This window comes from Streptomyces sp. NPDC031265 (genome assembly GCF_055570295.1).
On record NZ_JBVIHM010000005.1, the window covers coordinates 225,851 to 280,328 of the forward strand.

The following is a 54,478-nucleotide window of genomic DNA, read 5'->3' on the forward strand; positions in this document are numbered from 1 at the left end:
TCCCCGCCCCCCCCCCCCCCCCCCCCCCCCCCCCCCCCCCCCCCCCCCCCCCCCACCCTCCCCCCCCCCCCCCCCCCCCCCCCCCCCCCCCCCCCCCCCCCCCCCCCCCCCCCCCCCCCCCCCCCCCCCCCCCCCCCCCCGCGACCGCCGAGGCCGACGGCGCTCGCTACACGTCGGCCATCTGCGGCATCTCGCCCTGTGTCGTCTGCAGGTCGATCACCGAGAACGACGCGCCCTGCGGGTCGCTGAGCGCCGCGAACCGCCCGTAGGGCGTGTCCATCGGCCCGAACCGCAGCACCCCGCCGCGCTTGGTCGCCGTCGCCACCGCGTCGTCGCAGTTGTCGACCGTGAAGTACACATTCACGTACGAGGGGACCTCGGGCGGGAACTCCTCCGTCATCTTCATGCGCCCCATGACCATCTCGTCACCCACGCTGAAGACCCGGAAGTCGGCCGCGTCGTCCTGCATCTGCTTGGCACCGTACGGGAACACCGCGGGCAGGAACGCGTCGACCTTCGCCGGGTCGCGGGTGAAGAACTCGGCCCAGCAGAACGCGCCGTGCACGCCCTTGGCCTCGAAGCCCTCGTGGCTGCCCGCCTGCCACACGCCGAAGACGGCGCCGCTCGGCTCGCGGGCGATCGCCATCGAGCCGAAGTCGCCGACCTGCATCGGCTCCATCAGCACCTCGCCGCCGTTGTCCTTGATCTTCTTCGCGGTGGCGGCGACATCGGGCGACGCGAGGTAGAGACACCACGCCGACTGGCCCTCCTGGCCCGGCATCGGCGGCACGACGGCCGCCACCGCCTTGCCGTTCGCGTACGCCTGCGTGTAGTTGCCGTACTCCGACGACGCCTCCCCGAACGTCCAGCCCAGCACGTCACCGTAGAAGCTCTTCGCTCCCTCGACATCGGTGAACATCGCATCGGCCCAGCACGGAGTGCCCTCTGGTTCTGCGGCCATGAATGTGCTCTCTCCTGTGTGACAGACGGTCCGGCTTGCCACGCTAGCCAGCCGACCCCGACCCCGCGCGCCGAGCGCTCCCACCCGCCGGGGCGCGGACGACCGGAGCCCGCCGAAAGGGGTGACGCGCCGGGACGGCGGGCAGGTAATCGGGTACGGATCCTGGCGGGGCGGGACGACTCGGGCGTAGCGTGACCCGGCGCTGGCGCGCACAGCGACCTACAGGGGGCGTGTGACCTCATGGACAAGCCGGTCTGGCAGTTCTCGGACGACCGCGGGCAGGTGGCGACGGCCAGGGGGGTCCCCACCAGGGTGACCGCCTACATCCAGGCCGGAGCCACGCTCTGGGACCACGGAGTCGGCCCCGGAGCCGTCTTCGGCTCCTTCCACGACGGGGCCGCACCCGACCGCGCCAAGGCCGGCGGGCTGCCCCTGGACCGGCTGCGCTACCTGGGTGGGGGCGCCGCCCTCGACCTCGACGTGCTGCTCCAGGGCACGCCCGACCTCGTGGTGGCCGTCAGCTACGGCGGCGGCCAGGTCTACGGCCTCGCCCCCGAGACCGCCAAACACCTGGAGGAACACGTTCCGGTGGTCGTCATCGACATCGGGCACTCGCGCTCCCTGGCCGAGATCAGGGACCGCTTCGCGGACCTCGCCCGCGCCCTCGGCGGCGACCGCCACCACGAGGACGCCGCCCGCCTCCTCGACGCGGCGCAGCGCCGTCTGCGCACCGTGACGGCCGCCACGCGCGCGTACGCGGACACGGACCCGCCCGCGGCGCCCCGCGTACTCGCCCTCTCGCCCGCCGGGCCCGGCCAGGTCCACGTGGCGCGCCCGGGCGCCTGGCCGGAGCTGCGCGCCCTGGCCGAGCACGGCGTCCACCTGGTGGAGCCGCCCGCCGGAACCGGGGCGAACTGGACCACGCTCACCTGGGAGGAGGCGGCCGCCCTGCCCGCGGAGATCGTCCTGTCCGACGTACGGGTGAACGCCACCCCCGTCGAGCAGCTGCGCGCCGACGCGCATTGGCGGGCGATCGAGGACCGCGCGCGCGTGCTGCCGTGGAACCCCGAGACCCCGTGCAGCGCCCGGGCCCACGCCCGGTTCCTCGCCCTGGTCGCCGACGCGGTGGACTCCCGTACCGCACGTTAGTACGCCTCGGCGCGGACAACTTCACAGCTCAGAGCCGTGTCGGAGTTGGGCCGAACGGGTGAGCGGCGTCATCATGGCCGGATGCAGATACAGCACATGGGCGAGGTGGTCCGGTGAGCAGGTACGACGTCACCGATGAACAGTGGGAGGGGCTCGCCCAGGTCGTTCCGCTGCGCAGTCGCAACGAGTGGCCGTCGCGCGTCGACCACCTCACCATCCCCAACGAGTACGCGGCCGTCGCACAGCGCCGCTTCGTGGTCCTGCGCGTCCAGGTCTTCGCGGACGCGCGCGAGGTCGCCGAATACATGATTGCGCAGACCCCGGTCCTGCTCGATCTGACGGGCGCGGACACCGAAGTCGCCAAGCGCATACTCGACTTCAGCAGCGGAGTGGTCTTCGGCCTGGGCAGCGGAATGCACCGGGTCGACCGCAACGTCTTCCTCCTCGCCCCCGCCGGCACGGAGGTGGAGGGCATCGCCGAGGCCGTCGTCCCTCATGCGTAGAGCCGTTCCCGTGGCGGAAAACGTTGCTTAGGGCCGTCCCCCATGGCGGAGCCGTCCCTCGTTCGTAGGAAGGTGATCGAGGCGTAACGGTTCGTCACGTTTCGCCCTCGTACGGTCCGTCCATGAACGGAACCTGCGACCGGCCCACCGTCACCGAACTGCGGCTCTCCGCCTTCAAGTCGCACCGCGGCGCGATCATCCCGCTCGGCCCGCTCACCTTCCTGGCGGGACCGAGCGGCAGCGGCAAGTCCAGCGTCCTCCAGGCGTACGAGGCACTGGCCCGGCTCGGCTCCGGCGCCACCCTCGCCTCGGCGTTCCCCGACCCCGCAGGGTGCGTACCCGAACGCGCCGAGGCAGACGCCCAGGGCAGGCGCGGGTTCCGCATCGGCTGCACCGTCGACGGGCCCGCCGGACCCGTCCGGCTCGACCTCGCCGTGCAGGCCGAGCCGGAACTCCGCGTCGTCGGCGAACGTTTGACCAGCGCCGGCGACACCCTCCTGTCCACCGCCCTGCGCGACCCCGGCCGCTCCACCGTGCAGGCCGCCTGGCACACCGCCGGCGTCGTCCCGGTCACCCGCGCCCCGCTCCCCGACGACCGGCTCGGCACCGCCCTGCTGCCGCTGCGCGTCGCCGGGAAGACCGAGGGACAGCTACGGGTCCTCGCCGCCGCCGAGCAAGTGGTCGTCGCCCTGCGGTCCGTGTTCGCCTGCGACCCCCAGCCGCAGCGCATGCGCGAACCCGTCCTGCCCGGCCAGGGACGGCTGCGGCGCGGCTGCGACAACCTCGCCGAGATCCTCTCCCGCACCGCCGAGGAGTGCACCATCCGGCACGCCCGGCTGGTCACCGCGGCCCGCGCGGGCTGCGCCGGCCCAGTCACCGCGCTCGCTGCCGAAGAACTGGCCGACGGGACGTTACGTGCCATGGTGGGCCGCGGCGAACGGACACCCACGCCCGTGGCCCGCCTGGGAGAAGGTGAACTGCGCTACCTCGCGCTCGCCCTGGTCCTGCTCACCGGCCCCGGAGTGCTGGCCGTCGACACCGTCGCCGAGATCCCGTCCGCCATGCAGACCCTCACCGTCCTCACCGACGGCTTCGACCGCGGCCTCGACCGGCGCCAGGCCGCCGAACTGGGCGCACTGGCCGCCGAGATGTGCCGACGCGGCCACATCCGTCTCGCCGGCACCGTCACGGACGCCGGATGCGCCCGAGGAGTCCAGGGGGCGGCAGTGGTAGACCTGGAGCCGTGACCGAACCCGACGTAGCGGGACTCCAGCGCCGACTGGCCGACTTCGCGGCCGCGCGCCACTGGCAGCCCTTCCACACCCCCAAGAACCTCGTCTCCGCCCTCAGTGTCGAGGCCTCCGAACTCCTTGAGATCTTCCAGTGGCTGACCCCCGAGCAGTCCGACCGCGTCATGCACGACCCCGACCGCGCCCACCGGGTGACCGACGAAGTCGCCGACGTCCTCGCCTATCTCCTCCAGTTCTGCGAAGTCCTCGGCATCGACCCGCTCGCCGCGCTCTCCGCCAAGATCGACCGCAACGAGCTCCGCTTCCCCGTCCCCACCGCCCCGCCCGCCCCGCCCGCCCCGCAGCCCCTCACCGGCCCCGCCCCGGCACAGACCCGCCCCGCCCCGGCACAGACCCGCCCCGCCCCGGCACAGACCCGCCCCGCCCCGGCGCAAACCGGCCCCGCCCCTGTGCAGAACCCCGAAGAAAGTCCAAACGGTCACTCTTCGGAGTGACCGAGTTATTCAAAACCCCCTGCTCGTCCACAGATTTCCCGATTGCTCTGGCTTTCCTGGCCTCAGAAGCTCACTCTAGGTAGTGACCGGGAAACGGATCGTCGTATGAACGGGGGCCGCTCATGGACGCGGTACGGCTCATCGGAGTGAGCAGGTTAGCGCTCGCGGAAAGCACCGCGGCGCTGGAGATCGTCGCCGAGGCCTGGCAGGCACAAGCCCTCGCCCAGGCCATCGGAAGCCACCTGGCGGCCACCGGCCCACCGGAACTCAGGGGCGAAGCACGCGGCCTCAGCGAGACCGGCGGCCGCGGCTGCGGCGCCCTCGACCACCCCGGACTGCGTATCGGCGGCATCCGCGCCACCCAGCTCTCCGAAGTCACCGACGCCAGACAGACGCTGACCGGACTCGGCAGCCTGCTCGGAGACGTCGGCATGGCCCTCGTCGGCGTCGCCTGCGCCACCGACGAAGAAGGGCTCTACTGGCAGTGCATCGAAGCGATCGACGCCGCCGACGAGTCGAGCGACCGGGTCCGCGGAATGCTCCGCCGACTCACCGTGCGAGAGCAGGAAAGACGGCCCGGCGCGCTGCGCGACTCGACGGCGAGGCCGTCATGACCGGACGGGAGTCACCGCACCGGCCCTCACACGCCCGTGGGGCGGCCCTCCACATGCCCACCGGCTTCCTGACCCGGCAGCACACGCTCGGCGGACGACTGCAGATCGGCGTCGAGCTGGGACAGATCCGCGTTCAGCGCCGCCATCAACTCCTCCATCTGCTGCGGCAGCCCCTTCGGCGCACCGTGCTGCCCGGGCATGGACTGCCCGGCCGGCTCCTGCGGCACGGCCTGTTCCGGCACAGCTTCCTGGGACATGGCGGCCTCCTCGGCCCAAGCCCTCTCGCGCGGCTGCGGGGGTGGCAGCTCGACAGAGGCGTCGGCAACGGCCGCCGACGCGCGGGCCGGGCGGTCCGGCTCCGCCCGAGCCAACGAACACTCAGCGCGACAGTCACTGGTCAGAGCGCGCGCGGCCCGTCAGGTGGACCATATTCACCCGACTGGGCGGCCATCGCGCATGCGGCAAGGGCGGGGTTGACGACAGTTCGAAGGTGCAGGATGGATGCATGGATCTTCGAATCTTCACGGAGCCCCAGCAGGGCGCCGACTACGACACCCTCCTCGCCGTCGCGAAGGCCACCGAAGCCCTCGGATTCAACGCCTTCTTCAGAACCGGTACCGTAGCTACCCATGGAGCTTATAGCCCTGGGGGACAGGGATCAGGACATGATCAGGGCCGCCACGTACGAGCGTCAGAGCCACAAGTCCGAAACGGACAGCCAGGCGTCACCAAAGATGCAGCGGGACAAGAGCGTTGCGTACATCAACAGCCAAGACAACTGGGTCCACGTCGACACCGATTACTCGGACGTAGGAGTCTCGGGGTACGACCCCAGCGTCTACCGCCCTGGGTTCGAACGGCTCATGGAAGACGCCCGAGCCCGTAAGTTCGATGTCGTGGTGATCTACATGCTTTCTCGGCTGACGCGTCAGGGGGCAGCCGAGGCGCTGAGCATCCAACAGGAGCTAGCCAAGCACGGCGTTGCCCTCGTCTCGACGCAAGAACCATTCATCAACACCTCCGACGACAACCCCTTCGGTGTCGCCTTCTTCGCCCTTGTCGCTGGCCTGGCGCACCAGGAGTCGAAGAACAAGTCGAAGTTCATCCGCGACGCTTTTGCGGAGCTGAGAGCAAAGGGATCGCACTCCAGTGGGCCCGTCCCGTACGGATTCGAGGCGGAGGCGGTTCAGGTCGACGGGCTCACCATCCGGATCCTCCGTCCTGGGGAGACGAGTGACGAAGAAGCCGGCCCCAACTCCACTCCAGCCGACAACGTGATGTACATGATCACGGAGGCAGAAAAAGGCGTGAAGGAAAACGCCATCGCCTACAACCTGACCAAGAAGAGGGCAAGGACACCGCTAGGAAGCCTTGACGACGACGCCGCAACGGCGCGCCGAGAGGCAGCGATGAAGCGCCGCAAAGGCGGCCCATCGGACACGGCTGACTATGAATGGTCCTCCACCGTCGTGCGCCGCATCCTCCGGGACCCTCGCCTCGCCGGGTTCGCAATCGGCCCCGTCGACCCGAAGACCAAGCGCCGCAAAATCCTGCGCGACGCCGACGGGCAGCCCGTGAAACCCCATCAGGGCTTCATCGAGCCAAGGCGTTGGTACGACCTTCAAGCACTGCTCGACGGCCGCAAGCGGGAACGCAACATGGACCGGGCCGGCACGATGACGTTTCTCGGATCCTGGGGCATGCTGCGCTGCGGCATCTGCGACTCAGGCATGACTGTCTCAAACGTCGACGAAACGTACGTCTGTAACCTCCGCCGAAGCGTCAGCGGGAAACCAAAGCACACACTGAAGATCAAGCAGGCTGACGCTGATGCCATCGTGGCGGCGCGTCTCTGGGAGCGTGTGGCAGACCTGAACCCGGAGAACGATGACGATCTCGTCATTCTCACGGCAGCCGCGGAACGTTTCGCGGCACAGGGCACGGACCCTGAGGCCGCCGCAGAGCTGGCAGAGCAGGAAGCGCAGTTGCTCCACGTCGAGCAGAGCATGAAGGAGCTGTACGCGGACCAGCGGGATGGCCTCTACAAGGGAAAGACGGGCCGTGCGGCGTTCAAAGACACCATCGTGAAGTATCAACAGCACGAGGACAGGTGTCGGGTACGCATCGACGAACTTCGGAAGGCCGCCACTACCGCCACGCGGCTCCCCATCGACGAGTGGACGGCTGACTCTGACGAGGGCAACCCGTTCGAGCCCGGAGGGCTTTGGGACCGCTGGGACGTCGTAGACCGACGCGGGTTCCTGGCGCTCTTCGTGGATGGCGTGCCGGTTCGCCCGGCTGACTCACGGAGCGGGCCCTCATTGGAGCGGGCCGAGAAGCGCATAGAGATCGACTGGGCAAAGCCGGAGCAGGATGACGAGGAAACCGAGGAGGTAACGAAAGAGTAACGGTTCCCGGCAACCTTGAGGCGGTCCGCACGGACTTTCCGAGCCGTCCCACCCCGCGTCCTCCCCGTCGGCCGCACGCCTCGTCATCCACAGGCGCCTGTGGATAACTACACACCGTACTGGAAGGCACTCAACATGTAGCCCTGCGTAGCCAGTTGAGTCAAACTGAGGGCCAAACTGCCAAACTAACCCCCTATTTATACTTTCTCCCCTACGCGTTAGAGAGAAGTTGAAATAGGGGGTTAGTTTGGCAGTTTGGCCGCACGGCCCGCGAGGAGGCGGACGCAGCAAGATCGGCAAGTGTCACGTGCGCCCCATTAGGTATATGAGGGGGTTTTCGGCGGCGCCGGCGAATGGCGCGGCGCTCCACTCCCTCCACGACGGCCGGGACCCGCTCCCGCGCTCCCCCGCCCTCTCCTCCGGGGTTGCAGCGCGGTAGAGCGGCCTGGCCGTCGACGACTTCCCCTCGTTGCTAGTGCGGCGGGAGGACGCCGCCAGAGCGTGTGCACGCGGCCTGACGGTAAGGGCAGTTCTTTGGGCGCCTGCCTCATCAAAAGCCCATCTCTGCTTCAGTAGCTCAGTGGCCAGAGCCCCCGCTTATCGAGCGGGTAGCCGCCGGTTCGAGTCCGGCCCTTTGGCGTGGTGCGGCTGTCCGACGGCGGGACCCGGACAGCACAGGCCGCGTTAGCCCAACTGGTAGAGGCGCCTGATTCAGGATCAGGAGGTTGGGGGTTCGATTCCCTCACGCGGTACTTGGAGGGGCGGGCACTGGCGTGCCAAGCGCTCCCGAAAAGCGTGGCGGGGCAACCCGTTGGGGGTTCGACTCCCTCACCTTCCGCACAACCCTGGAGCGCTGGGACGCAAGGGGGCCTGTAAAGCCTCCGTCGGCTGCGGCTTGCGTGGTTCGATTCCACGGCCAGGGACGAGACGAGCCGGAGTCATCCGGGGACGCCCTTTGACGCTGGGATCAGTACCCCTCGCGCTTGACGTGAGCGGCTCGTCACACGCCTCCGTAGCTCAGTTGGCTAGAGCAGCGTCCTCGTAAGACGCAGGCCGCGCGTTCAAGTCGCGCCGGAGGCTCCACAACGGCTGATCCACCCACGGGCCACTCAGCCGTTTACGGGACGTAGCTCAGAGGTCAGAGCACCCGCTTTGGGAGCGGGTGGCCGCAGGTTCGAATCCTGCCGTCCCGACACAGCAGAACGGCCCCGGTGAAGTTGGGGCCGTTCAGGTTCAGCTTAGCGCCAGGGACGACGTCCGACGCTGCCTCCACGAGGCTGGGGGAGCCTGCTTGGCTTCTCGGCACTCTGGGCACCGACAACCGCGTCGACGATAGCCCGCGACGGTTCCGTGCCAGTTGCCCGGCTCACGCCCCGCCATAAGCGCCTGATCCCGCAACTCCGCCCAATCAGGGTCGTGTGCGGCCCATCCGTGCAAGCGCTGTGTTGTGATGCCCAGTTGAGCGCACGCCTCGGTGAGGGGCGTTCTGGCCGCGAGGAGATGGAGGATGGCCGTGCGGGTCTCCGCAGGGAAGCAGGCTTCAGCCTGTGCGCGTTTGCGTTCGGCGTCGGTGTCATGACGAGCATCCGCGCAAACATCGCACCTGGTTAGCGTGCCGGTGTTGTGCGGGTACAGGGGCACGCCACAGTTGTGGCAACGGGTGTCGGGCATAGGGCTTCCGTCTCATGGCAGGCTTCCGCTTGAGAAGGACTACCCCCGCTTGCGCGGGGACCAAGTGACGCAGCTGCGTCTAACCGCCACTTCCAACGGTTCACCCCCGCACGAGCGGGGACGAGTACGACGCTACAAGACGCAGCCCCGGCGCGGAGGTACTTTCCCGCATTGGGGCTGAGCTACTTCGGCAGAGCCACGGCGAACGCCGGCTTCAGTCCCTCGTAGTACGTGACTGTCCCGCCCTTGCGGACGACGTCCAGGACGACGCCGCCCGTGATGGACTGACCGGGCGCGTAGTCCGCATCGACGTCCTGCCCGCCCGCTGTCTCAAGCGTGGTGGCGTTCTGAGCGGCCGTCTGCGCATCCTGCCACTTCATGACGCCATACGGCGCGAAGTGCGCAGGCTTCGTGCCCACGTTGGCCACGGTGAGCGTGAGTACGGCGAACTGCCCGTGCGTCGGCTTGTTCGTCGTATCGATCTCCGACGGTTGGACGTACTTCACGCCCTTGACCGTGACGCGCATTGTCGTCCCGCTCTCAGTCGCGTAGGTGCCGCTCTGTCCGACGGAAAGCGTGGATAGCGCGATCTTCACAGGCGTGGCGGACGGCGTTGGAGCTGCCGACGTGGTGGCCGGCTGAGTTGCAGCCGCCTTCTTCGGCTCGTCCTTTGAGTCCGACGAACAGCCCGTGACGAGCGCGGCAGTTATGCCCACTGCCGCGACGACCGCGGATCCACGCACCCACGCACGCATTGCCCAACCCCCAAGCCGACGGCCCCTGATGGCCGCAGATCCGGCACAGCGTAGACCACAGAGGAGGCGTCATGGCGTGGGATGGAAGCACCCGACGCGCCCGCCTTCCCAAGGACTGGCCCCGCATCCGGCGCCACATCATCCGGCGTGACCGTGTGTGCGTGTGGCCCCTGAGCGACGGCACGGTGTGCGGAGGGCAGGGCACAGACGTGGACCACATCATTCCCAACGACGACCACTCAGACAGCAACCTGAGACTGCTGTGCACGTGGCACCACAGACGCAAGAGCAGTAGCGAGGGTGGCACAGCAGCCGCCCTTGTGCGCGTGCGCACGGCACGGCCCAAGCCCATACATCCGGCACTGGAGGAGTGACCATGAGCGGCGCGCATGTGGTGCTGGAGGAGGCAGACGACACGGGCGAGACAGGCGTCAGCGTGACACGCGTGATGGTCAACGGCGTTGACGTTGGTCAGCTCGCGCGAGCTCCCAAGATCAGCGTTGGCGTTGATGGTCGCTGCTCAACCGTGACGATCACGCTCGTGCCGAGTCGTCTGGAGATCAGAGGCGAGCTCGCTGACGGTGATCGTCGCGGGCCGCGAGCCGGGTTCACGGCGACTCTGCCCGCAGGCCCAGGGGGGTGACCCCCACCGAGGCACTTGGAGGATCGTACAGGTGCTGGTTCTCGCTGTCCGTACGGGTCTGGGGATCCTGGATGTAACGGCTAACCCCTCCGCGTTGGCAGGCCCGGAGGCTGCCATACAGGGCCTCCTAGGGGTATCTGAGCGCCGACCTGGGCCGTAAGCGTTACACGCCGCGATCCTCGCTGGATTTGGTTCCCGCAGGTCAGAGGCTTGTAAGTGTTACGCGCCGCACCTACAATGGAGCCATGATGAGAACCGAGCGATTGTGCGCGCACTGCGGAGGCGACATGCCTCTAGCCGCTCGCGCCGACGCTCGGACATGCTCCGGCCGTTGTCGTGTGGCGCTGCACCGCGCAGAGAAGAAGCGCGTGCTCCCGCTGGAGCTGACGACCCGCGACAGGTGGGTACGTCGAGCCGGCGACAAGCGTCCGCTGACGACGACCGGCAGGGCTGCGTCAAGCACTGACGCTCGAACCTGGAGCACCTACAAGAACGCCGCGGAGTCCGTGGCGGGCGTCGGGTTGGGCTTCGTCCTATCCGACGTCGACGATGTGGTCTGCATCGACCTGGACCACTGCTTGAACTCGCTCACTGGGCAACTCGCCCCGTGGGCCGCAGCCATCGTGCGCGACGCGGGCGCCACCTACGTAGAGGTGTCCCCGTCCGGCGACGGACTGCACATCTGGGGCCACGCGGACGTCCGACAGGGACGCCGCATCCGACGCCCCGACGGTACGGCCGTGGAGATCTACGGGACCGGCCGCTACATCGCAATGACGGGGCGCCGACATGGCTCCTGCCCATCGGTTCTGGCGGATGTATCGGACGTTGTGTCGGTATTCATTCTGTAGCCCCAGGCGGAGGCCAGGGCCTCCGCCGGGTCAGGGGCACACCGCTCATATTTCGGTACACCCCGAGTCCGGCGCTTACTTACGGCCGCACTTGGAACAGCGCTTCTTCCTTCCCTTGCTGTTGACTGCGCTGGGTGGCGCGCTGCGGGAAAGATGAATCTTCACCGCAACTGGCCACGTGAGGCCGCTGCTAACAATAGTGACTAGCGCAAGCAGGATGTTTTGCATCCGGTTACCTCCCTTCGATCTCTCGATACCCCCGCCGGGGGGCTAAACGGCTTAGCAAGGAAGCCGCCTGTTTGAAGAGATGTTCCAGGGGCACCAGCCCGGACATTTCCAGTCTGCTACGACCAGCCACCTGATTCAAGACGAGAGCCGTACGCGCCTCAAGGACACCTAGTTGTTGACTCCGTAACGATCTAGTGCGAAACGAAGGGAGGTGCGATGGCTGGCAGAGGCCCCGCCCCGAAGGACCCAACCAAGCGCCGCCGACGCAACGCCAATGAGCCGGAGACGGTGATCACCCCCGACGACGAACTTCGCGGCCCAGAGCTGCCGGAGGGCGTGCTAGGGGTCAACGAGGACACAGGCGAAGTCGTGGACTGGCACCCGCGCACGGTTGCGTGGTGGCACTCCTGGCGGACGTCTGCGCAGGCTCAGACTTTCGTCGACACCGATTGGGACTTCCTCATTGACACCGCCCTCATGCATCACACGATGTGGGCAAAGGGCAGGTGGGAGTTCGCGAGTGAAGTGCGCCTGAGAGCCGCCAAATTCGGCGCTACGCCGGAGGATCGCGCCAGGTTGAAGCTGAAGGTCGACGACCCCACAAACGCCCGTCAGGCGCCCGCACAGCGCCCCGACGGAGTGACCGACATCAACTCGCGCCGAGCGCGTCTGACCGGATAGGGGACCAATGCCGCGCGCTCTAGTGCGCGCCCCTAGTCACGACCGCTCCCGCTCGCTCGGGTGGTTGTCGGTTGCATGGATGGAATATTTCGTTGTACACGGCCCCGGCGACGTTCAAGGGATGCCGGTACGGCATGGTGACGAATACACAGGCTTCGTAGTCGACTGCTACGGCCTGGAGACCGACGGCCGACGCCTCTACGACTCCGGATTCTTCTCCCGCCCGAAGGGCTGCGACAAGAGCGGACTTGGCGCCCGCCTCGGACTGTACGAGGCTCTTGGCCCCTGCCGCTTTGGCGGCTGGGCGGAAGGCGGTGAGGTTTACCGCGATCCGTGGGGCATGGGTTTTGAGTACGTCTACGAACCCGGTGAGCCGATGGGCCGCCCGGTCAGCGTGCCGTACATCCGGATCATGGCCACCGAAGAAGGCCAGACGGGCAATGTCTTCGACACCATCTTTTTCAACCTGACCGACGACGAGGCGCGCCTTTCTCACGTGCCGGGCATCGATACCGGCATTACCCGTATCAACCTTCCTGACGGTGGGGAGATCACTCCGTCTACCGCGTCCAGTAGCTCGAAGGACGGCGGCAAAGAAACCTTCGTCGTCTTCGACGAGACTCACCTCTACAACACTCCGGAACTCCGGCGCATGTACGCGACGGTGACGCGAAACCTCCGCAAGCGTAAGCGGCTTGCGGAGCCGTGGTATCTCGAAACGACGACCATGTTTGCCCCCGGGCAGGACTCGGTGGCCGAGAAGACATACGAGGAAGCGGAATCCATACGCTCCGGCCGGAAGAAGCGTGGTCGTGCTCGGCTCATGTACGACCACCGGTACGGCGAGTGCGCTGATCTCCGCAACGAGGACGCGCTACGGGCCGCGCTCCTGGACGCCTATGGCGACGCCATGGAGTGGATGGACCTTGATTCCCTCGTAGATGACTTCTACGACACCCGCAACGATGCTGCTGACGGCAAGCGCTACTTCCTCAACTCCCGCACGGTTGCGACGGACGCGTGGATGGATCCGGACGCCTGGAGCCTCTGCCGGCGGGCGGAAGAGATAGCCCCGGGTGAGCTGATCACCTTGGGTTTCGACGGGAGCATCCGAGACGACGCGACAGCATTGTGCGCCGCTCGCGTGTCTGACGGGCACCTTCAGCTCCTTGGGGTCTGGGAGAAACCGGAAGGGCCGGAAGGCGAAAACTGGCAGGTGGACCGTGAAGCGGTTGACGCTGCTGTGGCCGCCGCATTCGAGACGTACGACGTCTGCGGTTTCTACTGCGACCCGCCTCACTGGCAGGACTACGTAGACCGGTGGACAGCCGACTTCGGCCCTGACCTCCGCGTACGCGCCGTGCAGGCCCGTCCGTTGGAGTGGTGGACCAACCGTCCGACGGCCATGGAAACGGCGCTTCAGCGCTTCCACGAGGCAGTTGAAGGCAAGGAGTTGTCGCACGCCAACACCGCCGACGAAGACGAGGCAGAGCGCCCCGTGTTCGTCCTGGGGGCTGCCCTGACGCGCCACGTCGTCAACGCCCGCCGAAAGGCGATGGGCACGCGGCACATGGGAATTGGCAAGGAGCACCCGAAGTCTCCAAAGAAAATCGACGCCGCCATGTCGGCAGTCCTGGCCTACGAGTGCCGCGCGGACGCCGTGGCGGCAGGAATTACCAAGCGTAAGAAGAAGTCCGGTCGTCTAGTCGCCTTCTGAGGGAGGTCCGTAAGTGCCTATCGATGCAACGAAGGTGGAGTCTCCCGGTTGGTGGCTTCAGCGTCTTGGTAAGAAGCTGATTGACGAACGGGAGGACTACCGCGACGCGGATGGCGAGATTGAGCCGGGTCTCAACACGCTTCGACGCTACGCCGAAGGTAAGGCGCCGCTACCGCACGTGCCGGGGCTGGACCCCAAGGAAGTTGCAGAATGGATGAAGGACGCGCGTACCAACTGGGTCCGCCTCGTCGTAGATTCCCCGTCGGAGCGCATAAACGTTACTGGATTCCGGTCCAGTGGGGACGACAGCTCACCGAGTGTGGCGGACGTTGAGGCCAACCGGATCTGGCGTGAAAACGGCATGCGTGCGGAATCCCGGCTCGTCCATTACACCGCCCTGACGCAGCGACGTGCGTTCGTCCTTGTGGAGCGGGGCGATGCTGGCGCTCCCGTACTGACTCATGAAACGCCGCGACAGGTAGTCGTGGAGCATGTCCCAGGAAACCGCAGGAAGCTAGCTGCGGGGCTGAAGATGTGGCGCGACGACTGGACCGGAAACACCCGCGCTACTCTCTGGACGCCAGACCGGATTCATGACTTCGTGACGAAGTCGCAGGGGCCAGTGTTTTCTGGAAACGCTGCCCAGTTGCGCGGCTGGGACGCACTTTCTCTGCCCAGTACGCCGGATGGTCAGCGACCGAACGACCTGAAGGTTGTTCCACTGATCCCGTTCATCAACCGGCGCGTTCTGCGTCGTGACGGATTCGCGGAACACGAGGACGTACTCAGCACGCAAAACCGCATCAATCTGTCCCTGATCATGCTCATTGGAGCAATGAAGTACGGTGCTTTCCGGCAGCGTTGGGCCGCCGGGCTGGAGGTCGATGAAGACCCCATCACCGGTAAGAAGATTGAGCCGTTCCAGCTGGACATCCGGCGTCTGTGGACCACAGATGACCCCGAAGTGAAATTCGGAGAATTCGCGGCAACGGACCTGGTTCCGTATGTGCGGGCGGTGGAGGCTGCCGTTCAGGATCTCGCCGCGATCAGCAAGACCCCTCCTCATTACCTGATCGGTGCGGTAGTCAATGTCTCCGGCGACGCCCTAAAGGCCGCGGAGACTGGCCTCGTAGCCAAAGTCTCCGACCAGTGCGACGACTTCGGCCAGTCGTGGGAAGACACCATGCGCCTGGCCTTCCGTGCGGCGGGTGATGAGCAGCGGGCCTCGGACTTCAGTCTTGAGACTGTCTGGCGTGACCCTGAGTCCCGCACGGTGGCGGAGCTGGCTGACGCTGCTGTGAAGAAGCAGTCGGCCGGCGTTCCGTGGCGTCAGCGCATGGAGGATCTGGGGTACACCCCGACACAGATCGACCGCATGGAAATCGACCGGGCGTCTGACGCCATGGCGGCTCAGCAGAGCGTGGACGTTGTACCGCTTCGCCCGGCGCAGCCCCCCACCGACCCCCGCGCGGTGATCGGACGGAGTGGCGCCCGTGAGCCTATCGCCGCTTGACCGACGCTACGGCACTGCGGTGCGCGGTGTGTGGACCGGAGTTCTTGGGCGGGTTAACCGCTCCTGGACCGGTCTCGGATCCTGGCGCGGGGCCGACGTTGCCCGCTTTCAGCGCCAAGCGCTTCCCGTCATCCTTGCCGGCGAGCGTCAGGTAGCGAGCCTCACTGCCTCGTATCTGGAGCAGCTGTATCGCGACATCGACTCCCGGGCCCGGCGTGTGGCGCTCGACCTGGACGGCGTGACAGGGGAGGCACTGAGGGGCGTTGACCCCACTGACGTCTACCGGCGCCCGTTCAAGGAAGTGTGGTCAGCGCTGGCGGACGGCGAAGATCTGAATGTGGCGCTCCAGTACGGAGCGCACCGCCTAGAGACGCTGACGAAGACAGACCTCCAGCTAGCCCGCACGCACACTGTGCGGGCGGTAGGCGAAGACATGCCGCGCTTCACCTACACGGTGCGCGTCCTGCAAGGCGAGTACGACTGTGCGCTCTGCATGATCGCGTCCACGCAGCGTTACCACAAGCGAGAGCTAGCTCCGATCCATCCGGGGTGTGACTGCCTCGTCAAACTCGTCACGGCTGACGAGGATCCGGGCCAGGTCATCGATGAGGCGAAGCTAGACGCGATCCACCGCGCTGTGGACAAGGCTCTTGGCACCCATGACCGCGGAGGACGCGCAGTCGACTACCGACAGGTCCTCATCTCCAACGAGCATGGGGAGATCGGACCAGTCCTCAGCTTCCGCGGGCAGAAGTTCACCGGGCCGGACAAGATCAGTAACCACCCCAGTGGCGGGAACCACGAGGCGGCGCCCAACACTGGGACGCCGGAGCCCGTGACCCCACAGGCGTCTATCTCGGACGAACTGCGTGCGCAGCTTGACAGTGCAAAGGGCAAGATCCCGTCGACTCGGAGTGGGTGGACGAACGACCGGATGCATTGGGACCCGGACGCCGGTAAGTCGGTGTACGACTACCGGAGTGCGAACCTTGGAGGTCACAAGCTGCCTCCAGAGGCGTACGAAAAGCATCTTGACCGCGTTCTCGACGTTGGCCGCTTGCTGCATGGCGAGTTGTCCAGAGCGATGGATGAGGATGAGACGCTTCAGCAACTCCGCGTAGCGTTCGACGCGCTGGGACCGGACAGCTCCGCGGATGACATCCGCGCTGCACGACGGGCCATAGCGACGCGAGAGTCTGCGTTCGTCCATGCGTACGTGTCCAGCATCCGCGAGATGGGCGGCACTCCGCCTGCGGAGCTTGGAGACGTCGGTGAGCTGAATTTCCCAGGCACCCATGGTGCACCCATCGACTGGGAATCGCAGTTGGAGGAAGCGTTCACGCACTTCCCGGCGGCCTGGCTAAGCGTCATGCACGGCAAGACGATGCGTGTCGTCGGCAGTAAGCGCGCGTTCTACAGCTCGTCTGACGACGTCATGGCACTCTCTACGTGGGACTACTCGACGTACGACGGGGCGTTCAGCTCTGGTGCCGTCGAGGTGGCTGCACATGAGCTGGGTCATCGTATGGAGCAGTACATTCCGGGTCTGAAGCAGCTGGAGTACACGTTTGTACGGCGCCGGAACATGCTTGGGGACACCCTGCCTCCGCCTCAGAACCTGGCCGACCTGCTGCCGTACTACGACGCTGCGGCGAAGGAAATGACGTACGAGGACAAATGGGCCGACCCCTACACAGGCAAGACGTATGAGATGGTGTACGAGGCACTCATGGAAGACCCCGCCGAGGCGCCGTCCGAGGTCTTCCAAGTAGGACTGCAAGACCTTTACGGTAGGGGTACGAAGAAGTTTGGTGATGACGAGTTGCAGGCGTTCGTGCTTGCAGTACTGGCACTGCTCTAAGGAGGGTCGGCAATGGCATGGCGAGTCCAGTCCCGCACTGACTCTCAACGCTGGGCAGAGTACGCGGGCGGCTTCACCGCGGACCGAGAGACTGCGATGTCCGTGAAGGTGATCGCGTCCGGAGATATCCCTCTCACACCGACAGGGCCCACGTACACACCCGTCGGCGGTACGGATGAGACAGCGCTCTTTCTGGCATCCGTACTTGCCGTACCCGCACCTGACGTCAGCGGGGAGCCGCCACTGATACCCAAGGTCACGGCCGCACCTGACGACAGAGTCTTCTAACCGCACATAGCCCCCAAAGGGACCCGCTACAGCAGCGGGTCCCTTTGTCATGCCCGACATGGGCCGACGACTCCCGACAGGGGAAATTCAGCATGCTTCGAAACGCTCACTCGCGTCGTCATCTGCTAACGCTCGCCTCGTCTCCGTGGACCCTCTACGAGTCAGACCCGAACAATCAGGGTGGCGGAGGTGGTGGGGCCAGCGCCGGCGCTCCTCAGCTCAACGAGCACGGCTACCCGGACGGCAAGCCTGTCGCGGAGATGGACCCGGCCCATCAGGTTGCGTACTGGAAGCACCACGCCCGCAAGCACGAACAGCGCGCGAACGCTGCCCCCGACGCTGCGGAGCTGGAGCGACTGCGCGCGGCTGAGGTGGAACTCAACACCCGCAAGTCGGCGGAACTCACCGAAACGCAGCGACTCCAGAAGGAGCGCGATGACGCTGCGGCTCTGGCGGCTGCAAACGCTGCGCAGGCAGCTGCCGCAACGGCGGAGCTCCTGAAGCTTCAGGTTGCGGCCGACAAGCAGCTGACTTCCTCGCAGGCCGCTTGGCTCCGGGGCTCCACCAAGGAGGAGCTGGAGGCCAGTGCGGCTCAGCTGCTACAGGACTTTGCGCCCGCAGGCACTACGACGCCTCCGCCCCGCTCGGGTGGTCCGCGTGGCTCTGACGCGGGGGGCAGCACGCGCGACGTGAACGCAGGCGCGGAGCTCTACAAGCAGCGCCACAACAAGAACTGACCCATACCGGAGGACCACTTATGAATCTCGGACTCATTACCGAGTCGTTCAGCCAGGATCGACGGGACTGGCTCCAGGGCGACCACGGCACTGACATTGCCCTGAGCGTGACTCTCGACGTCAGCACCTTCACGGCTGGCACCCACTACCCGGACGGCTTCATCAGGAGTGGACTTCCGCTCGGCAAGATTACCGCGTCCGGTAAGTACGGCCTGTACGACGACACCAAGACCGACGGCCGTCAGACCTGCGTCGGCTTCCTTTTCACGGGTGTTGAGGTCGTGACGCGACGGGGCGCGACCCTGTCCAGCGCCGTCGGCTCCATGCTCGTCCACTGCGCAATCCGGGAGGCCAAGCTTCCCGTCGCCGTCGACGCCGCAGGCAAGACCGATCTCGGCGCCCGCGTCCTTTTCGTCTGAGAGAGGTAACCCATGCAGCTGATTGACGAGTTCGCGACTCCCGCGGAGCTCACCGGGTATGCGCGAGCGGCGCTTGCCGACCGCCCGGAGAACGAGCAGACCCTTGACCGCTGGCTTCCGAATCGGACCATCAATGACCTCAGCTACCGCTTCACGCGGGGCGGAGGCGGTCTGACGGAGGCTGCGACCTTCCGCGCCTACGACGCGTCGTCTGACGTCGGCGTCCGGCCCGGTGGGGCGCGCGTGAGCGGCGAACTGCCTCCTATCTCGCGGAAGATCCCCGTAGGCGAGTACGAGCGCATCCGGCGCCGGAACGTCGACACGCAGAACGCTGAGATCCGGGACGCCATGCTCGACGACGGCGTCCGTCTGGCCCGTCAGATCGAAGCGCGAATGGAACTTGCTCGCGGTGAGGCTCTGTTCTCGGCTGGCGTTTCCCTGAACGAGAACAACGTTCAGGCGTCGGTCGACTTCGGCCGCAATGCTGCGCACTCCGTGACGGCGTCAACTCCGTGGAGCACCTACGCCACGGCGAAGGCATACGACGACTTTCAGACGTGGCTGGACGTCTACGTCGCGACGAACGGTCGCCTCCCTGCGTACACGCTGATGTCGCGGACGATCTGGAACGCCCTCCGGCGCAATGCCCAGCTTCTCTCCATGTCGGCGAGCAACGGCACCACGCCCGCTGTGCTGACGAAGGACGGCCTGTCGAATGTCTTCTCAGACTTCGACATTCCCCAGCCGATCATCTACGACGCGCAGGTCTCCGTGAACGGAACCCCAACGCGAGTCACTCCCGTCGATAAGATCCTGTTCCTCCCCGAGTTCGGTGACGCCGTGGGCCAGACCCTTTGGGGTGTGCCGGTGGAGGCGGACGATCCGCGCTACGGCCTGGCCGGGTCTGCTGCGGGAATTGCCGTCGGTGCCTACAAGAGCGAGGACCCACAGACCGTCTGGACCCGGGCGACCGCCATCGCGCTCCCTGTCGTAGCGGCGCCGGACCTCACCTTCCAGGCTGACGTTCTCTAACTCGAAACGCGAGGCATTCACGCATGGCAACCCTGGCAACGTACGTTCACGTGACGGACGCCGACGGAATGGCCCACGTGTTCGGCCCCGCGGATGACGTCCCGGAGTGGGCACAGCAGCTGATCACCAACCCGAAGGCGTGGTCTGTGCCACCCTCCGCGCAACGTCACGCGGAGCCCGCCGTAAAGGCTCCGGTCAAGCGTGCGGCGCCCCGACGGAAGGCGCCCGCCAATGCCACTGATCAGTAGAGCTCAGTTGGAGGCACTGACCGGGCGGGCATACAGCGATGCCCAGTTCAGCGTCATCGATCTCATGACGACGGACGCCATCGCTGGGGAGGTGGGGGACCGGATCACCGATCCTCCGCAACCTGGCGTGGCGTCCGTCGCTCTGGCTATGGCATCGCGGGTGCTCGTCAACACGGCTGGTGTGAGCTCCGAGCAGGCGGGCGGAATGTTGGTCAGCTACTTCGCGTCGCAGATCGGCATGGCCATGACGTCTGATGAGCGGCGTCGCCTTCGGCGCGCCGTGGGTCTGGCGTCTGGCGCCTCGTCGCTGGACATCACCCCCGTGGAGACGACCTCCGCCACATGCTCTTGGACGTCGCCATGAGCCTGATCTCTGCCCTCATGTCGGAGACGTGGACCATTGAGCGGCCCGGCCCGTGGACGCGCGACTCTGCCGGCACCCGCGTGCCTGGCCCACCTGTCCGTATCACGGTCGATCGCTGCGCGGTAATGAGTCCGTACGGCGTCACGGTCGGCTCGTCCTCGGAAGAGCACGACGCATCGACCGTGGTGACGTCGCGGAGGGTGTTTGCCGCTCCGCTCGGGACCGACGTACGGCCCGCTGACCGCATCATTCGTGGGACGCCAGGCGCACCCGACTACGAGGCGTACGAGGTGGTAGGCCGCCCGTTGGTCTTCCCCCTGACGTCCCTGGCCCGCGTAGAGGCGGCGCTAGAGGAGGTGACCGGATGACCTACCGCTCCCGCTACGTCGGTCGGTTCAACGGCATCGGACGCATGCTGACTCGCCCGTGGTTGCACGCGCCCTGCCTGGCTGCCGCAATCAAGATCATGGAAGCGGCGCAACAGCACGCTCCCGTTGGCGACCCGGACGCAGACCCACACCCCGGGCTGTACCGGGACAGCTTCGAAGTGCGTACACATGTGAAGAACGCCCCCTTCCACGGGAAGCCCGCTCTCCGTGCAGGCGCCATTGTGGTGAACACCGCTTCGTACGCACGGGCCGTGGAGTACGGCAACGGCAAAGTCCAGCGATACAGCCCCTTCCGCAAGGGCATCGACGACGTCAAGGCAGGCCATCGTGAGTGACATCGAAACTGTCCTTGCGCCATGGCTGGAGACAGCTACAGGCGTGTTCAGCGCGGCTGAGACCCCTGACGACCTGGAGAACGTCCTCCCCATGATCCGGGTGGAACGGATCGGCGGCCCTGACAACCGATTCACCGCGCATCCCCGGGTGGCAGTCGATGTGTTCGCCAGCTCCGCAGATGGCGCACGGACCCTGGCTTTGACGGTACGGGATGCGCTCCTGGCTCTTCGAGGGCCCGCAGGCGGCGCCGTAGTGCGCGACGTCCGGTGCGACGCGGGGCCCTCTCGGCAGCCGTGGGCGAACGAGCGCATCCACCGTCGCGGCGCCACGTACACCGTGAGCCTCCGGGACGCCTAAACCACCTGAATTTCTGACCCGAATTGCCGATGCATTTCGGGTCTTTCGCATGCCCTGGAGGGCTGATGACGGATACCCGTAATGCCGATCTGACTTTCGGCGCAACCGATTACCTCGTGTACCTGGCTGCGGCGAACACTGCCGCACCGACGGCATTTGCCGACCCGGCCGCTAGCTGGAAGTGCCTTGGCTGGGTTACTACCGAGGGTGGCCTTTTCAAGATTGAGGGCGAGTCCAAGGACGTCAACGCGGCTGGATCGCTTGACGCGATTCGGACGCTGCGGACGAAGTCAACGAAGTCTGCGCAGGTTACTTTCCTGGAGGGACTGAACCCCCTCGTCCGGAGCCTCTACGACGACGTGGCGGTAACGGCGCTTCAGCCGACGACCGACATTGCGTCGTACGACCTCCCCGACAAGCCGGCCGACCTTAAGTACGCCTTCATCTTCGACACGATGGACGGCAGTAAGCGCATGCGGCTCTACATGCCGAACGGCCAGGTCTCTGACCGTGGTGACGAGCAGCCCCAGACGGAAGACGTTATGTCGGTCCAGATGACGTTCAAGTTCTTCAAGGGCACTTCGAACGCGGCTGCCGTGAAGCGCTACATCAAGTACGGCGGCGTCGACGTCTCCGGATTCTTCCCTGTCGGCCCCTGACTCACATTCCAGCGGGACCCTGTACCGCGCGGGTCCGGGGTCCCGCTTCATTCCCAATTCAGCTCCACAAGACCCGCGCACATCCACAAACTTAGGAGACCCGCGCAATGACCAACGTAACCCCCGCTGACGCTCAGGAGATCGAGGCGACGGAGGAATTCCTCACGGTGCCTCTCAATGACGTTGACCTGCGGATTCGCCCGGTCACAAAGTGGCGGCCGTCGCACTTCCGTGCACTGCGGGTCGTTGATTACGACACGTGGGCAGCGGGCGTGCTGCACGAGGATGACGTTCAGATCTTCATTGATCTGGACGCCACCCTTGAAGAGATCAACGAGTTTTCTACTTCCGCTATGGAAGCGGCCGGAGAGAACCCGGGAAAGTCTTCGGCACGCTCGCGATCCTCGCGGAGCACGCGGAAGCGCTAGAAGCGGATCTAGCGTGGCGGGGGATTGACCTCCTTGACGTCTATCGGGGACGCATGTCGCTCCGACGGCTGCGCGTTCTGATAGACCACCTCCCTCCGGAATCAGCCACCAAAACCGCGCTCCGCAACGCGACGGACCCCGACCTAATGCGGGAGGCATCGGCCGACTACAGAGCCGACCTCGCCCCGTGGAGCTCCGTCGAAATGCTGCTCGCCAGCATCAAAGACGAGCTCGTACTCAGCCGTGGCGTGGCCATCGCAGCTGCGGGCGGAAAGCCGCCGGAGTTCCACCCTGTTCCACGCCCGGGAATCACCCCGTCGACGTCGGCAGGCACCCGTAAACAGCTTACAGAAGAGCAGCGCCGTGCGCTTGACCCACGGCTCAGAGATGAGAGCCGGGAGGCGCAATGAGTGACCTGGATATTGTCGGTGGCGCCGCCGTTGACGTTGTTCCGATTGTTCCGCAGTTTCATACGAAGTTGAAAGCCCTCATCCTCCCCATTGCCGACAAGGTTGGTGAAGAGGCAGGACGCAAGATGGGGGAGGCGATATCAAAGAACATCGTTATCGCCATCCCGCAAGCCATCAACCAGGGTGGGAAGCTGGGCGTTGGAGCTGCCGGTAAGCAGGGCGACGATGCGGGAGGGGCTTTCGCACGCAGCATCCGGCGCAAGCTGGAAGCAGCTTTCAAGGCCATGCCGAAGTTGGATATCCGGCTCGGGGACACGGGCGTTGATGCCGAACTTGCCCGCATCCGGGCCAAGCTGGAACAGCTCTCAAACAAGCGCGTCGGCATCGACGTCAGCGCGGAAGCCGCGGAAGCGGAGATCACGCGCCTTGACGCGAGGCTTCGTGAGCTGGGCGCCCAACACCCGAACGTAGCTGTTCGCGCCGACACTGCCACCGCTCGCGCGGCACTTGCGGAGATCCGGGCCGAGATTGCAGCGGTGGGTGGTCGGAAGACTGTCGCCCTGGAGGTAGACGGCGCGTTCGGCACCAAGCTGCGCGCAGTCGTGGCGGATGCGCAGGCATCCCTTCCAGACATCAACGTTGACGCCGACACCTCACCGGCCCGCGCGGAGATACAGAGTCTGCGTGCTCAGCTTGCGGCACTGGCCGACGCGCGCGTTGGGATCGACGTAGACGCAGGCGAAGCGCTAGCGAAGATCAACGAGATTCAGACCCGGCTAGCTGTCCTGTCCCTCAAGTCGGCGGACATCGATGTACGCGTAGACGCTGCACGCGCGAGCGCACAGCTGGCGGCCCTCCAGGCGCAGGCTGACGACACCAAGATTTTCAGGATCACAGCCCTGGCGGACACGTCGCAGGCCAGTTCCGCGCTGATGGCTCTTGGTATCCAGATGGCGGTACTAGCGGCGATACCCGCCATCCCCGTAGGCCTGGCTGGGCTAGGCGCAATCGCCTCGATGGCGACAGCAGCCGCGGGAGGTGTCGGAGCGCTGGCACTCGTGGCCGTGCCCGCGATCCACGACATTACGGCGGCTCTCCAGGCCAAGAGCGCAGCAGAGAAGGACAGCACGACCGCAAGCGCCGCAGGGTCGACCGCCGGTATCCAGGCCACACAGCGAGCGCTTCAGATGGCCGGCGCGCAACAGGCGCTGGCAGCTGCGCACCGGAGTGCCGCGCAGTCCATTGTGCAGGCGAATAGAGCAGTCGAGGACGCGGAACGCGCGCTCGCGGATGCTCAGCAGCGTGCTGCGGATCAGCGTCGCTCGTCCGCAGAGGCGGTTGCCCGAGCGGAGCGAAGTCTTGCTGACGCACAGCGGGACGCGCTAGCTGCGGAGCAGGCACTCACTGACGCCCGACAGGCGGCAGCGCAGCAGCTCCAGGATTTGAACGACAAGCTGAAGGACGGACAGCTCAATCAGCGGGAGGCAACCCTCCGCGTCAAGCAGGCGCAGGAGGAGCTTCAGCGCGTTATGGCCGACCCCACGGCCACCGACCTTCAGCGGGAGGCGGCGCAGCTCGCCTTCGATCAGGCGAAGCAGCACGCTGATGAGCAGGTACGGGACTACAAGCGCCTGGTCGTGGAGGCCACGAAGCAGCGTGTTGCGGGTGTCGACGGCAACGACGCGGTGAAGGCTGCCGCTAAGCGGCTTTCGACCGCTCAGCGCGACGTGGCCGACCAGACGAAGGCCGTTGCCGACGCTCAGCGCGACGCCGCGCGTCAGCAACGCGAGTCCCTGAAGGCTGTTGCAGACGCTCAGCGTCGTGTGTCAGACGCCGTGCAGTCTGCGGCAAACGCTCAGGCATCGGCGGCAGACTCGATTGCCTCTGCGGAGCGCGGTGTTGAGTCCGCGCGGCTGTCCGGGATGGACACCACGACGAAAGCGATATCCAAATCTGACGAGTACCGTAAGGCGCTTGCGAAGCTGACACCGGAAGGCCGCAAGCTGTTCGACGCCATCGCCGGCCCGCAAGGGCTGAAAATTGCGTTCAATGAGTGGTCGCGCTCGCTCCAGCCGGAGGTACTGCCGCTATTCACCCGAGGCGTTGACGGAGCTAAGGCAAGTCTTCCGGGATTCACGCCGCTTGTCCTAGGGGCTGCGGCGGGTGTTCAGGAACTCATGGACCGCGCTTCAGCTCAGATGAAGACGCCGTTTTGGGTGGGCTTCAAACAGGATCTACGCGAAAACGTACAGCCTGCTGTGGTGGGCTTCGGCGTCGCGTTTGGCAACGTCGTCAAGGGCGTTGCAGGAATCATTGACGCATTCCTGCCGCACATGGACGGCATTGCGGCGCATTCGGACCGCATTACCGCGCGCTTCGCACGGTGGGGGACGAGTCTGAAGGGTTCGCCAGATTTTGAGAAGTTCCTTGCGTACGTCAAATCGACGTCGCCGGGCCTGGCTCAATTCCTCGGAGATATCTTCCGCACCTCCCTGGACGTGGCAAAGGCGTTGTCTCCGCTGTCGCAGACCATGTTTTCGACGCTGGAGCCTCTACTCAAGGCGATCAGCTGGCTTGCGGTAAACGCCCCGGAATTCGTGCAGACGCTATGGGGAATCTACTTCGCACAGAAGGCGATTGCGCTGGGGATGGCGCTCTTTGCTGGGGCTATGACGCTCTACGAGACGGCAGTAGCAGGGGCCACCCTTGTGACGGCTGGATGGGCAGTAGCGATCAATGCGACGGGCATTGTTCCGATCATTAGAGCAATCGCTATCGTGGTCGGTCTCATGGTCGCAGGGCTGATCTACGCCTATAAGCACTGGGGGATTTTCCACGCTGCCGTGGATGCTGCGGCTCGTGGAATTGGCGCCGTGGTGTCGCTCGTGTGGACAGGCATTCTGAAGCCGACGTTTGACGGAATGGCGTGGGCTATCCGGCATGTGGGTGACGGACTGACGTGGCTGTGGCAAACGATCATCTCTCCAGTGTTCGGGTTCATCGGAGCTGCGGCGCAGGTGCTCTTGACGGCCGTGGTCACTTTGGCACTCCTGCCTATATATCTGGCAGTGCAGACGCTCGGCGGCATTTTCACGTGGCTGTGGGACAAGGCGATCCACCCGGCTTTCGACAATATATCCGGTGCCGCAAAGTGGCTGTGGGAAAAGGTCATCGACCCTTTCTTTGGCCTGATCGGCGGCAAGGCGGAGTGGCTGTACACGCAGGCCATCGCGCCCGCAGCCTCCCACATTGTCGGAGCAGTGCACGACGTGGGCGCCGGAGTCCGGTGGCTATGGGATCACTCGGTTGACCCTATTTTCGGTGCGATAGCGGATAAGGCGGATTGGCTCTACACCCACGGAGTCAAGCCAGCATTCGGGAAGATCATGCAGGGTGTCAACGCTGTGGCGGATTCCTTCGCCACAGCGCGCGACGACATTAAGAAGGCGTGGGATCAGGTCGCGGATATCGCGAAGAAGCCTGTCCGATTCATAATCGACCACGTTTACAACCACGGAATTGTCCCTCTGTGGTCAGCCATCGCAAAAATCACCGGAGCGAAGAAGCTAGACAAGATCGATCTTGAGGGCTTCGCAACGGGCGGCGTAATGTCGGGCTACTCGCCCGGACGCGACGACAGGATCATTGCCGTGGGTGGTGGTGAGGCAGTTATGCGTCCGGAGTGGACACGTGCCGTCGGCCCTCAGTACGTCCACGCAATGAACGCTGCTGCCCGCTCAGGTGGCGTCTCTGGCGTCCAAAAGGCGCTAGGCGTCAAGGGGTATTTCCTCGGGGGCATCGTTGATTGGTTCAAGGACAAGGCACACGACGTCGGAGACTTCTTCACGACCGGGTGGAATTATTTGAATCACCCGGGCAGGGCGTTCGAGGTTGCGAAGGACTGGATCAAAGACCAGCTGAAGGGCATCGGCGCCGGACAGTGGGGAATTGAGCTGGCGAAAATGCCGCTCACCATGGTGAGCGACTTGAAGGACCAGGCACTTGATTGGGTAGGCTTCGGTGGCGGAAGTGGTGACTCTAGCGGTAACGGCGGCGCTGGCGTGGCTCGTTGGCGCCCCACGGTCCTCAAGGCGCTGAGTCTGCTGAGCGAGCCCAGCACATGGGCAGACACCGTACTCCGGCGGATGAACCAAGAGAGCGGCGGAAATCCTCGGGCTGTAAACCTCACCGACTCGAATGCCAAGGCGGGATACCCGTCGACGGGCCTTATGCAGGTAATCCGCCCCACGTTTCAGACGTACGCAGGAATGTACCGTGGTACCGGGCCCTTCATGTACGGCGTGAGTGTTGATCCTTTGGCAAATACGTACGCCGGCCTCAACTACGCGATCCACCGATACGGCTCTCTGTCCGCACTCAACCGCCCTGGCGGCTACGCGGAGGGCGGATTCCCCGACGTCGGTGAGCTCGCGTGGGTGGGGGAGCAGGGACCGGAGCTCGTGCGGTTCATGCACCCCGCGCAGGTCTATTCGCACTCCGACTCGTCGCGCATTGCTGCCAATTGGGGCGGTGTGCAGAGCGCTGGAGGACGAGGCGATATCCACGCGGACGTCCGGGTCTACGTCGGAGACCGCGAGATCACAGACATTGTCCGCACTGAGGTCGTGGCCCACGAGGCGCGCACCTCAGCAGACATCACTACTGGAAGGTGGTAACGCATGCCTGAGCCCGGTGACGACACGGTCGACCCGATCATCTATCAGGGCCGGCCACCGGAGGCTCCTCCGACAGACCCGAGCGACCACCCGGAGCCACCTCCCGGCGGGAGTGTGCTGGATCTCCCGCCTCCTCCGGGCGACCCTGTGGACCCGATACCGGACCCACCAATAGGTCCCGAACCCGAGCCACCCGCGGAACCACTGACGGAGCCAGACCCCGCGGAGGGCGGTGACGCCTGATGGTGGCAATCGCGGGCAACCTCTTGACCGACAATCAGGAGTCGGTCGAGACGGACGCCTCCGGGTGGACGGCTCTTGTCAACGCGGGCTCGTTGGTTCGCGCGGCGGGTGGCACGCTCGGGTCATTCTCGCTGCGTTGGCAGGCGACTGCCGCAGGAGACAGTCAGGTCGGCATTGCCACGCGGGCAGCTGTCACGCCTGGAGTCACCTACTGGTCCGCAGCGTCGGTCTACACCCCGCTCGCTGGCGGACAGTCGCGTCTAGAGATCCGCTGGTACACCTCCGGCGGATCTCTCATCAGCACGACACAGGGCCCGCTCATGACGGCCGCATCCGCCAACTGGGGCCAGGTCGCAGCAAGCGGCGTGGCCCCGGCAACTGCCGCGACTGCCCTCGTGGTCGTGCGGATTACGGCGACGGCTGCGGCACAAAGCTGGTTTCTCGACCGTGCACTCCTGATGATCCAACCGTCGGCCCTGACGTACAGCCTCTTTGACTGGCTGACGCAGGCCGTAGAGGTCGACGTCAGCGCGTGGACAGCTGCGCTGAACTGCACGCTCGCCCCGTACGCCACGTCAGTGGACTGGTATCAGTCCATGGCGGTTACGTCAGTGGCGGCCGGTGACGTCCAGGCGTACAACGCTGCACGACCAGCCGTCACGGCGGGCGTGGAATACATCGGGTATGCGTGGGTGGCTCCGTCGGTATCGGCTCTGACACTGCGCGTAGAGCTCTGGTGGTACGACGCTGGGGGGACGAAACTCTCCGAATCCACGTCCACGTGGACGCCAGCTAGCGCCACGTGGACCCGGTGCGCAGTCATCGCCACGGCACCCGCCGGGGCTGCATCCGTGCGGCTCGTCATCCGCCCGACTGCTACGGCCGCAGGGCAGGTGTGGGCGTGCGACAGGATGTATATCGCGCCAACGGCGCCGCTCAATATGACGAGCAACCTCATTGGCTACAACACCGCTGACTTCGAGCAGGATCTCTCGGGGTGGACGGCGTCAGGGTGCACGGTGGCTCAGTCGACGTTGCAGGTTTTCAACGGGGCCTACGCCCTGAAGGCCACGGCGACGGGCTCCGGAGACCTCACTCTGACACTCGTCACCCGAGTGCCCGTGACGCCGGGCGTGTCCTACCAAGTCTCGCCGGCAGCGTGGCGGACAGGGACGAGGAACTTCAGGAGTCGCCTGACGTGGTACAACGCCGCCGGCCAGGTCATCCGGTCACGAGCTGGCGACTGGGCGGGCGGCTCCTCGGTGTGGTTCGGTGGCCCTGCTTCCGACATCGCGCCTCCAGGAGCGGCGACTCTCCTCGCCACCATCAGCGTGCCAGGAAGCGCGGCCGGTGAAGTCTGGTACTTCGACCGTATCTATGTTGGCCCTGGTGGGCTGACGGTTCAGGCGGTACCAGCCGCGGGAGGTGGAGCTCAGCTCACCCTCAGTGGTCTGACAACCGGTGGGCCAACGTGGACGTACACCCTTCAGCGTCTCGGCGCTGACGGCAGCGTCCACCCGGTACGCGGCCCGTCCGGGGACATCATCAGCGTCACACCTACTGGCGATCTGGCGGTAATCACGGACTACGAGGCGCCGCTAGGCGTTCCGGTGTCGTGGCTGGTCAGGAGCGTGGGCCCCACGGGGTCGATGTCCTACATCAGCGACCCCCTGACGCTGGATCCTCCACCGGAGCTTTGCGCGTGGGTGAAGGACCCACTGAACCCAATTCGGTCTGCCGCACTTACCGTCGCCACGCTTCCGGACTGGCAGCGCGCTGCACGTCAGGGAGTCAGCACCGTACGCGGTGCGTCACTTCCCATCGTCATATCCGACGTGCGCTCCGGCCGCACGGGAGCGCTGACGCTCGTGACGGAGACGGCGGAGGAAGCGACCACCGTTGCGTGGATCTGCGAAACCGGCGGCACGCTGTTGATTCAGTGGCATCCCGACTGGGCCATGAGCGACATGTACGCACAGGTGGGTGACCTCACGGAGACGCACATATCCGAGTACGGCGGACACCATGACCGCACTTGGACGCTACCTCTCACGGAGGTGAGCCGGCCAGTGGGCGGTGTGACTGGTGCAGTGGACCGCACATGGCAGACGGTGCGGGACGGATACGCCGACTGGTACACGGTGCTGACGAAGTACGCGTCCTGGCTGGATGTGCGGACCGGGACGGAGATCTCCTAATGCGTCCTGTCTCCGCGGCATTCCTGGCTGCCGTCCCGTCCAGTCATTCCATCCGCACCCGCGTAGATGCCTACTACAACGGAGCGCTCACGGCTGCGGACATCCCCATCTCTGACGGCATGGTGACCCTGGACCGTGGCTCGAAGGTCAGGCGCTCACTCGCGCTCACGGTGGCTGACGTCAAGTATCTCCCGTGGGCCGCGTCGGATCCCCTGGCGGTCTACGGGCAGACGCTCGTGGTCAGTCAGGGGATTCCCCTTGGCAATACCACGGAGATGGTGACGCTCGGAACTTTCCGCATCGACGAGCCACAGGGGGACACCCTCACTGGGCCCGTGACGCTCACGGGAAAGAGCAGCGAAGTAGCGATCCAAGACGACCGCTTCATTGTCCCCACCTCAACCCGCGGCTATGCAACGTGTATTGATGCGATCACGTATCTCATTCGGCAGACGCTGCCTTCGGCCGTCATCGTCAACGCGACGTCAGATGGCAGGAATCCCGCATGTGCCGTTGCCACCTGGGACACGCAGGGGGGCCGGTGGGACGCTGTTGCCCAGATCGCAACGTCAATGTCGGCAGAGGTCTACGTCGATGCGACGGACCGGTTCGTCATTGCTGACCAACCGAATGTGAATACGGCTTCCGTTGTCTGGGAAATCAAGGACGGTGACGGCGGAACGCTCATAAACGCCGCGCGGCAGATGTCACGAACGGGCGTTTTCAACGCCGTTGTGGCGTCGGGACAGAACATGGCGGCAAACACTGCGCCGGTGAGCGCCGTTGCCTACGACACAGATCCGGCAAGCCCAACCCGTTGGGGTGGCCCGTACGGTCACGTACCCCGCTACTACTCCTCGGCACTGCTGACGACAACGGGCGCGTGCCTGTCCGCGGCTACCTACATGCTGGCGGACGCTATTGCTCCGAACATTCAGACCACTATCACGGCTGCGCCGAATCCGGCGTTGGAGGCTGGTGACTGCGTGCGGGTGACAGATGGCGGACGAAAGCAGCTATTCACCCTACAGACCGTCAGCATCCCGCTGACGGCTCAGGGGACTTCATCAATCACCCTCCGAGGCGGAAAGGCGGAATCGTGAGCAGCATGACAAAGGCGGTTCAGCGCGCCGCCTCACGGGCTGTCATTCAGTCCGGCCCTGCGTGGCTGCCGGCTACGGTGACGGCCGTCAATTCGGACGGCACGGTGGACATTACGACGGCGACTGGCCCTGTTGTCGGCGTCCGTCGCCTGCGCTCCTACAAGGGTGCAGCCGTGAACGACATCGTGAGTGTCACACGCGGCCCTGACGGAAACTGGCTGGTAGAGGGCGCAACGGCGAGTCTCAACCCGGCGTGGCAGCCTCTGACGCTCGCCTCGGGATGGGCGGTGCATACGTCTTTCTACACGCCCGCAGTGCGCCACAACGGCGACGGGACAGCGTCCCTCGCTGGCCTATCTCAGATGTCCGGGACCTTGGGAGCTGGTGTCACTGTGGCGACGCTCCCCGCCGGTACATGGCCCGCAAAACAAGTCCGGATCGCCGTCCAGGTAGCAGCCGGATTCTTCGGCGTCCTGACGATTCTGACGACCGGCGACATTCAGCTTGGCGACTACAGCGCGACGCTTCCGACGACCGGAAACAAATGGACTGAATTCGACGCCGTGGGCTCATACCGTCTCGTCTGACAACCCCCGACCACCGTCCGACGAGGACGGAAGGAGAAGTTATGCCCGGATATGATTCCCTGCTTCAGAATGTGCCGTACCCCAAGCTGTCCGACGCACCAAACATTGAAACGGCGATGGCCGCACTCGTTGCGTCGCTTGTCCCACTCGCCAACACCCGTTTTGCCAACGCCAACGCGCGCAACGCCGCAATTCCATCACCTGTTGCGGGAATGGAAACATTCCTTATCGCGGAGGCGCGGAAGGAACTGTACGACGGAACAGCGTGGGTGCCGTTGACGCCAGGTCCGTGGGTTCCGTTGACGTTCAACACGGGCTACACCGCGAATTCCGGCAACCCCGGTTTCCGCGTTGTCGGGGACATGGTCCAGCTTCGCGGGATTATCCAGAAGACGGGCGGAGGGCAGATGGTGACGTCACCCGCAAACGGATGGCTGGACGTCGCAACGCTGCCGATCTCTGCTCGGCCGGCAGTCACCAAGGACATGCCCATTGCCGTGGAGTGGCAGAGCAATAACCAGACCGCTCGCCTGTCTGTAGCCACTGATGGAACGCTCCGCATCGGCATCCTGACGAACCTGTCCGCATGGCCGACGTGGGCCAGTCTCGACGGCGTGCAATTCGCATCCGGCTCCTGACGCCGAACACCGCACAGCTGCCCCGCAACGTCGGGGCTTTTTCTATGCCCTGGGAGGGGATCGCATGTCTGTAACCGCAGCTGACGTCATCCGCATTGCTGACGCGGAGGTCGGCTATCACGAGGGCCGCGCAGGCGGTCACTGGAACAACAAGCAGAAGTACAGCCCGGCCGTTCCCGGCCTGGAGTGGTCGGACTATCAGGCGTGGTGCGCTACGTTCGTCAGCTGGGTCGCCATGAAGGCGGGGGCGCAGGATCTGTACCCGCGTACCGCCAGCTGCGCCACGGCAGTTGCGTGGTTCAAGCAGCGGGGCCGCTTCAGCGAGTACCCCGCGATTGGTGCGCAGGTCTTTTACGGTGGAGGCGGTGGGACCCACACCGGCATCGTCCGGGACTACGACGACACGTACGTGTACACCATCGAGGGCAACACCAACGCCGACGGTGGCGCGGAGGGCGACGGCGTGTACCGCAAGACCCGCGTCCGCCGGGACAGCTACGTGTACGGCTACGGGTACCCGAAGTTCGCTGACGGCATCAAGAGCGCAGACCCTGCGTACGCGAAGGAGGCGCCGAAGCCTCAGCCGTCGAAGCCCACTCCGACGCCATCGATTCCAACGGTGAGCCTCGCCAACGTGGTTGCCGCAGCTCGGCGTGACCCGGGCCTGAAGCAGGGCGGCACCACGCACCCGGCGGACGTGCGCATCGTGGAGGCGGCGCTCGTGGCTGAGGGGATGCTCGCCCGGTCCTACGCGGCTGACGGCAGCTTCGGTTCCCTCACCGTGGAGGCGTACAGGGGGTGGCAGCGCTCGCTTGGGTACCGCGGGTCCGACGCTGACGGAATCCCGGGCCTGACGTCGCTGACGCGCCTCGGTGACCGTCACGGATTCAAGGTCCGCGCCTGACATGAGCCCCGAAGTTGCTGTTGCGGTGATCACGGCCGCGTCCGTTCTGGGCGCTGCCGTGGTCGCTGCCATCCCCGCCCTCCTGGCGCTCCACCGCCGGACCACGGGCGCAGTAGAAGCGGACGGGGCGGCCACCCGCTCCGCAGTAGATGCACTTGGCGCCGCGCTCCACGCACGTATCGACGACGTCAGAGACGACGTGGACGGCGTCCGAGAGGACGTAGCGCGTGTACGCGAGTGGCAGGCCGGCCACGACGCCGAGCATCTGCTGATCAGCCGCCCCTCACGAGACGACTGAAAAGAATCTTGCTGCTAGCTGTCACATCTGGCGGCTACCGCCCCATTAGGTCCGTAGAGACATCTACGACTGAGGAGCGACCGCATGGGGCTGCACATCGGACTGATTGGCCGCGCACGGTCCGGCAAGGACACTGTGGGCAAGTGGCTGACGGACAACCGCGGATACCGACGCGTGGCGTTCGCGGACCCGCTCAAGGAGATGGCGCTCCGGCTGGACCCGATCGTGGAGGTCGACAACTGCGCCGATTATTACCGCCTGGCTGATGAGGTTGCGCTCTATGGCTGGGAGCGCGTGAAGGACGAGACAGAGGAAGCCCGCCGCATCCTCCAGGAGCTGGGCGCCTCCGTCCGCGCCATCGACCCCGACTTCTGGCTCCGCCAGGCGCTGGCCACCGTGGCTGACGTCGACGAGCGCACGGGCCTGCCCTGCGTCATCACAGACGTGCGTTACCCGAACGAGGCGGAGAGCCTGAAGCGGGCGGGATTCACGCTCGTCTACCTCGACCGTCCCGGCATCCCGCACCTCGACCACGAGTCGGAGGGGGCCATCCCGCCTGACGTCGCGGACCACATCCTGATCAACAACGGAACCGTGGCGGACCTCCATCGCGAGACGCACCTCATTGCGGACCGTATCCTCCGCACCGAATCCGGGCGCCATGAGGCGCGCATCTACTAGCCCGAAAGGCACTCACGTGACGTGGTTCCGTGATCTCTCCATCCGCCTGTACGTCAGTCTCCAGGTCTTTGCCGCGCAGGAGCCCGTCCGACTCCGCGCCGCACTCCTGTCCATCCTGATGGCTGGATCCGCCCTCATCCCTGCGCTGGGGGCAGGCAGCCTTGCGCAGACGCTTGCCGCAGCTGGCGCGGTAGTCCTCCCGGTCCTCGTGGGGGAGAGCGTACGAAGCAAGGTCACCCCAGTGGCTACCACTGAGTAGCCAGTAATCACCATGAAGCCCCTGCCCTCCTGACACGGGAGAGCAGGGGCTTTTTTGCGTTTCTTGACCTCCGCGCATCGTTACGCGGAGGAGGGAGATAGGTAGCCCTTACTGACGTATTCTCCGGACATGCCGACCTCACCCGGACCTCTGGCTGAGGTACTGCGTTCCCTATGGAGCGCAGTACAGCACTCAGTGCCAGAGCTACCAGACGTACGTATCGCCGTCTCCCCCCGGCCGACGCCGACGAACCACGGCGCGGAGCGCTGGCGAGAGGAGGACGACGGGACTGTCTCCGCACTCGTCGTCACCACCGAAACCCTGAAAGCAGGGGCGGAGGCCACGCTTACGCTTCTTCTTCATGAGGCCGCCCACCTACTGTGCTGGCGTCGAGGTATCCAGGACACCACCACAAGAGGTGCCTACCACAACCGGGCGTTCCTTGATGCAGCCGTGGAGATGGGTCTCCACTGGCCAGAGGGGCGTAAGCGAGTGGCGGGACGGGGCTTCTCGACCCCGGAACTGACGCCAGGCACGGTCGCTCTCTACGCCGACCACGTAGAGCAGCTAGCCAGTGTCATTCCGCACGTTCTGCCCCACCTGATTCTCCCCGATGAGAACAGGAGCGGAGTACCTGCGCGCCTCACGGTGCAGTGCAAGTGCGATGAGCCGCGCCGCTTCCAGATCTATCCTGCGGCACTGAGGCCGGGCCCCATCATCTGTGGCGTCTGCGGTAAGGAATTCACGTAACAAGTTTCGCGTACGGGGGGCGCGGTCTGGTCCGCGTGCAACACGCGCGGTACCCTGGCCGCGTCGTCCCCCACATTTGGAGATACACGCATGCCTGGATCTGCTCCCGCCCGGAGGAAGAGGGCATCTGTGGAGGCTCCTCCTCGGCTCCCAGATCTGCCCGTCCTTGAGCTCAGCACGCTGGAGGACGAGTCGACCGAAGCACTCGTTGCACGTGGAGCAGCCCTTGTCAGAGAACACGCCATTGTGGAGGGCCGCGGAACAGCGCTCCTTCGCAGCTGTGCGGTAGTGCTGGCAGCGCTCAGGCTGCGGAGTGTTAACAAAGACGGATTGCCTGACGTCACTGGCACTAGCCATGGGTACCGTGAGCTGGCGCGGGAGGTCTACCGCCGGGCGGGCATCGGCCCTGACGCAGAAGACCGCGTACAGGCGACTGTGCGGTACCACATTGCGAAGGTCATTCGCGAGAATCACTCCGACGAACAGCTGGAGTCCTACGGGCTGATTGTGGCGTCACCCGTAGAACGTCAGCGGGAGCGACGTCAGCGCGACTCGGCAGTACTGACGATGGCGCGGCATGAAGCCATCGCGGCTGCGCCGGCCCCTAAGAAGGGGAAGACAGCTGTGACGGCAGCTGCGGACACAGCAGCCGCAGTTACCCTGTCTGCGACGGGTGCCGTGCAGAAGGCGACGGCCGACCACCTGCGGCTCGGTGCCGGCGTACTGAACATTCTGGGACAGATGTCTACAGACGTCATCGACAGCAACATGACGGACGGACAGCGGGCCAAGCTGGACGAGCATCTAGCCGCCGTGCAGGCAGCCGTGACGAAGCTCCGTCGCCACACACGAAAGCGCAGGTCAGCGGAGTAGCGGCCTCGTCGTCGACGTCAGACCGCGTCCTCCCCGTGGCCAAACTGCCAAACTAACCCCCTATTTATACTTTCTCCCCTACGCGTTAGAGAGAAGTTGAAATAGGGGGTTAGTTTGGCAGTTTGGCCATCCCAGGGAGGCAGCTAAAAAATCTTGCTCCCCGCTGTCACATCTTGCGGTTACCGCCCCATTAGGTAGGTAGAGGCACCTACGAGGCGGAGGCAGCATGGCAGGAGTACGCACACTGAAGCGCGGCGCGAGTCGCTTTTACATCGACCCCGACGACGGGGACATCAAGGTTCCTGGCGTGACGTCTGTTGGGGGCATGCTGCCGAAGGACTTCCTCACCTTCTGGGCAGCGAAGGAGGCCGCAGAGGCGGCCGTCAGCAACTGGGACATCGTCTCAGAGCTGATCAAACGCGACCCGAAGGGCGCGGTTGACTACCTCAAGAACGCCCACCGACGGAAGACGACGGCTGCGTCGGACCTGGGCAGCGCGGCGCACGACCTCTTTGAGCGCATGTCGCGCGGAGAGAAGATCAACGACCGCTCCGTGCACATAGACCTGAAGCCGTTTGTCCGGTGGTTCCGGGAGTTCCTTGCGGAGATCAAGCCGCGCTTCCTGCACCTGGAAGAGACCGTCTGGAGCGACACACACAAGTACGCGGGCTCCTTCGACGCCATCGCAGAGGTAGACGGCGAAGTCGTCCTTCTGGACTGGAAGACGTCCGCGCGGGTGTACGACTCCGTAGCCCTCCAGCTGTCCGCCTACCGCTACGCGGACCGCATCATCCTGGCGGAGTCGGGGGAGTCGGTCCCTGTGCCGGCCACGGTTGGCGGCGCGGTTCTCCACGTCCGCCCGGAGGGCTGGCAGCTTGTTCCGGTGAAGTGCGACGAGGAAGTGTTCGACACCTTTCTCCACCTGCGCGGCGTCTTCGACTGGGAAGTCCACGGCAAGCGAGCCGTTGTCGGCCGCCCCATTGCTGGTGGCGGGGAGCTCGTTACGGGCACGCAGAGGCGGGCAGCGTGAGCAGACTGGGCAGTCCGACAGGCCAAATGCGCCGCCACTTCACCCTTGAGCGTCTGAAGGGTGGCGCAGACCGGGGAGTGATCGACCGGTTGGAGACGGCCGCACTGGAGGCTGTCCGCCGGGAGAACGAGTCTGGAGGCCACGCTCGCCACGTCGTTGCGGAAGTCGCTCGCGTGCTGGGCGTGGACATCGACGAGGGGCCCGGACACCGCTGGGACCCGGACCACATGTTGCGAGTCGTGAAGGTGGTCGACGAGATCCGAGAGAAGCGGGATGACCTTGCGGAGGAGGTTGAGCTCTGGAAGTCCCTCGCACAGCGTCAGGACAACACCGCCCCGCTCCGCTCAGCGCTCAGCATCGTTGAGCGCGAGCGCGACCACTGGCGTGCGCGGTTCGAAGGCGCGCAGGCGAACGCTGAGTACGTTCGCGACCGGTACAGCCACCCGGACGAGGTGGAGGAGCTGCACGCCACCATCGTGCGCCAGGCGCGCGAGATCACACGACTGAAGGGGGAGAGCGAGTGACGGAGCGAGACGCGACTCGGCAGACGGCAAGTGATCAGGGCGCGGCTTTTACTATCGGCGTATACGCGGGCTTTCTGGGCATAGTGGCGCTCGAAGCGCTGCCTGTGTGGGTGGTACTGATCGGGCTGTACGAGCTGTTCTCGACGGCTCCCCACCCAAGCTACTGGTCGGCCTTTGTGGGCGTGCTTCTCGTGGAGTCGCTGCGGATGGCCCGACGCAGCGCCGCCAAGTAACGCAAACCACACACGCGGGGCGTCCGTATCGGGCGCCCCGCTTTGCATGCACACGAAGGGAAGAGACAGTGACGGACTACGACATGAACGTCTACTACAACCCGGAGAAGTACGGCCTGTCGACCGTGGGAGAGGTCGACACTTCGGGCAGCTACGAGTTCGACAAGCTCGTGGTGTGGGAACGAGCTCAGGACGGAGCGCTGTTCTGGGGTACGGACTCCGGCTGTTCGTGTCCGTCGCCGTTCGAGGACGTGGAGAGTGTCGACGGGCTGACGCTGATAACTGACGCGACGCAGTTCGCCCGGGAGTCGCGTGCGTGGTTCCGCGAGCAGTACTCCACCTATGGTGACGACCGTGACGCGCTGGAGCGCATCATCCGCCAGGTTCAGCGGCGCATGCGGAAGGCGGTCGCCGTCTGATGCACGAGTTCATCGAGTGGCCAAAGACGAAGCGGCTGTTCCGGGACATCGTCGTGACGGAGAAGCTGGACGGGACGAACAGCGCGATACACATCAGCAAGCTTCGCGACGACGAGCTGACTGAGACCCCCGCGGACCGGCTGACGTATGTCGACGGTCAGTGGTATGGGCTCACCGCGCAGTCCCGACGTCGCATCATCACCCCTGGCAAGACGACGGACAACTACGGCTTCGCCGCGTGGGTCTATGACAACGCCGCGGACCTCGTCCGGATCTTGGGCGAGGGCCTCCACTTCGGAGAGTGGTGGGGGCAGGGGATCCAGCGCGGCTACGACCTGGGCGGCAAGGTCTTCAGCCTCTTCAACACGGAACGGTGGTTCACGACGGGGGAGGACGGTTTCGACTCCATGGCGACGCGCGCCGAACTCTCGTCGCTGGCGGGGCAGATCCGGGCCGTGCCCGTGCTGTACATCGGAACGTTCAGTGAGTCTGCTATCGAGAACGCGCTCCTGCACCTGAAGGACTGCGGGTCTGTTGCCGCTCCCGGCTTCATGAACTCCGAGGGCATCTGCGTCTATCACACGCAGACCCGGGGCGTCTTCAAAGTCACTCTCGACAACCACGACGCGGGCAAGTGGGAGGCGGCAGCGTGAAGGTGTTCACCGCCCTTGCCATCGTTGGCGCTCTCATCGTGGCCGCGCTCCTCCTGACGTCGTGCGGCTCCGACAACGGACCCGCTCAGCCGTCCGGCGTGGAAATCGATATTGACCACCACTCGAAGACGAAGACGAAGCGTCCTAGCGTGCGGCCGGCTCCGAAAACGCCGCTTCGGAAGGCTCCGGCGCGACCGGGGCGGAAGTGAGCGAGGAAGAGCAGCGCAGCCCTAACTACTGCTGGGCGCACGGCTGCATGCGTGGCCAGTGCCCCGGCCCGCATTAGGAGGAGAGACCATGGCATTCAAACTGCGTTCCGGCCCGCGGCTCTATCGCGACGTTCGGGGGCACATCCTGCGCCTGCCATCAGGGATCATCTGCGTTCCGCTGGACTACCGGGGTGACGGCTACTGGTCTGCCATCCCTGTGGGTGGGCCGAACGTCACCTATGGCGCCGGAGCGTGGGACATCAGCATCCATACGGAGGACATCGACGACGCAGAGAGGATCGAAGTCCGGTGAGCGTGATCGACGTAGACGAGCTGGTCAACGCCTGGCTGATCAGTAAGTGGCTGGAGACCAGCGCCAACGAGCACGACCACCGGGACTACGTCCGCTATGACGTAGACGTTCACGGGCCCGTCTCTGAGCTGCATGTGACAAGCGCTGACGCTGCGTGGGATTGCCTCTGCTACTCGGAGTACACCCGCGAAGACGACTTCGTCATGACTGCTCACATCTTGACGGCTGCGGGAGCGGTGGAATTCGAGTACGGCCGGTGGCGAGACTTTCCGGCGTTCATCCAGGAGTTGGACGTCTACCGCGACAACCGGACGTGCCGGTACGAGCAGGAGGACGACGTATGACCCTCGAAGAGCACGCCCGCGCGATTGAGGCCGCGATCCAGGCGGCTGCGGAGGATGGGTACTACATCGACGGAGGTGACTGTATCCCAGTCTGCGCACTGGAGTTGAACGAGGTGGACGAAGCGGACCGGCCGACGAGTTGGGTTGCGGTCGGCCTGCCCCTCAACCCCATGAACTAGCGCCAACCACACACGCACAGCTTTAGCCCCCGGTTGCTTCGGCGCCGGGGGCTTTCGGCGTGTAACCACACGAGAGGAGAGCGCACATGCTCAGCGGAGGGACCACCATTCACACGGCCGACGGTTCGTCGGTGACCGTGCGGCGCGTTGGTATCGAGTACGACCTCGAAACGCGTAACGCGCGCGGAGAGACGATCGCCACCGTGCGCATGGACCGCGACGATCTGGACGCGCTGATCGTGCGCATGGAGGAGGTGCAGGGGTGGTGAGGGAGCCGAAGCTCCGCGACACCGTACTTGTTGACGGTCGTCCCCTACGCATTGAGGGTTTCTCAGAGGACTGCGGTACCCGTCTGAGCGACGGACGCTGGGTGTGTGCGAGCAGCTTCGTAGCCGTTAGGCCCGGCTGTTGGAACTACGGGCCGACCCATAACGATGTGCCGGCCTTCCCCGCCCGCGACGTCCTGATGGGCCTGGCTTTCCGTGCTGCCGACCGTGGCGCCTTTGAGGGCCTGGCCGACGACATGCGGGCTGCCATGGACGCTTATGCCCACGAGCTGACAGAGCACATCCGGGCCATGGCTGAGGCCCGGTACGGCCGTAGCTACAGCGATAACAGCGTCTTCTATCGGGCGGGCGCCCGGCGTGCCGCAGACGACATCGACCCGGAGGTATCGACGTGAGCGCATGGGCTGAGCTCGTCAACGAGCGCGACGGTGACGAGTGGCTGGAGTTGTGCAGCCACGCACTGGAGGAGGTACAGCGCGAGACGTCGCGGCGCAACGCGGAGACGATCCAGCGCGACGCAGACGAGGTATGGGCGGAGGACTGGGGCATCACCCGGGACAAGCGGTCATTCGTCACGGGTATGAGGCGCGGGGCACGCATCATCACGCCGGAGGCGACCCCGTGAGTCTCCGCATTGAGACCGTGCACGCCCTGGCGGTTGTGGAAGAGCGTCACTGTCCCGCTTCGATGCGGGATGCGCGCGGCCAAATCCCCGTACCGGCGGAGCTGATGGCCCTTCTGACCCTGCTCACGGAAGAGCTGGCGCGCCTGAACGCCCGCGTGCACCACCTGGAGAGGAGACACACATGTTCTTGCCACACGGCCCAACGCCCGACGAAGTGAAGGCTCACCTGTCTTCCCAACTCATGGATGTAACCAGCGTCCTACAGCCCATCTTCGACACTGCCGACGGTATGCGTGCCGACCTGGAGCGGCGCGGGTGGTCGTCCACTATGGCGGAGCACATGGCCGGCGTGTGGCTCGCCGGGACACTGGCCTCCATCACCAGGGGGAACGCGTGAGCATGGCTGAGCTCGTGGCCGCAGGAGCTCCGGAGCTGCCCGACGGCTGGTTCTACCGGGTGCGCTCCAACGGCCTGTGCCTGGAGGTGCAGATACGCGCGCAGAGGAAGCGCTTCGGCTCGCGGTTCCATCAGCGCGCCTACGTCCGTGAGGAAGAGTCCGCAGGGCTTCCGGCCATCGTGGCCGCGTGTCAGCGCGCAGTGACGCGACTGGAGGAGGACATCGAGTACCGGCGACGGCAGCGCGACGCAGCGCAGTACATCGGGGACCATGATCCGAAGGGCGGGCGGGGACGGCATGACTGACCTGAAGTGCACTGGTCTCTGCGTTCGTCGGCCGCCCCGATACGCGTTCCGTGAGACCCCATGGCACGGCCGTGCAGCTGAGTGTATGGACTGTGAGCCCAGAGGTTTTGAGGTTGCTCTGCGCGCCTGTCTGCGGTGGCAACTGGCGCAGGAGCGGGAGCGCGTGCGGATGTACCGACGCCACATTGAGCGGATGAGGTCAGCCCCGGACAGCATCGTGGAGTTCCGCACGGTGTCCGGCGTTGCCCTGCGCCGCCTCAATGAGCACCACGAATGGTTCGAGCGCGAGAGATTCCGCGCCGAAGCGCGCTGGGCGCCTGTATGGGCTGAGGCCCTGCGCGCGGCATACACGTTCCTGGAAGCAGAGGAGATCAGATGATGTATCCGTTCCTTGCGGGCCTCCTCTTTGAGGAGTGGGAGGCACAGTTTGCCCGGCCTCTGCCTCCGCCGCAGCCGTTCAACGCCCTCATTGCCCACGAGCGCCCGCACGTCTACCCGCCAGCTGTCCCCGCTACCTTCCGCGGGTTGAAGTGGGGGCAGCGATGACCACCATCCCTACCCCTGGAGACTTCGCCCTGACGCAGATCTCTGGAATCACGGGTCGACTCATCGCCGCCGGCCAAGCCCTCGTAGGCGACCGGGCGCCTGTTCAACACGCGTACGTGTACGTGGGCGCGGGTTGGATCGTCCAGGCCATGCCGGGCGGGGCGGAGCTCATCCGCCTGGAGGACGCCAGCGTTCCCGTGCTCTGGTCGACGGGGCTCATCCCCCTGACGGCCGCGGAGCGCATCCGTATCTGTGGCGCCGCCCGACGGCTCGTAGGGACGCCGTACTCATTCCTCGACTACGCCTCCATCGGCATGGCTCACTGGCACATCCGCCCCCGCTGGCTGCGGGACTACGTGGCCGACTCGCGTCACCTCATCTGCTCGCAGCTTGTCGACGTGGCGTACGAGTTGGCGGGGGTGTCTCTGTTTACTGACGGGCGCATACCGGGGGACGTGACGCCAGGAGACCTCTGGAAGCGCCTCCAGGCGCCGCGCGTGTCATCGACGGACCGAGACCTCTGGAGGCTCGCAAATGGCTGACTGGGCGGCAATGGTGGCGTCTAGGGATGCGTCCCTGGAGAGGGCACGGGCGTTCGTTGACGAGGTCTGGCAGATCCGTGGGCGGTGCATGGCGGACGGGGACCTGTACAGCACCCATCTGCGGCCCGTGTACGACTCCCTTCGCGAGTACGACGAGGCAGAGCGGGAGGGGCGTCCGTACCGCACCCGGTTTGAGCGCCATGACCTGGCCGGCGTTGAGGACGACCTCCGCGCAACGATGCGCGGAGCTCCGCGACTGGAGTGCGTGGGTCCTGACGGCAAGGGCGGGACGGTCGTGGTCCTCGTCGACGGCCCCTGAGAACTCGTCGGAAAAAGTTGGGCTCCAGCTGTCACATCTTCGAGCTACCGCCCCATTAGGTAGGTAGAGGCGCCTGCGGGCGCCGCGCACACCACACACGCAGGAGGCATGCACGTATGGCGAATCACCTTGCGAGTATTTGGGACGCCGACCCCGACGCCGCTCCGAAGGAGCGTCCCGCTTTCGCGGACGACACTGTGGGCCGTTTCCGCTCTGGCCGAATGGTCAAGATGGGCGGCAAGGATGTTCCCGAGTCGCTGAATGAATGGCGGGTGACCACGGGAGATCCGGTCGTTGCGGCAAGGATTTCGGAACTTCTGGGCGGTGAGTCCGAGGAGTGGGAGACGGACAAGGAGGACAACCTCCAGATCCTGACCGACGCATCCACCGTCGCCATCATCATTGAGCCGGACGGCGTCGACGCGAGCTTCAAGCAGTTCATGCCGGGTGCTGGCCTCGTGCACCACTGCGACGGCTTCACCTACCTTTCTCCGGATGAGGACAAGGGCACGGCATGTGGCTGCCCCTCTTACATTGCGGAGCGCAAGACGGCTGCGGAGAAGCTGCGGGGGCCGAAGCCTTCCGTTGACGTGAAGTTCCGCCTCCAGGACGCGCCGGATCTCGGCGTCTTCCGATTCAACTCGGGTTCATGGAAGCTTGTCGAGGCTCTGGGCCCGCTCTTTGCAGAGCTGGACCGGTTCGAGGGTCAGCAGATCCGCGCGACGCTGACGATTGAGAACGTCCGCTACACCCCGCAGAAGGGGCCGCGCGCGGGCCAGGAAGTCTCTTACAACAAGCCGGTGATCAAGGTTCTCGGGGCGTACGAGGCGGCTTCTTCCGTCGACCTGCCCGCAGCTGCCTGACCTTATTTACGCATACCTAGCGCCCGCTCTTCCCGCATTGACCGGGGAGGCGGGCGCCTTTCACGCACACATTCACACTCACAGAGGAGAACCCATGGCCCTGTTCCTGGTGTTCCGGACGGACCCCACCGAATACGACGAGTACGACGCGATCGTTGTCCGCGCAGGCAACGAGGCGACGGCCCGGAAGATCGCGACGAACGGTACCGAGGAGCATTACGGAGACGCTGTGTACTGGGACGCCGACTTTGACGGATTCCAGCGCGACGGATCCAACCTGATCGTGAACGAGCTCGTCAGCGATGGCCCGGCAGGCGTCATCCTCAAGTCGTTCAAAGCCGGGTGACGCCGTGGCAATTCTCGAACTATGCGCCGGATACGGCGGGCTGGGAATTGCGGTCGAAGCCCTGACGGGCGACAAAGTCACCATCGTGGCGGAAGTGCACGGGGCCGCCTGCAAAGTGATGAGCTACCGGTTCCCGCACGCTCCGAATATAGGCGACGTTCGGTATCAGAACTGGGCCTCACTGCTGGACGAGGAAGAGGAGATCACGACCGTAACGGCCGGGTTTCCATGCCAGGACATCAGCAACGCAGGGCCGCGAGAGGGGATCAAGGGTGAGCGCTCCGGAATCTGGTTCAACATTGCTGAAGGAATACGGATTCTTCGACCCCGACACGTCTACTTGGAGAACGTCGGAGCTATCCGAAATCGGGGGCTCGACGCGGTCCTCACATCGCTTCACCAGATCGGGTATGACGCAGCGTGGGCGTCTGTGCGAGCTTCCGACATCGGGGCTCCGCACCATCGGGACCGCTGGTTCTGCGTTGCCACACCTTCCGTCTCCGACGGTCAGTGACGCCACGCGCGGACCGGACTTCGCGAAGCGCGGCCGGGAGGGATCGGGCGGCGACGACCTTGTTACCGCCCTTGCTCGCCTGTTTCCTCGGGAGAAGGCGGAAAAGCTCTTCAAGACGCCGACGGCAAACCTGGCAAGCAACGGGGCAGCGCAGCATCCGGACAAGCGAAAAGCTGGCGGGCACGGGCCGACTCTGGAAGACGAAGTTGTGTTTCTCCTGAACGTCGACCCGGACGACGTGGCTGACGACGGCCCGCACACTCCGGCCGAATGGTGGGGGCCGTTCGCGAAGTGCGTGTACCGCTGGGAGGTTTTCATGGGGCGTCAGGCTCCGGTCCCGCTTATGCGGGGACCGCGTGGCGGTATGAAGCTGGCTCCCAAGTTCGCGGAATGGATGATGGGCCTCCCTGACGGGTGGGTTACCGACGTTCCCGATCTCACGCGTGAAGAGCAGATCGGCCGCATTGGTAACGGCGTCTGCCCGCAGCAAGCACACGAAGCATTCCGGTTCCTCAGAGACCAACTGCACGAATCATTCACGGAGGAGAGCAATGGGTAAGGCACGCCTGACCGACTACACGGGAGCGGAGATCCGCCCCGGATGCCTCGTCTCCTACGCGACGCGGCAGGGCAATGTGGTCCGCCTCTCGGAGGCTGTGGTCCTGGAGCTGGAGACCAACACGGCTGCCGGGATCGTCGTTCCGCTCGTCAAGGTGCGGCCGACGGGGCGGGACTCGGGGTTTATCGCGCGCAGGACGCTCGCAGTTCAGACGGTTGCAGCGGACCGAATGGTTGTTATCGGCACGGCGGAGGGGGACGCGAAGTGACTGAGCAGACGTTCAAGGTGGGCGACAAGGTCAAGACCATGGGTGGCCGTGTCGCCACCATCACCCACGGCCCGATCACGAGCACGTTCAGTACGTATGTCATGTACGCAGTCCGGCGGGAGGACGAGGACTTCGACCGGGCGTACAAGGCGCGGGACCTGGAGCCCTTTGCGGAGTTCACCGTGGGCGAGAAGGTGGAGCACCAGGCAGTCGGTTCCGGCGAGATTGCATTTGGTCCCTTCGAGCACACCAACGGCCCGAACCACTACCTGATGAAGGGTGAGCGTGGCACCTACGCCCTCGTGAGCGGGGACGCCCTGAAGCCCAACGCTGCCGTCAAGGTTGGTGACCGGGTCCGGGTGGTGCGTGCTGTGCACGCCTCCCGCACGCATGGCCGTCTGGGTGCGGTTACTTGCGTTGGCCTCGACCGTAAGTTTGGTGAGGTAGCCCATCCGTATTCGGTGAAGCTGGACGACGGCGACAGTGTTTACGTTGCTGAGCTGGAGCTCGTGGGGGCCGCAGACCTCTACGAACACAACGGCGTGACCTACGACCTCAACGCACGCTACAAGGACCGTGACGGCGACGTCTGGCACTTCGCACGGTTTGGCGACGAGGTCCGCGCCTGCATGGGCCGTACGCCGGAACACCAGAGGGCTGGTGACCCCTTCTACATCGCTGCGGAGTACGCCCCACTCACCCGCGTAACTGACTGACCCACCCTGCCCCCGGCGCCCACGTGGCCCGGGGCTGAGTGCGTGGAAGCACTGCCAACAGAGGAGGAGAGGGCACGTGGCGAAGATGGTTCAGCCTGTGTCGGTGGCCGTGGAACTGACGCCCATGGAACTAGAGACGGTTCGTGTGGGACTGCGTCACACGATTACGTATGGGACCACGGCCGAAGAGGATCGGGCGCGAGCCCTCTTGGGCGACCTGGAGGACGAGTGAGCGCCGTGCTCGTCATCGAGGCCGCAACCGCCCCCGCACTGGGCGACGTTCGCGACGCTGGCCCCGATGACTTGATCTACATCCGTCCCGACGCCGTGGAGCGCCGTGACTGGTCGAAGTACTGGGAGGCGGCCGGCGTGGCGTTCGCACGTGGGGCGTTCGTGCACGTGATGAACCGGGAGGGGAGCTGATGGCCACCAACGGCAACCTGAACGACATGGAGCAGTGGCGGTCTGTCGTGGAGTACCAGCAGAGGAAGCGAAATCCTGCGTACCACTGGAAGGACCGACACGACGTTCCGATGTACCTGGACGAGTGGGCCGACGAGGTCCGCTACGACGTCCGGGGACCGTACCAGTCAGCGGAGAACGCCCGGCGCCAGGCAAGTCGGGATGCGCAGTCTCGAACGCGTGAGACTGCTGGAGGCTGGGGCGCCTGCCCTCGTCAGCAGACCAGTCGAGTTGTTCGAGTCTACGTGGAGCGCGCGTCTCTTGCGTGGGAGCCGTTCGACGAGCGTGACCCCGACACCGGTAAGTGGGGTGGCTGATGGCGCGGCAGATGGAAGAGCAGTGCGCCCAGTACCGCACGCGGCTTCAGTCCGCACCATACGCCTCCATCGTTCCGAGCCGCACCCCTGCCGTGAAGTATCACGAGGGGCTGCACCGTGCGATGTCGGCAGTTTCCTACGCGGAGGATCGGGGGTCCGACGCGGCTCGCGGAGGCGAGATCTACACACGCACAGAGGACGGGTGGCGGTTGTTGTTCCGCGTAGAGGCCGGAACCTCTGCGGCGCAACTGCCGTGGAAGACGGGAGAGGACATATGAGGGATTCGTTCGGCGTCACGATCGAAGAGGGTGACTACATCCTTTCCGCGTCCACCACCACCGGGCGTGTGAAGGTGGGCACTGCGTACAAGGGTAAGAACGGGTTGCTCATGCGGATTGCCCTGTCAGCCACGTACGGTCGCCTGGAGACGGAGCACTCCAAGAGTGGTCAGCTTGGTTTCAACGTTGTCGTCCTCCGCAAGGCAAACGGCACCGTTCCCGCGCACGTTGGCGGTGGCGATGGCTAACCCCAACAAGCAAAAGGGCACTGCTTGGGAGTCCGCTTGGACCGCCTACATACAGGAGCACCACAATCCGGCGGCGCACCGGAACGTCCAGATGGGCGCGAAGGACATCGGTGACGTCTCCGGCTACTACCTCCACGCCGCGGAACTCAAGGCCGAGAAGACGATCACCCTGTCCGACTACATCGCGCAGGCCAACCGCGAGGCGATCCACGCCGGCCAACTCTTCGGGTGCGCGGTCGTCAAGCGGCGCATGAAGGGCGTGGCGGACGGCTACGTCGTTCGCGACGTCGCGACGGACGTACGGCTTATGAACCGTCTGCGGGACATGGAGAACGCGCTTCAGTCCGTCGCGCCAACTGCTTACGCGCTGATCGACACGCAGCATCGGGAGGCAGCGTGAAGCAGGTCGTCATCGAGTTCTCAGGCACCCTCACCGTCTACCCGGACGGCGACGAGTACGAGGGCGGGGAGATGACCATCGAACAGGCGCGCGGGTGGGTGTCTCACGCTCTGGCGCGGGGCGACAAGCACGCGTGGAACTACGACGCGTTGGGCAGCGCGGAGTCCGTCACCTACGAGGACTACGACGAAGACGAGTAGCGCCAATCGATTAGCGCGGCTCACACCCGCCAAGTACTGACAGGGGCGTCCTCCGGGGCGCCCCTTCCGCATGGACAACTGGAGAGGGGAGACGCGTGCGACTGTCGGAGATCCTGGGACGACTGGACGGCGTGGAGGAGGATCACGACGGCTACGTGGCGCTCTGCCCGGCGCACAACGACCGCAACCATCCGTCGCTGAAGCTGACGCTGAAGGCGGACGGAATGCTTCTCATGGTGTGCCGCACGAGCTGCCCCAAGAGCGGCGTCCTTGCAAGGATGCGCATGCGCGAGGCGGACCTCTTCGACGTCGTCAATGACATGGGTGCCCACACTGTGTCCGCGAGGGTGCCGGAGTCCGTGGGTATCGCAGAGATTGCCGGGCTGCGGGCGTTCGTCGACGCTACGTCGGGATGGCTTCCTGACGTGGACGATGCCGTGGACTACCTAGAGCGTCGTTTCGGTCTCGCACATGAGGTGGCTCAAGAACTGGGCGTGGGCTACTACGACCATCACCTAGAGTTCACGGCGCCGTGGTTGTCCGGTGCGTTCACTCGGTACCCGCGCCTCACTGTTCCGCTTTACGGCTTTGATGGTGTGGCCCGGGGTCTACAGGGACGCGATCTGTCCGGCAAGTGCCCGGCACGTTGGGTGTCGCTCACCAACGTCGACGGCCGCTCTTGGAGCAAATACGGCGTGCTCAGTGCCCACACTGGATACGACGCCATCCTCATCACTGAGGGTCCCGGCGACGGTCTGACGTCGGTGGCCGTGGGGTACGACGCGCTCATCATCCGTGGCGCCGGCCTGGCTCGGAACGCTGCCCTTGTGGCGGAGCTCGTGGAGCACCTTCGTGGCCGTGATGTGGTCTTGGCCTTTGACCCGGACGAGGCAGGCGCACGTGGCATCGGAGCCTTGGCCGAAGCGTTGATCAATGATGGCAACCCACCACGGCAGCTGCGCTTCCCAAACGCGGGGGAGGATCTGACCGACTGGCGCGAGCGGGATCCCGAGGCGTTCCCTGGCGAGCTCCACGCAGCCGTGCGCACTGCGAAGGTGGTGGAGCTGGAAGGCGAGACGGCCCCCGTCCCTGCACCGTCGGCGGAGCCGGATGTGTCCGTTACGGACGTCACCCTTCAGACGATGTCGCAGTCCGCGCGGGTGGCTTTCGATCTCACGGACGTTGGGGTTGCCGTGCGCTTGCGGGACTACATGGCCCGCACTGGCGGGGGAGTGCGGTACGCGAAGGGTCTTGGCTTCCTCGTCTGGGACGGAACGGTGTGGGCTCCGGGGAATGACGAGGTCCGTACGGCGCTCCTCCAGATGGGCGCAGAACTGATTGCGTCGGGCGACGACGGTTCCCGCCGGATCGCACTTAAGGCGCTCACAAACCGCGCGATCGAAGACGTCATCAAGACGCTTCCGTCGGTGCCCGGCGTCCCTGCGTCGGCTGGCGACTTCGACGCGGACGAGCACCTTCTGAGTGTCGCCAATGGAACCGTGGACCTCCGCACGGGACAGCTTCGGCCCCACTCGCCGGACGACATGATCACGCGACGGCTTGGCATTGCGTACTGCCCGGAGGCGAGGGCGGAGCGGTGGGTGCAGTTTCTTGGGGAGGTGTTTCCCAACCATCCGGAACTGCCAGCGTTCATGCGACGGCTGGTCGGCTACGGCATCACGGGGTCGACGTCGGCACAGTGCTTCGTGTTCATGCACGGGCAGGGGGCGAACGGGAAGAGCGTGTTCCTGGACGCTCTCCTCTACGTGTTCCGCGGCATCACGAAGTCGACGGAGTTCTCCACGTTCGAGCAGCGCGTAAATGTCGGACAAGCGAGTCCTGAACTTGCTTCCCTTCGCGGGGCCCGGCTCGTGACGGCGAGCGAGACGGAAAAGTATTCCCGCCTTGCGGAGGCGCTCGTCAAGCAGTTGACCGGCGGCGACCCGGTGACGTGCCGATTCCTGAACCAAAACCCGTTCACGTACGTTCCGTCCTTCCTCCTCATGGTTGCGGGCAACTACAAGCCCGCGATTCTGTCGCAGGATCTCGGCGTCTGGCGACGGGTGAAGCTCGTCCCGTTTGAGGCCACGTTCCGCGGTGCGTCGGCGGATACGTCCCTTCCCGCGACTCTGCGGGGAGAGGCTGAGGGGATCCTCGCGTGGGCCGTTCGCGGGGCGCAGGAGTGGTATGCGGACGGGCTCCAGGAACCCGCCTCCGTGGCCACGGCTACGCAGGACTACCGGGAGTCGGAGGACAGGCTTGCGGAGTTCATAGCTGCTCGCCTCGTCCAGGAGCCGGGCGCCCGCGTTGCTCCGATGGTCGTCCGCCGCGCATACGCGGAGTGGGCGGAGGACGCCGGACTGAGCCGGAAGGAAGTCCTCTCCGGCTGGGCGCTGGGCGTGGAGCTGGAGTCGCGCGGCTTCACGAAGGAGAAGCACGGCGGGCGCTGGGGCTTCGACGGAATCCGCCTGGCGACTGAAGCAGAGCAGACGTCCGCGCAACGTCACGCGGAGGGGCCCGGCATCGAGGAGGCCCCGGCACAGACAGGGCCGACAGACATCTTCGGGCAGCAACGAGAGGGGGCAGCGTGAGGTACTTCCCATACACAATCGCAGGCGACGAGACCATGACGCGCGTGCCGGAGACGTCAGCCGACCTGGACGAGTTCCGTGGATGGGCGGAGCGCAAAGCGCGCACGGGCGAGATGATCGGTGCCGACACGGAGACGACTGGTCTCGATACGTTCTCCCCCTCCTACGGTCTCCGCACTGTGCAAGTGGGCGACGCTCGGGAGGCGTGGGTTCTTCAGGTGGAGGGGCGCCGCGAGATGCAGGAGGCCGCCCGGCGGGCGCTCCTGGACTTGCGACAGCTCGTCTTCCACAACGCCACCTTCGACATGCTCGTCTTGGACCGCCACCTTGGGCTCCCGTTGGCGACGCTGGCGCCCAAGGTGACGGACTCGAAGATTATCGCTCACTTGTTCGATCCGCGACCCCGCCACGAGGGCGGCTATGGACTTCGGCTGAAAGAGCTCTGCGCTAAGGACGTGGATCCGGCCGCGCCGGACACACAGGAAGACCTCACGGCCGTGTTCCGCTCCATCGGGGAGACGAAGGCCACGGGTTGGCGCGCGATCGACATCAACCACCCGACCTACCTTCAGTACGCTGGCCTGGACGCCATCCTTGTCAGCCGTCTCCTGCCCGTACTGCGCAAGCGACTTGTGGATGCGGGTATCCCGCAGCGACTCGTGGACTTCGAACACCGGGTCATGATCGTCTGCGCAAAGCTGGAGCGGCGCGGGATGCTCGTGGACCACGAATACGTCCGTGGCCTCGTCGACCGGTTGGGAGAGGAGGAAGCCCTCCACGCCGCCCGCGCAAAGCAGTACGGCGTAACGAGCGTCAACGCTCCGAAGCAGGTCAGCACGGCTCTGATGGGCATGGGCGAGACGCTAACGGAGACCACTGACAGCGGGGCTCTGAAGGTCGACAAGAGCATTCTCTTGGACCTGGCCGACCTTGACGGGCAGTGGACGCCGCGGGGCACGCGCACCCCCAATCCGTTGGCTGACGCAGTGCTCCGCTCGAAGCGTGCGGGCAAGTGGAGGGCTTCGTACGGCATCGCCATGCGCGACGGCGTCGACGACGCGGGGCGTATCCACCCGAAGATCAACAGTCTCCAGGCACGGACAGCACGCATGTCCATATCCGGGCCGCCCCTTCAGCAACTCCCGTCGGGAGACTGGACGATCCGACGGGCGCTCCTGCCCGATCCCGGACATCGGATTTTCAGCGTCGACTACTCGGCGGTGGAGATGCGCGTGCTTGCGGCCCTGGCGGACGAGAAGGTCATGAAGCGGGCCATTGCAGAGGGGCGGGACCTCCACGGCTTCACGGCTGAGCTGATCTACGGGCCCGAATTTACGAAGTTTCACCGCAAATTGTGCAAGGGAGTGGGCTTCGGCAAGGTCTACGGGGGAGGCAGCCTGACGCTCAGTCGGCAGACTGGCGCCCCGCTTCCCGACGTGAAGAAGGCCGTAGCTGCCTACGACCGCACGTACCGCGCGATCAAGCGGTACAGCGAACGCCTTCAGCGTGAGGCACGCGCGGGCGGATACATCGTCTGGACCCCCGCCGGCCGACGGCTTCCGCTGGACCGGGACCGGGTGTACGCAGCCACCAACTACGCGGTCCAGAGCACGGCGCGCGATGTCCTGTGTCAGGCGCTCCTCACCATGGACGCGCAGGGTCTGACGGATTACCTCCTCCTCCCAATCCATGACGAAGCCCTGGGCTGCGCTCCGATGGACATTGCGGAGGACGTGGCGCGGGACGTCGGAAAGGCCATGAGCATGGACTTTTTTGGCGTTCCGCTCGACACAGACCCGGAAACTGCCGGTTTTTCGTGGGGGTCGCTCTACATGAAGGACGCGGCGACGATGATCAAAAACGACTCCTGGTATGCGGCCCATCCCGAAGCAGCAGCCGCCGCAGAGTTGGCGCGGCAATGAGGGCGGGCATGGCTGAAACGCGCCGTGGGCCCGTGGTACGCCTGACCGCTATTGACCGATCGGTGCCCAGAACGGCCGTTAACTCCGTCCCCACCGGGCGCAAATCGGCGTGGCTCGGGCCCACTCGTCGTGACGCTCTGCGACGGTGGGAGGAGGCCGATGCGTGGTCATGTACATACTGCGGTGCCGGTTTCGGGCCCAATGTGGCCGCAGAGGTGGACCATGTACGTCCACTTGCGAAGGGCGGTCGGGACGACTGGGGCAACCTCGTGCCGGCCTGCTCGGACTGCAACCGGGCCAAGGGGGACCGTGATGTGGCTGCCTGGCTGGGCGAATGGCAATAACGCGGGGTCACCGAGAGCGTGACGCCCGTCACGCAGAGGGGTCACCGGTCCGCCATTCAACCTTCACGACTCTTACATGCGTAACGGTTTGGTTACGCGCGATATTTGATCTCTCACGTGTGCAGCGCTACATAACCCCAGGTCCAGAGCGTGACGCGCAGTCATATGCCAACAGGGGTTCCACTGTTGGTTGGAGCGAAGTAGTACAAACATGGACAACCATGCGTCCGGATTCGGCCGCACGACGATTGCTCGCGGAGGAACGGTGACCTACAGTCCTGACCACGTTGCAGATGGACATCAGATGGCGCGGCTTCTCACCACACTCCGCACGGATGTGGAGGAACTGAGTCGGATGGTGTCCGTGTACGACGACGCAGTAACCATGGCAGGCCGCATACCTGACGTGGATGCGGACGGAACCGGCCGTCAGGCGACGCACGGACCTTCCCGCCCGACTGAGCGCACCGCCCTGGATACACGGCGGTTGGCACTCACGCACGAACTGAATAGCGGCGCCGCGCAGTTGGTCTATGCAATCGCCTACGTGCGCGGCGTCACCGCATCTATGGACCGTGCCCTCCTTCGCTGGGAGGGGGAGACGCCAGAGTCGTCGGGGGGATGCATTGATCATGCTGACCGGGCCGCAAAGGACGAGTGAGCAGCGTGGAGAACTGGCGGAGGCCGCCGGGATGATCGGGGCCGTAGCTGTCGGCGTGACGAACGTCCCGTGGATGGACGTGGAAGAGCTCTACCGGTTGCCCGGCTGGGAGACGTGTCCGCTCGCGTGCGCTGATGTCACCATGGCCGACGCGATGTGTATCACTGTTGTCGACGTCGTCCGTTGCTAGCTCCGCGCAACGTTGCGCGGAGGTCCAGCCGCCCCCGTTCCGATGGGACGGGGGCTTTCTGGTTCCTGGTCCAGCTCATTCAAGCACGCCAACGATTTATCAGATAGCGATGTGACCCACGTCACATACCCCGGCTGTCACTTCTTTGATTTACCGCCCCATTAGGCATACAGAAGCACGAACGCGAATCACACACGGAGGCACTGGCCATGGCAACCATTCAGATCACGGACGAGATGATCCACGCCGCTCAGAACGGCGACACCGTGGCCATGTGGGACATCGTCAGTGCGCATGACGAGCAGATAAGCGGCATCATCCGCGCGCTTGTTCCGGGCGCCTCGCAGTGGGACCACGAGGACATGCTTCAGGAGGCGCGCGCGGTCCTCATTCAGCACGTGCGCTCGTACAGCACGACGGGCGGGGCCACGGAGCTTCGCCACTACGCCTACCGCGCGATCCGGCGGGCCATCAGAGAGGAGCACGTACGGACCACCA

At 65.3% G+C, this 54,478-nt stretch carries 63 protein-coding genes, 5 tRNA genes and 2 pseudogenes (1 of these 70 only partly in view); 67 read left to right on the forward strand and 3 right to left on the reverse strand.

Annotation, left to right across the window (positions count from 1 at the left end; all coding sequences use genetic code 11):
- Window positions 1-166: 166 nt before the first annotated feature.
- Entirely contained in the window at window positions 167-961 is a 795-nt protein-coding gene (locus tag ACZ499_RS11180; protein ID WP_468673844.1) for a VOC family protein, read from the reverse strand.
- A gap of 240 nt (window positions 962-1,201) precedes the next feature.
- Between ACZ499_RS11180 and ACZ499_RS11185 the strand changes: the two genes are divergently transcribed.
- From ACZ499_RS11185 to ACZ499_RS11205, 5 genes and pseudogenes are all read left to right on the forward strand, one after another.
- Complete coding sequence (locus ACZ499_RS11185) at window positions 1,202-2,110, forward strand: substrate-binding domain-containing protein (RefSeq protein WP_468673846.1); 909 nt, start codon at window positions 1,202-1,204, stop codon at window positions 2,108-2,110.
- A 113-nt stretch (window positions 2,111-2,223) separates the two neighbouring features.
- Window positions 2,224-2,613 (forward strand): cell division protein SepF, encoded by a 390-nt coding sequence (locus tag ACZ499_RS11190; protein WP_468673850.1) that lies wholly within the window; start codon window positions 2,224-2,226, stop codon window positions 2,611-2,613.
- A 122-nt stretch (window positions 2,614-2,735) separates the two neighbouring features.
- A complete protein-coding gene (locus ACZ499_RS11195) occupies window positions 2,736-3,860 on the forward strand; it encodes an AAA family ATPase (protein WP_468673853.1) in 1,125 nt (374 codons plus the stop codon).
- Window positions 3,857-4,177, forward strand: a pseudogene (locus ACZ499_RS11200) (nucleotide pyrophosphohydrolase); the annotation flags it as partial. The gene ACZ499_RS11195 and the pseudogene ACZ499_RS11200, both read left to right, overlap by 4 nt.
- A gap of 302 nt (window positions 4,178-4,479) precedes the next feature.
- Complete coding sequence (locus ACZ499_RS11205; protein WP_468673855.1) at window positions 4,480-4,971, forward strand: DUF6099 family protein; 492 nt, start codon at window positions 4,480-4,482, stop codon at window positions 4,969-4,971.
- A gap of 26 nt (window positions 4,972-4,997) precedes the next feature.
- Here the strand turns inward: ACZ499_RS11205 and ACZ499_RS11210 are convergent, their stop codons facing one another.
- Window positions 4,998-5,228, reverse strand: a complete 231-nt coding sequence (locus ACZ499_RS11210) for a hypothetical protein (RefSeq protein WP_468673857.1) — start codon at window positions 5,226-5,228, stop codon at window positions 4,998-5,000.
- Window positions 5,229-5,476: 248 nt separating this feature from the next.
- On the opposite strand from ACZ499_RS11210, the pseudogene ACZ499_RS11215 reads away from it, so the two are divergent.
- The 7 genes and pseudogenes from ACZ499_RS11215 to ACZ499_RS11245 all read left to right on the forward strand — a co-directional run.
- A pseudogene (locus ACZ499_RS11215) lies at window positions 5,477-5,584 on the forward strand (LLM class F420-dependent oxidoreductase); the annotation flags it as partial.
- A 16-nt stretch (window positions 5,585-5,600) separates the two neighbouring features.
- Window positions 5,601-7,379: a recombinase family protein gene (locus tag ACZ499_RS11220; RefSeq protein ID WP_468673859.1), complete on the forward strand. Its 1,779-nt coding sequence runs from the start codon at window positions 5,601-5,603 to the stop codon at window positions 7,377-7,379.
- 569 nt (window positions 7,380-7,948) lie between these two features.
- Window positions 7,949-8,018 (forward strand) — tRNA-Asp (locus ACZ499_RS11225).
- 39 nt (window positions 8,019-8,057) lie between these two features.
- Window positions 8,058-8,131 (forward strand) — tRNA-Leu (locus ACZ499_RS11230).
- Window positions 8,132-8,134: 3 nt separating this feature from the next.
- Window positions 8,135-8,217: transfer RNA gene (locus ACZ499_RS11235), tRNA-Ser, on the forward strand.
- A gap of 168 nt (window positions 8,218-8,385) precedes the next feature.
- Window positions 8,386-8,462: transfer RNA gene (locus ACZ499_RS11240), tRNA-Thr, on the forward strand.
- A gap of 37 nt (window positions 8,463-8,499) precedes the next feature.
- Window positions 8,500-8,572: transfer RNA gene (locus tag ACZ499_RS11245), tRNA-Pro, on the forward strand.
- Window positions 8,573-9,232: 660 nt separating this feature from the next.
- On the opposite strand, the gene ACZ499_RS11250 is transcribed toward ACZ499_RS11245, so the two are convergent.
- Window positions 9,233-9,793, reverse strand: coding sequence for a DUF4352 domain-containing protein (locus ACZ499_RS11250; RefSeq protein ID WP_468673862.1), 561 nt, complete (start codon window positions 9,791-9,793; stop codon window positions 9,233-9,235).
- Between the two features lie 388 nt (window positions 9,794-10,181).
- On the opposite strand from ACZ499_RS11250, the gene ACZ499_RS11255 reads away from it, so the two are divergent.
- From ACZ499_RS11255 to ACZ499_RS11525, 55 genes are all read left to right on the forward strand, one after another.
- The gene (locus ACZ499_RS11255; protein ID WP_468673864.1) at window positions 10,182-10,448 is read left to right on the forward strand and encodes a hypothetical protein; all 267 of its coding nucleotides are present in this window, start codon (window positions 10,182-10,184) and stop codon (window positions 10,446-10,448) included.
- A 245-nt stretch (window positions 10,449-10,693) separates the two neighbouring features.
- Complete coding sequence (locus ACZ499_RS11260; RefSeq protein ID WP_468673866.1) at window positions 10,694-11,299, forward strand: bifunctional DNA primase/polymerase; 606 nt, start codon at window positions 10,694-10,696, stop codon at window positions 11,297-11,299.
- Window positions 11,300-11,743: 444 nt separating this feature from the next.
- Window positions 11,744-12,208: a phage terminase small subunit gene (locus ACZ499_RS11265; RefSeq protein WP_468673868.1), complete on the forward strand. Its 465-nt coding sequence runs from the start codon at window positions 11,744-11,746 to the stop codon at window positions 12,206-12,208.
- A 79-nt stretch (window positions 12,209-12,287) separates the two neighbouring features.
- Window positions 12,288-13,925 carry a terminase gene (locus ACZ499_RS11270; protein ID WP_468673870.1) on the forward strand — a complete coding sequence of 546 codons (1,638 nt, stop codon included), beginning with the start codon at window positions 12,288-12,290 and terminating at the stop codon, window positions 13,923-13,925.
- Window positions 13,926-13,938: 13 nt separating this feature from the next.
- Window positions 13,939-15,438 carry a phage portal protein gene (locus ACZ499_RS11275; RefSeq protein ID WP_468673872.1) on the forward strand — a complete coding sequence of 500 codons (1,500 nt, stop codon included), beginning with the start codon at window positions 13,939-13,941 and terminating at the stop codon, window positions 15,436-15,438.
- Complete coding sequence (locus tag ACZ499_RS11280; RefSeq protein ID WP_468673874.1) at window positions 15,419-17,299, forward strand: hypothetical protein; 1,881 nt, start codon at window positions 15,419-15,421, stop codon at window positions 17,297-17,299. The genes ACZ499_RS11275 and ACZ499_RS11280 overlap by 20 nt, the downstream gene beginning before the upstream one ends.
- Window positions 17,300-17,679: 380 nt before the next feature.
- Complete coding sequence (locus ACZ499_RS11285) at window positions 17,680-18,324, forward strand: hypothetical protein (protein WP_468673877.1); 645 nt, start codon at window positions 17,680-17,682, stop codon at window positions 18,322-18,324.
- Window positions 18,325-18,344: 20 nt separating this feature from the next.
- Complete coding sequence (locus tag ACZ499_RS11290; protein WP_468673878.1) at window positions 18,345-18,743, forward strand: head decoration protein; 399 nt, start codon at window positions 18,345-18,347, stop codon at window positions 18,741-18,743.
- Between the two features lie 12 nt (window positions 18,744-18,755).
- On the forward strand, window positions 18,756-19,775 hold the full coding sequence (locus ACZ499_RS11295; RefSeq protein ID WP_468673880.1) for a major capsid protein: 1,020 nt from the start codon (window positions 18,756-18,758) through the stop codon (window positions 19,773-19,775).
- A 231-nt stretch (window positions 19,776-20,006) separates the two neighbouring features.
- Window positions 20,007-20,387 (forward strand): hypothetical protein, encoded by a 381-nt coding sequence (locus ACZ499_RS11300; protein WP_468673882.1) that lies wholly within the window; start codon window positions 20,007-20,009, stop codon window positions 20,385-20,387.
- Between the two features lie 364 nt (window positions 20,388-20,751).
- A complete protein-coding gene (locus tag ACZ499_RS11305) occupies window positions 20,752-21,111 on the forward strand; it encodes a hypothetical protein (protein ID WP_468673884.1) in 360 nt (119 codons plus the stop codon).
- A 423-nt stretch (window positions 21,112-21,534) separates the two neighbouring features.
- On the forward strand, window positions 21,535-22,128 hold the full coding sequence (locus tag ACZ499_RS11310; protein ID WP_468673887.1) for a phage tail tube protein: 594 nt from the start codon (window positions 21,535-21,537) through the stop codon (window positions 22,126-22,128).
- A 107-nt stretch (window positions 22,129-22,235) separates the two neighbouring features.
- Complete coding sequence (locus tag ACZ499_RS11315; RefSeq protein ID WP_468673891.1) at window positions 22,236-22,556, forward strand: hypothetical protein; 321 nt, start codon at window positions 22,236-22,238, stop codon at window positions 22,554-22,556.
- A 406-nt stretch (window positions 22,557-22,962) separates the two neighbouring features.
- Complete coding sequence (locus ACZ499_RS11320; RefSeq protein ID WP_468673894.1) at window positions 22,963-27,642, forward strand: transglycosylase SLT domain-containing protein; 4,680 nt, start codon at window positions 22,963-22,965, stop codon at window positions 27,640-27,642.
- 242 nt (window positions 27,643-27,884) lie between these two features.
- The gene (locus ACZ499_RS11325) at window positions 27,885-30,083 is read left to right on the forward strand and encodes a hypothetical protein (protein ID WP_468673897.1); all 2,199 of its coding nucleotides are present in this window, start codon (window positions 27,885-27,887) and stop codon (window positions 30,081-30,083) included.
- On the forward strand, window positions 30,083-31,186 hold the full coding sequence (locus tag ACZ499_RS11330; protein ID WP_468673898.1) for a DUF5047 domain-containing protein: 1,104 nt from the start codon (window positions 30,083-30,085) through the stop codon (window positions 31,184-31,186). The genes ACZ499_RS11325 and ACZ499_RS11330 overlap by 1 nt, the downstream gene beginning before the upstream one ends.
- Window positions 31,183-31,773: a hypothetical protein gene (locus tag ACZ499_RS11335; RefSeq protein WP_468673900.1), complete on the forward strand. Its 591-nt coding sequence runs from the start codon at window positions 31,183-31,185 to the stop codon at window positions 31,771-31,773. The genes ACZ499_RS11330 and ACZ499_RS11335 overlap by 4 nt, the downstream gene beginning before the upstream one ends.
- A 41-nt stretch (window positions 31,774-31,814) precedes the next feature.
- On the forward strand, window positions 31,815-32,411 hold the full coding sequence (locus tag ACZ499_RS11340) for a hypothetical protein (RefSeq protein ID WP_468673903.1): 597 nt from the start codon (window positions 31,815-31,817) through the stop codon (window positions 32,409-32,411).
- 64 nt (window positions 32,412-32,475) lie between these two features.
- Window positions 32,476-33,315, forward strand: a complete 840-nt coding sequence (locus ACZ499_RS11345; RefSeq protein ID WP_468673905.1) for a CHAP domain-containing protein — start codon at window positions 32,476-32,478, stop codon at window positions 33,313-33,315.
- A gap of 1 nt (window position 33,316) precedes the next feature.
- On the forward strand, window positions 33,317-33,613 hold the full coding sequence (locus ACZ499_RS11350; protein ID WP_468673908.1) for a hypothetical protein: 297 nt from the start codon (window positions 33,317-33,319) through the stop codon (window positions 33,611-33,613).
- Between the two features lie 84 nt (window positions 33,614-33,697).
- The gene (locus ACZ499_RS11355; protein WP_468673910.1) at window positions 33,698-34,294 is read left to right on the forward strand and encodes a deoxynucleotide monophosphate kinase family protein; all 597 of its coding nucleotides are present in this window, start codon (window positions 33,698-33,700) and stop codon (window positions 34,292-34,294) included.
- Window positions 34,295-34,682: 388 nt separating this feature from the next.
- A complete protein-coding gene (locus ACZ499_RS11360) occupies window positions 34,683-35,303 on the forward strand; it encodes a hypothetical protein (protein ID WP_468673912.1) in 621 nt (206 codons plus the stop codon).
- Window positions 35,304-35,393: 90 nt separating this feature from the next.
- On the forward strand, window positions 35,394-36,176 hold the full coding sequence (locus tag ACZ499_RS11365) for a hypothetical protein (RefSeq protein ID WP_468673914.1): 783 nt from the start codon (window positions 35,394-35,396) through the stop codon (window positions 36,174-36,176).
- 226 nt (window positions 36,177-36,402) lie between these two features.
- Complete coding sequence (locus ACZ499_RS11370) at window positions 36,403-37,206, forward strand: PD-(D/E)XK nuclease family protein (RefSeq protein ID WP_468673916.1); 804 nt, start codon at window positions 36,403-36,405, stop codon at window positions 37,204-37,206.
- Entirely contained in the window at window positions 37,203-37,730 is a 528-nt protein-coding gene (locus ACZ499_RS11375) for a hypothetical protein (protein ID WP_468673918.1), read from the forward strand. Before ACZ499_RS11370 ends, ACZ499_RS11375 begins: the two co-directional genes overlap by 4 nt.
- Window positions 37,727-37,963, forward strand: a complete 237-nt coding sequence (locus tag ACZ499_RS11380; RefSeq protein WP_468673919.1) for a hypothetical protein — start codon at window positions 37,727-37,729, stop codon at window positions 37,961-37,963. The genes ACZ499_RS11375 and ACZ499_RS11380 overlap by 4 nt, the downstream gene beginning before the upstream one ends.
- A gap of 68 nt (window positions 37,964-38,031) precedes the next feature.
- On the forward strand, window positions 38,032-38,382 hold the full coding sequence (locus ACZ499_RS11385) for a DUF7574 domain-containing protein (protein WP_468673921.1): 351 nt from the start codon (window positions 38,032-38,034) through the stop codon (window positions 38,380-38,382).
- Entirely contained in the window at window positions 38,382-39,035 is a 654-nt protein-coding gene (locus tag ACZ499_RS11390; RefSeq protein WP_468673926.1) for an RNA ligase family protein, read from the forward strand. Before ACZ499_RS11385 ends, ACZ499_RS11390 begins: the two co-directional genes overlap by 1 nt.
- A 297-nt stretch (window positions 39,036-39,332) precedes the next feature.
- A complete protein-coding gene (locus ACZ499_RS11395) occupies window positions 39,333-39,557 on the forward strand; it encodes a hypothetical protein (protein WP_468673929.1) in 225 nt (74 codons plus the stop codon).
- Complete coding sequence (locus ACZ499_RS11400; RefSeq protein WP_468673932.1) at window positions 39,554-39,901, forward strand: hypothetical protein; 348 nt, start codon at window positions 39,554-39,556, stop codon at window positions 39,899-39,901. Before ACZ499_RS11395 ends, ACZ499_RS11400 begins: the two co-directional genes overlap by 4 nt.
- On the forward strand, window positions 39,898-40,080 hold the full coding sequence (locus ACZ499_RS11405; RefSeq protein WP_468673933.1) for a hypothetical protein: 183 nt from the start codon (window positions 39,898-39,900) through the stop codon (window positions 40,078-40,080). Before ACZ499_RS11400 ends, ACZ499_RS11405 begins: the two co-directional genes overlap by 4 nt.
- An 86-nt stretch (window positions 40,081-40,166) precedes the next feature.
- Complete coding sequence (locus tag ACZ499_RS11410; RefSeq protein ID WP_468673935.1) at window positions 40,167-40,349, forward strand: hypothetical protein; 183 nt, start codon at window positions 40,167-40,169, stop codon at window positions 40,347-40,349.
- A 167-nt stretch (window positions 40,350-40,516) separates the two neighbouring features.
- Entirely contained in the window at window positions 40,517-40,762 is a 246-nt protein-coding gene (locus ACZ499_RS11415) for a hypothetical protein (RefSeq protein ID WP_468673937.1), read from the forward strand.
- Complete coding sequence (locus tag ACZ499_RS11420) at window positions 40,759-40,992, forward strand: hypothetical protein (protein WP_468673939.1); 234 nt, start codon at window positions 40,759-40,761, stop codon at window positions 40,990-40,992. The genes ACZ499_RS11415 and ACZ499_RS11420 overlap by 4 nt, the downstream gene beginning before the upstream one ends.
- Before the next feature lie 241 nt (window positions 40,993-41,233).
- The gene (locus ACZ499_RS11425) at window positions 41,234-41,389 is read left to right on the forward strand and encodes a hypothetical protein (protein ID WP_468673940.1); all 156 of its coding nucleotides are present in this window, start codon (window positions 41,234-41,236) and stop codon (window positions 41,387-41,389) included.
- Window positions 41,390-41,391: 2 nt separating this feature from the next.
- Entirely contained in the window at window positions 41,392-41,694 is a 303-nt protein-coding gene (locus tag ACZ499_RS11430; RefSeq protein ID WP_468673942.1) for a hypothetical protein, read from the forward strand.
- Between the two features lie 193 nt (window positions 41,695-41,887).
- Window positions 41,888-42,073 (forward strand): hypothetical protein, encoded by a 186-nt coding sequence (locus tag ACZ499_RS11435; protein WP_468673943.1) that lies wholly within the window; start codon window positions 41,888-41,890, stop codon window positions 42,071-42,073.
- 163 nt (window positions 42,074-42,236) lie between these two features.
- Window positions 42,237-42,782 (forward strand): C40 family peptidase, encoded by a 546-nt coding sequence (locus ACZ499_RS11440; protein ID WP_468673945.1) that lies wholly within the window; start codon window positions 42,237-42,239, stop codon window positions 42,780-42,782.
- A gap of 88 nt (window positions 42,783-42,870) precedes the next feature.
- On the forward strand, window positions 42,871-43,101 hold the full coding sequence (locus ACZ499_RS11445; RefSeq protein WP_468673948.1) for a hypothetical protein: 231 nt from the start codon (window positions 42,871-42,873) through the stop codon (window positions 43,099-43,101).
- A 116-nt stretch (window positions 43,102-43,217) separates the two neighbouring features.
- Entirely contained in the window at window positions 43,218-43,964 is a 747-nt protein-coding gene (locus ACZ499_RS11450) for a recombination directionality factor (RefSeq protein ID WP_468673949.1), read from the forward strand.
- 94 nt (window positions 43,965-44,058) lie between these two features.
- On the forward strand, window positions 44,059-44,310 hold the full coding sequence (locus tag ACZ499_RS11455) for a hypothetical protein (RefSeq protein ID WP_468673951.1): 252 nt from the start codon (window positions 44,059-44,061) through the stop codon (window positions 44,308-44,310).
- Window positions 44,267-44,824: a DNA cytosine methyltransferase gene (locus ACZ499_RS11460; RefSeq protein ID WP_468673953.1), complete on the forward strand. Its 558-nt coding sequence runs from the start codon at window positions 44,267-44,269 to the stop codon at window positions 44,822-44,824. The genes ACZ499_RS11455 and ACZ499_RS11460 overlap by 44 nt, the downstream gene beginning before the upstream one ends.
- Window positions 44,721-45,383 carry a DNA (cytosine-5-)-methyltransferase gene (locus ACZ499_RS11465; protein WP_468674093.1) on the forward strand — a complete coding sequence of 221 codons (663 nt, stop codon included), beginning with the start codon at window positions 44,721-44,723 and terminating at the stop codon, window positions 45,381-45,383. Before ACZ499_RS11460 ends, ACZ499_RS11465 begins: the two co-directional genes overlap by 104 nt.
- Complete coding sequence (locus tag ACZ499_RS11470; RefSeq protein WP_468673955.1) at window positions 45,376-45,651, forward strand: hypothetical protein; 276 nt, start codon at window positions 45,376-45,378, stop codon at window positions 45,649-45,651. Before ACZ499_RS11465 ends, ACZ499_RS11470 begins: the two co-directional genes overlap by 8 nt.
- Entirely contained in the window at window positions 45,648-46,367 is a 720-nt protein-coding gene (locus ACZ499_RS11475) for a phiSA1p31-related protein (RefSeq protein WP_468673957.1), read from the forward strand. Before ACZ499_RS11470 ends, ACZ499_RS11475 begins: the two co-directional genes overlap by 4 nt.
- Window positions 46,368-46,595: 228 nt before the next feature.
- Complete coding sequence (locus tag ACZ499_RS11480) at window positions 46,596-46,790, forward strand: hypothetical protein (protein ID WP_468673960.1); 195 nt, start codon at window positions 46,596-46,598, stop codon at window positions 46,788-46,790.
- Window positions 46,790-47,146 carry a hypothetical protein gene (locus ACZ499_RS11485; RefSeq protein ID WP_468673962.1) on the forward strand — a complete coding sequence of 119 codons (357 nt, stop codon included), beginning with the start codon at window positions 46,790-46,792 and terminating at the stop codon, window positions 47,144-47,146. The genes ACZ499_RS11480 and ACZ499_RS11485 overlap by 1 nt, the downstream gene beginning before the upstream one ends.
- Window positions 47,147-47,420: 274 nt before the next feature.
- Window positions 47,421-47,672 carry a hypothetical protein gene (locus ACZ499_RS11490; protein WP_468673963.1) on the forward strand — a complete coding sequence of 84 codons (252 nt, stop codon included), beginning with the start codon at window positions 47,421-47,423 and terminating at the stop codon, window positions 47,670-47,672.
- A complete protein-coding gene (locus ACZ499_RS11495) occupies window positions 47,665-48,072 on the forward strand; it encodes a hypothetical protein (protein ID WP_468673965.1) in 408 nt (135 codons plus the stop codon). Before ACZ499_RS11490 ends, ACZ499_RS11495 begins: the two co-directional genes overlap by 8 nt.
- The gene (locus ACZ499_RS11500) at window positions 48,069-48,272 is read left to right on the forward strand and encodes a hypothetical protein (protein WP_468673967.1); all 204 of its coding nucleotides are present in this window, start codon (window positions 48,069-48,071) and stop codon (window positions 48,270-48,272) included. Before ACZ499_RS11495 ends, ACZ499_RS11500 begins: the two co-directional genes overlap by 4 nt.
- A gap of 95 nt (window positions 48,273-48,367) precedes the next feature.
- Window positions 48,368-50,863 (forward strand): phage/plasmid primase, P4 family, encoded by a 2,496-nt coding sequence (locus tag ACZ499_RS11505; RefSeq protein ID WP_468673969.1) that lies wholly within the window; start codon window positions 48,368-48,370, stop codon window positions 50,861-50,863.
- A complete protein-coding gene (locus ACZ499_RS11510; protein ID WP_468673971.1) occupies window positions 50,860-52,785 on the forward strand; it encodes a DNA polymerase in 1,926 nt (641 codons plus the stop codon). The genes ACZ499_RS11505 and ACZ499_RS11510 overlap by 4 nt, the downstream gene beginning before the upstream one ends.
- Window positions 52,786-52,793: 8 nt before the next feature.
- On the forward strand, window positions 52,794-53,129 hold the full coding sequence (locus ACZ499_RS11515) for an HNH endonuclease signature motif containing protein (RefSeq protein WP_468673973.1): 336 nt from the start codon (window positions 52,794-52,796) through the stop codon (window positions 53,127-53,129).
- A gap of 211 nt (window positions 53,130-53,340) precedes the next feature.
- Complete coding sequence (locus tag ACZ499_RS11520) at window positions 53,341-53,790, forward strand: DUF7169 domain-containing protein (RefSeq protein ID WP_468673976.1); 450 nt, start codon at window positions 53,341-53,343, stop codon at window positions 53,788-53,790.
- Between the two features lie 399 nt (window positions 53,791-54,189).
- On the forward strand, window positions 54,190-54,478 hold the 5' end (the start) of the coding sequence (locus tag ACZ499_RS11525; RefSeq protein WP_468673978.1) for a sigma-70 family RNA polymerase sigma factor. The gene runs 479 nt beyond the window's last position; 289 of the gene's 768 nt are visible here — the first part of the coding sequence; the start codon lies at window positions 54,190-54,192; the stop codon falls past the right edge of the window.

Coding starts and splice junctions, on each gene's coding strand:
- ACZ499_RS11405 (WP_468673933.1), top strand. CDS start 39,898: ATGACCCTCGAAGAGCACGCCCGCGCGATTGAGGCCGCGATCCAGGCG.
- ACZ499_RS11185 (WP_468673846.1), top strand. CDS start 1,202: ATGGACAAGCCGGTCTGGCAGTTCTCGGACGACCGCGGGCAGGTGGCG.
- ACZ499_RS11195 (WP_468673853.1), top strand. CDS start 2,736: ATGAACGGAACCTGCGACCGGCCCACCGTCACCGAACTGCGGCTCTCC.
- ACZ499_RS11495 (WP_468673965.1), top strand. CDS start 47,665: ATGGCTAACCCCAACAAGCAAAAGGGCACTGCTTGGGAGTCCGCTTGG.
- ACZ499_RS11465 (WP_468674093.1), top strand. CDS start 44,721: ATGACGCAGCGTGGGCGTCTGTGCGAGCTTCCGACATCGGGGCTCCGC.
- ACZ499_RS11485 (WP_468673962.1), top strand. CDS start 46,790: ATGGCCACCAACGGCAACCTGAACGACATGGAGCAGTGGCGGTCTGTC.
- ACZ499_RS11350 (WP_468673908.1), top strand. CDS start 33,317: ATGAGCCCCGAAGTTGCTGTTGCGGTGATCACGGCCGCGTCCGTTCTG.
- ACZ499_RS11370 (WP_468673916.1), top strand. CDS start 36,403: ATGGCAGGAGTACGCACACTGAAGCGCGGCGCGAGTCGCTTTTACATC.
- ACZ499_RS11410 (WP_468673935.1), top strand. CDS start 40,167: ATGCTCAGCGGAGGGACCACCATTCACACGGCCGACGGTTCGTCGGTG.
- ACZ499_RS11515 (WP_468673973.1), top strand. CDS start 52,794: ATGGCTGAAACGCGCCGTGGGCCCGTGGTACGCCTGACCGCTATTGAC.
- ACZ499_RS11445 (WP_468673948.1), top strand. CDS start 42,871: ATGGCGGACGGGGACCTGTACAGCACCCATCTGCGGCCCGTGTACGAC.
- ACZ499_RS11435 (WP_468673943.1), top strand. CDS start 41,888: ATGAGGTCAGCCCCGGACAGCATCGTGGAGTTCCGCACGGTGTCCGGC.
- ACZ499_RS11320 (WP_468673894.1), top strand. CDS start 22,963: ATGAGTGACCTGGATATTGTCGGTGGCGCCGCCGTTGACGTTGTTCCG.
- ACZ499_RS11430 (WP_468673942.1), top strand. CDS start 41,392: ATGGCTGAGCTCGTGGCCGCAGGAGCTCCGGAGCTGCCCGACGGCTGG.
- ACZ499_RS11340 (WP_468673903.1), top strand. CDS start 31,815: ATGCCCGGATATGATTCCCTGCTTCAGAATGTGCCGTACCCCAAGCTG.
- ACZ499_RS11260 (WP_468673866.1), top strand. CDS start 10,694: ATGATGAGAACCGAGCGATTGTGCGCGCACTGCGGAGGCGACATGCCT.
- ACZ499_RS11285 (WP_468673877.1), top strand. CDS start 17,680: ATGCTTCGAAACGCTCACTCGCGTCGTCATCTGCTAACGCTCGCCTCG.
- ACZ499_RS11355 (WP_468673910.1), top strand. CDS start 33,698: ATGGGGCTGCACATCGGACTGATTGGCCGCGCACGGTCCGGCAAGGAC.
- ACZ499_RS11330 (WP_468673898.1), top strand. CDS start 30,083: ATGCGTCCTGTCTCCGCGGCATTCCTGGCTGCCGTCCCGTCCAGTCAT.
- ACZ499_RS11425 (WP_468673940.1), top strand. CDS start 41,234: ATGGATGTAACCAGCGTCCTACAGCCCATCTTCGACACTGCCGACGGT.
- ACZ499_RS11290 (WP_468673878.1), top strand. CDS start 18,345: ATGAATCTCGGACTCATTACCGAGTCGTTCAGCCAGGATCGACGGGAC.
- ACZ499_RS11220 (WP_468673859.1), top strand. CDS start 5,601: ATGGAGCTTATAGCCCTGGGGGACAGGGATCAGGACATGATCAGGGCC.
- ACZ499_RS11360 (WP_468673912.1), top strand. CDS start 34,683: ATGCCGACCTCACCCGGACCTCTGGCTGAGGTACTGCGTTCCCTATGG.
- ACZ499_RS11315 (WP_468673891.1), top strand. CDS start 22,236: ATGACCAACGTAACCCCCGCTGACGCTCAGGAGATCGAGGCGACGGAG.
- ACZ499_RS11450 (WP_468673949.1), top strand. CDS start 43,218: ATGGCGAATCACCTTGCGAGTATTTGGGACGCCGACCCCGACGCCGCT.
- ACZ499_RS11390 (WP_468673926.1), top strand. CDS start 38,382: ATGCACGAGTTCATCGAGTGGCCAAAGACGAAGCGGCTGTTCCGGGAC.
- ACZ499_RS11470 (WP_468673955.1), top strand. CDS start 45,376: ATGGGTAAGGCACGCCTGACCGACTACACGGGAGCGGAGATCCGCCCC.
- ACZ499_RS11305 (WP_468673884.1), top strand. CDS start 20,752: ATGACCTACCGCTCCCGCTACGTCGGTCGGTTCAACGGCATCGGACGC.
- ACZ499_RS11345 (WP_468673905.1), top strand. CDS start 32,476: ATGTCTGTAACCGCAGCTGACGTCATCCGCATTGCTGACGCGGAGGTC.
- ACZ499_RS11265 (WP_468673868.1), top strand. CDS start 11,744: ATGGCTGGCAGAGGCCCCGCCCCGAAGGACCCAACCAAGCGCCGCCGA.
- ACZ499_RS11295 (WP_468673880.1), top strand. CDS start 18,756: ATGCAGCTGATTGACGAGTTCGCGACTCCCGCGGAGCTCACCGGGTAT.
- ACZ499_RS11520 (WP_468673976.1), top strand. CDS start 53,341: ATGGACAACCATGCGTCCGGATTCGGCCGCACGACGATTGCTCGCGGA.
- ACZ499_RS11365 (WP_468673914.1), top strand. CDS start 35,394: ATGCCTGGATCTGCTCCCGCCCGGAGGAAGAGGGCATCTGTGGAGGCT.
- ACZ499_RS11440 (WP_468673945.1), top strand. CDS start 42,237: ATGACCACCATCCCTACCCCTGGAGACTTCGCCCTGACGCAGATCTCT.
- ACZ499_RS11255 (WP_468673864.1), top strand. CDS start 10,182: ATGAGCGGCGCGCATGTGGTGCTGGAGGAGGCAGACGACACGGGCGAG.
- ACZ499_RS11490 (WP_468673963.1), top strand. CDS start 47,421: ATGAGGGATTCGTTCGGCGTCACGATCGAAGAGGGTGACTACATCCTT.
- ACZ499_RS11210 (WP_468673857.1), bottom strand. CDS start 5,228: ATGTCCCAGGAAGCTGTGCCGGAACAGGCCGTGCCGCAGGAGCCGGCC.
- ACZ499_RS11325 (WP_468673897.1), top strand. CDS start 27,885: ATGGTGGCAATCGCGGGCAACCTCTTGACCGACAATCAGGAGTCGGTC.
- ACZ499_RS11270 (WP_468673870.1), top strand. CDS start 12,288: ATGGAATATTTCGTTGTACACGGCCCCGGCGACGTTCAAGGGATGCCG.
- ACZ499_RS11300 (WP_468673882.1), top strand. CDS start 20,007: ATGCCACTGATCAGTAGAGCTCAGTTGGAGGCACTGACCGGGCGGGCA.
- ACZ499_RS11455 (WP_468673951.1), top strand. CDS start 44,059: ATGGCCCTGTTCCTGGTGTTCCGGACGGACCCCACCGAATACGACGAG.
- ACZ499_RS11180 (WP_468673844.1), bottom strand. CDS start 961: ATGGCCGCAGAACCAGAGGGCACTCCGTGCTGGGCCGATGCGATGTTC.
- ACZ499_RS11205 (WP_468673855.1), top strand. CDS start 4,480: ATGGACGCGGTACGGCTCATCGGAGTGAGCAGGTTAGCGCTCGCGGAA.
- ACZ499_RS11460 (WP_468673953.1), top strand. CDS start 44,267: ATGGCCCGGCAGGCGTCATCCTCAAGTCGTTCAAAGCCGGGTGACGCC.
- ACZ499_RS11310 (WP_468673887.1), top strand. CDS start 21,535: ATGACGGATACCCGTAATGCCGATCTGACTTTCGGCGCAACCGATTAC.
- ACZ499_RS11395 (WP_468673929.1), top strand. CDS start 39,333: ATGGCATTCAAACTGCGTTCCGGCCCGCGGCTCTATCGCGACGTTCGG.